Raw genomic sequence first — 46189 nt, forward strand, 5'->3', positions numbered from 1 at the left:
ACAGTGGCGGCCCTCAAGCAGCTGGATGTGAAGAACAAGAAGATCGTCTGCATCCTGAGCGGCGGCAATATGGACGTGATCACCATGTCCTCCGTTGTGCAGCACGGCCTGATCCAGAGGGACAGGATCTTCTCCCTGTCTGTCCTTCTGCCGGACAAGCCGGGCGAGCTTGTGCGGGTGGCGAGCGCTGTGGCCAATGCCCAGGGCAATGTCATCAAGCTGGAGCACAACCAGTTTGTCAGCATCAACCGCAACGCGGCCGTGGAGCTGCGCATCACGCTGGAGGCTTTTGGAACCGAGCACAAACACCAGATCATGGCGGCTCTGGAGAAAGAGGGATACAAGCCAAGGGAGATCGGCGCCAAGCTGTATTAAAAAGAGAAGCTGCAAAACATACACAGGCCATACTGCAGAAGAGGAGATCCTGCTTTTGCAGTATGGTTTTTTTTGTTCTATATTTTGGTTGACACGAGTTGTATAATTGTATACAATTATACAAGAGCTCCGGGCAGCGGGACGCGCACGGACGGGGTATTGGATTTAAAGGAGAGATGAGACATGCAGGACAGGAAGGTGTACCTTGACAAACATACCAATCTGCTTCAGCTTGAGGAGCACATGTATCCTCTGGCGGATGTAAAGGAGCCAAACGTATTCAGGAATCTGTTTCACTATGACGAGATACCGAAGATCGCGTTCAACGACAGGATCGTGCCCCACAGCATGCCGGACGAGATCTGGATCACGGACACGACATTCCGCGACGGACAGCAGTCACGGGCTCCCTACAGCACAGAGCAGATCGTGGATATCTATGATTATATGCACAGGCTGGGGGGACCGAACGGGAAGATCCGGCAGTGCGAGTTCTTCCTGTACAGCAAAAAGGACCGGGACGCCGTGTACCGGTGCATGGAGAAGGGGTATTCGTTTCCGGAGATCACGAGCTGGATCCGCGCCAGCAAGAAGGATTTTGAGCTGGTGAAGGAGATCGGGATGAAGGAGACCGGCATTCTGGTCAGTTGCTCGGACTATCATATTTTTTATAAGCTGAAGATGACAAGGCGCCAGGCGCTGGAGCACTATCTGTCTGTGATCCGGGAGTGCCTGGAGACAGGGGTCAGCCCGAGATGCCATCTGGAGGACATCACCAGGTCGGATATTTACGGGTTCGTCATCCCCTTCTGCCTGGAACTTATGAACCTGATGAAGGAGTATCAGATCCCGGTGAAGATCCGCGTCTGCGACACGATGGGGTACGGGGTCAATTATCCGGGCGCCGTGATCCCGCGCTCGATCCCCGGCATCATCTACGGCCTGCGGGTGCACGCGGGCGTGCCGAGCGAGCTCATTGAATTTCACGGGCACAACGATTTTTACAAGGCGGTCAGCAATTCCACCACGGCCTGGCTCTACGGCGCAAGCGGCGTGAACTGCTCCCTGTTCGGCATCGGCGAGAGGACCGGGAACACGCCGCTGGAGGCCATGGTGTTTGAGTACGCGCAGCTGCGGGGCACGCTGGACGGCATGGACACGACGGTGATCACGGAACTGGCGGACTACTATGAGAGGGAGATCGGGTACCACATCCCCGAGAGGACGCCGTTTGTGGGGCGTAATTTCAATGTGACCCGTGCAGGCATCCACGCGGACGGCCTGTTAAAGAACGAGGAGATCTATAATATTTTTGACACGGACAAATTCCTGAAAAGGCCGCCGCTCGTGGCGGTGTCCAACACGTCGGGGCTGGCAGGCATTGCCCACTGGATCAACACCTACTTCCATCTGCCGGAGGCAAGGCAGGTGGACAAGAACTCCGAGCTTGTGGCCATGGTCAAGGCCTGGGTGGATGAGGAATACGAGAGCGGCCGCGTCACGGTGCTCACAGACGGGGAGCTTTTGAAAGTCATAGACGACGCGTGCGGCCGGCTCGGCATTTCCCTGACAGCGCAGGAGGTCTGAGAAATGGAAGAGTATCAGGATAATTCCCTGCGGGGAAAAGTGTTCCGCCGGCTCAGGGAAGATATTTTGTCCGGCGTGTACAAGGAGCATGACGAGCTGCGCGAGACCACCATCGGCGAGGAACTCGGCGTCAGCAGGACGCCGGTCCGGGAGGCGCTGCGGCAACTGGAACTGGAAGGCCTTGTCTCCATCATCCCGAACAAGGGGGCCTATGTGACGGGGATCTCGTCCAAGGATGTGCAGGATATCTACAAGATACGCTCCATGCTGGAGGGGCTGTGCGCAAGGTGGGCCACGCGGTATATCACGAAGGAGCAGATCGGGGAGCTGGAGGAAGCGATCCTTCTGGCGGAGTTTCATCTGCAGAAAACAGGGGACCGGGATGTGGCTGAAAAGGCGCAGCAGGTGTCGGAGCTGGACGGGAAATTCCATCAGGTCCTGTATCACGCCTCAAACAGCCGTATACTGGAGCATGTGCTGTCGGATTTTCACAAGTATGTCAAGATGGCGCGGACCATGTCTGTGGAAGAGTCGTCCCGGGCGGAGAAGTCTATTGAGGAGCACCGGGCGATCCTGGACGCGATCCGGAGCAGGGACGAGGATCTGGCCGAGCGGCTGGCCAATGAGCATGTCATGAAGGTGATGAAAAATCTTCACATAGAGGAATAATTTTAGAAAGAAGGAGAATACAAAAATGGAAAAGATCAAAATGACCAACCCGATCGTTGAGATGGACGGAGATGAGATGACAAGGATCCTCTGGAAGATGATCAAGGATCATCTGCTCGAGCCGTTTATTGAGCTTAACACCGAATACTATGACCTGGGGCTCGAGCACCGCAATGAGACGGACAATCAGGTGACGGTCGACGCGGCCAACGCCACGAAGAAATATAAAGTGGCAGTCAAGTGCGCCACCATCACGCCCAATGCGGCGCGCATGACAGAGTACGATCTGAAGGAGATGTGGAAGAGCCCTAACGGCACGATCCGCGCGATCCTGGACGGGACGGTGTTCCGGGCGCCCATCGTAGTCAAGGGGATCGAACCCTGTGTGAAGAACTGGAAGAAACCGATCACCATCGCGAGACACGCTTACGGGGATGTGTACAAGGGCGTGGAGATGAAGGTTCCCTCCGCCGGGAAGGTGGAACTTGTCTACACGGCGCAGGACGGATCCGAGGCGCGGGAGCTGGTCCATACATTTGACGGGCCCGGCATCGTACAGGGCATGCACAATGTCAATGCCTCCATTGAGAGTTTCGCCCGGAGCTGCTTCAACTATGCCCTTGATACGAAGCAGGACCTCTGGTTCGCCACCAAGGACACGATCTCCAAAAAGTATGACCACACGTTCAAGGATATCTTCCAGGAGATTTACGACAGTGAGTATGCACAGAAATTCAAAGAGGCAGGGATCGAGTATTTCTACACGCTGATCGACGATGCGGTGGCCCGCGTCATGAAGTCTGAGGGCGGCTATATCTGGGCCTGCAAGAACTATGACGGCGATGTTATGAGCGATATGGTTTCCTCCGCATTCGGCTCCCTTGCCATGATGACCTCCGTTCTCGTGTCCCCGGAGGGATACTATGAGTACGAGGCTGCTCACGGCACCGTGCAGCGCCATTACTACAAACATCTGAAAGGAGAGGAAACTTCCACCAATTCAGTCGCCACCATCTTCGCGTGGACAGGCGCACTTCGCAAGCGCGGGGAATTCGACGGCAATGAGGCACTGGTGGAGTTTGCAGACAGGCTGGAGAAAGCCACCATCGACACGATCGAGGAAGGAAAGATGACAAAGGATCTGGCCCTTATCACAACACTGAGCAATCCGACAGTTCTCAATAGTGAAGAGTTTATTCTGGCAATTGCAGAAAAGCTCGCGTAAGTTAATTGAGGACGTAACACTTTTTAAAAGTGTTACGTCCTCAATTAATGTAACTGGTGTGTAATTGTGTCTGCGAGCAGAAACTTTACGTAGATTTAACGTAAAATTCACGTACAAATCCGTAAAAACCGATTATAATAGTGAAGAATATCAATCAATAGAATAAAATGAAAAGGGAATGTCTATGAAAAGTAACGTATGCAGATACATGACGGTACTGCTGGGAGCAACCGTCCTACTCGGGGGATGCCAGAACAGCGGCACGCAGGACAGCCGGGAGCGGGAGGCGCTGGAGAAGCTGGGGCAGATCCAGGTGATCACGAGGGAGAGCGGATCCGGCACGCGCAGCAGTCTCGCGCAGGCTCTTGGCCTTGATGAGGAAGGTGTGGACGACAGGGATCACATCACAGATACAGCGCAGGTGGCGGCATCCGGCGAGGAGATGATCGGGGCAGTCGCCCGGTCGGAAGGCGCGCTTGGCTATGTGAGTCTCGGGACCGGAGAAAATGAGGACAGCGAGGTCAGGGCGCTGGCGGTGGACGGCGTAACCCCTGATGCTGCCGCTATCGAAAGCGGAGAGTACCCGCTCAGCCGCACGCTCTGCCTTGCAAGCCAGGACGACGGGAATGCGCTGAAGGAGGATTTCCTGACATTTGTCACAGGCAAAGGGCAGGAGACAGTGGAGAAATTTCTGGTGCCCGCTGCGGACGGCAAGGATGTGTTCCTGTCCGGACAGCCGTCCGGGACCCTGCGCATTCACGGCTCCACCAGCCTGGCCCCGCTGATGGAGGCGCTGGCAGAGGAATACGAGGAAATCAATCCGGCGGCGGAAATCGATGTGGAAGCATCTGACTCCACCCAGGGGATCACGGATACACTCACCGGCGCATGCGACATGGCTATGGTGTCCAGGGAGCTGTATGCCTATGAGGCAGACCTTCTCACAGCCGTCCCGGTGGCGAAAGACGGCATCCGCATCCTTGTCCATGCAGACAATCCGCTGGAGGGAATATCAATGGATGCGTTAAAAGGAATTTACAGCGGCGATATAACAGAATGGGCAGAAACAAACGAAAAATAAGAGGAGAAAGATACAATGGAGAAAGACAGAATCGAAGAGCAGTTGTTCATGAACCGGGAGCTGTCCTGGCTAAAATTCAATGAGCGCGTTTTGGAGGAGGCCGAAGATGAGAGCGTGCCGCTGTGCGAGCGCCTCAGCTTTGCTGCCATCTACCAGAGCAACCTGGATGAGTTTTTTATGGTCAGGGTGGGCTCCCTGGAAGATCAGATGCTGCTTGGGAAAAAGATCCGGGACAACAAAACGCATATGACGCCTGCGGAGCAGATCGACGGGATCTTGAAGAAAGTAAGAAAATTAAGCAGCCGGCGCGACAGGGCGTACCAGGAGCTGATGAAGAGCCTCGAGCCCCATGGCGTGCGGCTCACGGATTTCGGAAAACTTGGCGAGGAGGAAAAAGACAATCTCTCAAAATTTTTCCAGCTTGAGATCGAGCCCCTGATCTCGCCCACTGTCATAGGAAAACGGCAGCCGTTCCCCTTCCTCCGCAACAAGGAGATCTACGCAGTTGCCGTTCTGGCGACAAAGAGTGGCAAAGAGCGACTTGGCATCATCCCCTGCACCAATAACATGGTGGAGCGTCTGATCCCCGTGCTTGGGCAGGACGGCTGCTACATGCTCTCGGAGGAACTGATCCTTCACTATATGCCGCGTGTGTTCAGCGGCTATCAGATCAGGGCAAAATCACTGATCCGGGTGACGCGGAACGCGGACATCGACGCAGACGCGCTCTATGACGAGGATCTGGATTACCGCGAGTTCATGGCAGACCTGATCCGGCGGAGGAAAAAACTTTCCCCCGTACGGCTGGAACTTTCCAGGGAGATGGACGGCGATGTGGTGGAGACGCTCTGCAAGTATCTGGATCTGGATGCAACACATGTGTTCCGCAGCCAGACGCCCCTGGATCTGTCTTTCGTGTTCCAGATCCAGGACATCCTGCGGAAAAAGGCGGATCTGTTCTACGAGAAGCGGGTGCCCCAGAAATCCCCGTCCTTCCGGGAGGGGAGAAGCATCATCGAGCAGATCAAGGAAGAAGACAAGATGCTTTCCTACCCGTACGAGTCCATCCGGCCTTTCCTTCGTCTTCTCAATGAGGCGGCGGAAGACGACAATGTCATCTCCATCAAGATGACCCTCTACCGTCTGGCAAAGCAGAGCAAAGTCGTGGAGGCCCTTGTGGAGGCTGCAGAGAACGGGAAGGAAGTCGTGGTCCTCGTGGAACTGCGGGCCAGGTTTGATGAGGAGAACAACATCGAATGGTCCCGCCGTCTCGAGGAAGCCGGCTGCCAGGTGATCTACGGGCTGGAGGGATACAAAGTCCATTCCAAACTCTGCCTGATCACAAGAAAGACAGAGGGCAGGATCGAGTACATCACACAGATCGGCACAGGCAACTATAACGAAAAGACATCCAGGCTTTATACAGACCTGTCTCTTATGACTGCAAATGTGGACATTGGTCTGGAAGCCGCCGCTGTGTTCCAGGCTCTGGCCAAGGGCGAAGTGGTGGAGCACTCCGAAAAGCTGCTGGTAGCGCCCAAATGCCTGCAGAACCGGGTGCTGGAGATGATCGACGACGAGATCGCGCGGGCCCGGGACGGGGAGGACGCCTACATCGGGCTGAAGCTGAACTCCCTGACCGATAAGAAGATCATTGATAAACTCATCGAGGCGTCCTGCGCAGGTGTGAAGATCGACATGGTCATCCGCGGCATCGCCTGCCTCGTGCCGGGCATAGAGGGAAAGACAGAGAACATCCGCATCATCAGCATAGTCGGGAGATTCCTGGAGCATTCCCGGATCTATATTTTCGGGCGCGGGGAGCGGGCAAAGTACTATATCGCTTCCGCAGACTTTATGACGAGAAACACAGTCCGCCGTGTGGAAGTAGCAGCGCCTGTCCTGCAGGAGGACTTAAAAGCACGCCTGCAGGCTGTCTTTGACACTATGCTTTGCGACAACCAGAAAGCGCGCGAGGCCTGCAGCGACGGGATTTACAGACACGTGAGCGCCCAGCCGGACGGGGAACTTCTGAATTCCCAGGAGTATTTCTATCAGGAGGCGTATGACAAAGCTGCGAAGGCGTAAGAAAAGGTGTTGAGAGAATGATATGGAGACTTGGCGATTGCCTGGAAAAGACAGAAGAGGAAGAGTGGCGGGCATTGCCCGCCCCGTCCGTCTTCCTGACAGACTCCCGGAATGCCAGAAAAGTCCTTGATATGGCAGGGATCCAGTATGAAAATGATATCCAGCTTGGGCAGATTGGCTTCTGCAAGCTGGAAACCCAGCAGGAATGTCTGGCGGGAACGCTGTGCATTCCCAAGCTGCTGGACGTACTGGGCAGCCGGTACAGGATCTATTTTTTCATCAACCAGGACCATGTGGTTCTCGTGGATGACGAAGATTTCTCCATGCGGCTAATCCGCAGGATCAAGCGGCGCAAGGCTCATCAGGGGGAGACAAAAGAGCGTTTTATCTATAATTACATCGCAGAGTTTATGAGCCGGGACCAGGAGCTTCTCCTGCAGTATGAAAAGACGCTGATGCACATGGAAGAGGACGCCATGCAGGGAAAGATAGAGAAGTTCCAGCAGGAGCTGATGCCCATCCGGCGCAAACTTCTGAACCTGCGCAGCTACTACGATGAGATGATGGATATGGGCAGGGAGCTTGAGGAAAATGAGAACGGTTTTTTCGCCAGAAAACAGCTCAAGTATTTTGGGACACTGACCGACCGGGCGGACCGGCTGATGAGCCGCACGTCCCATCTTCTCGAGTATGCCCAGCAGGTGCGCGACGTGTACCAGGCCCAGGTGGACGCGCGGCAGAACAGCAACATGCAGTTCCTGACCGTCCTGTCCACAATCTTTTTTCCTCTGACCCTGATAACCGGGTGGTACGGGATGAACTTCCAGGATATGCCGGAGCTGGAAAACGGATATCCGGGGGTGATCGCCCTCAGCCTGACTGTCATCATCGGATGCATCGTTATATTTAAGAAGAAAAAAATTCTGTAAGAAACGGGAGGAGACCTGCCTCAGGCAAGCTCCTCCCATTTTTCGTATAATACTTCCAGTTCCGAGGCGATGTCCGCCTTCTCCTTTGCAAGCTCCTGGCATTTCACGGAGTTGGTATAGACCTCCTCCTCTGCCATGAGCGCGTCGATCTGTGAGTCCCGCTCCTCCAGCAGGGTGATCCGCTCCTCGGTCTTCTTCAGATCGCTGGCCCGCTTTCGCTCCCTGGCCTGCGCCTCTTTCTGCTCCTGCCAGCTCAGTTTCGCCTCCGAGACAGCCCCGCGCTCTGCGCCGGATCCTGTGTTTGGGAGGCTGGAGGAGGAAGACGGCGCGCAGGCGGCGGTCAGCTCCTCTTTCTTTTCCAGGTAATAGTCGTAATTGCCGATATAATTTACAAATGTCTGGTTCACAAGCTCCAGGATCCGCGTGGCTGTCTGGTTGATAAAGTACCGGTCATGGGAGACATAGAGCACAGTGCCGGTGTAGTTGTTGAGGGCATTTTCCAGGATTTCCTTGGAGGCGATATCCAGATGGTTGGTGGGCTCGTCCAGGATCAGGAAATTGGCCTCGGAGAGCATCAGCTTTGCCAGGGACACACGGCCCCGCTCCCCGCCGCTCAGGTCGCCGATCCGCTTGAACACGTCGTCCCCTGTAAAAAGGAAGGCGGCCAGCATATTGCGGATCTGCGTGTGCGTGAGAGAGGGGTAGTCGTCCGAGATCTCGTCAAACACCGTCTTATCCATGTGGAGCACATGATGCTCCTGGTCGTAGTAGCCCACATGCACGTTGGCGCCCAGGGTAAAGGAACCGCTGTCTGCACGGATCACGTCGTTGAGGATCTTAAGAAGCGTTGTCTTGCCGGTCCCGTTGTCACCGATGACAGCCACGTGCTCGCCGCGGCGGATGGAGAAGCTCACATCTGTGAAAAGCGTCTGGTCCGGAAAGGATTTGGACAGATGCTCCACCGACAGGACGTCGTTCCCGCTGACGCAGGAGGGCTCCAGCGTGAGGCGGATATCTGTGCGCAGCTCTGCCGGCTTCTCGATCCTCTCCATTTTATCCAGCATCTTTTCCCGGCTCTCCGCCCGCTTGATGGACTTCTCACGGTTGAAGGAGCGCAGCTTCTCAATGACAGCCTCCTGGTGGCGGATCTCCTGCTGCTGGTTCAGGTATTCCTTCAGTCGTGCTTCCCGGATCTGCTGCTTTTTCTGCGCATAGTCAGCGTAGTTGCCCATGTATGTCGTGAGCGAGCCCTGCTCGATCTCGATCACCTTGGTCACGACCCGGTTCAGGAAATACCGGTCGTGGGACACGATGAGAACAGCGCCGGGATAATTCAGAAGATAGGTCTCCAGCCAGGTGATCGAGTGCAGATCCAGATGGTTGGTGGGCTCGTCCAGCAGAAGGATGTCCGGGCGCGTCAGGAGCAGTTTGCCGAGAGATACGCGGGTCTTCTGACCGCCGGAGAGGGTGCCGACCTCCCGGTCAAAGTCCTCCTCGCCAAAGCCGAGTCCCTTCAGGACGCCTGTGATCTCGCTTTCGCAGGCGTAGCCGTTTTCGCGGTCAAACCGTTCCGTCAGACGGTGATAGGTGTTCAGCCGCTCTGTGAGAGCCTCGCCGGACAGGGAGGGCAGTTCCTCCTCGATCCGGCGGATCTCCGCCTCAATGGCCAGGATCTCTGCCTTTGCCGTGCGGACCTCCCCGTAGATCGTGTTTCCGCTGCCGAGATCCTGATGCTGGGCAAGATACCCGAGCGTCCGGCCCTTTGCCAGCGTGACGGTGCCGCCGTCGGCGGGCAGCTCCCCTACGATCATCTTTAAGATCGTGGACTTTCCGGCGCCATTGATCCCTACAAGGGCGGCTTTTTCGTGGTCCTCAATATGGAAGGAGCCGTCCCTGACAATGACGTCCTCCCCGAATGACTTTTCTATATTATGACATGCTAAGATCATGGTGTACCTCCTGTGAGAAAGCCGCGTATTCAGCGGCCTTATCTATTATAAAGGGGATGGGGGGACGTGTCAATTTCCGGGGAACTTTTCAGAACAAAAAATTGACTTTGTACGGACAATTCTATATAATAGGTCTGAGAAACTGAAATGGAAGGTGAATATAAGTGGAAGGCAGAGAAATTTCACAGGCAGTCATACGTAGACTTCCAAGATATTACCGCTATTTAGGGGAACTGCTGGAGAACGGCGTGGAGAGGATCTCCTCCAATGATCTCAGCAAGAGGATGCACGTGACAGCTTCCCAGATACGGCAGGATCTGAACAACTTCGGCGGCTTCGGCCAGCAGGGGTATGGATATAATGTAAAGTATCTCTACACGGAGATCGGCAAGATACTCGGACTCGAGGAGGACCATGACATGGTCATCATCGGAGCCGGTAATCTCGGACATGCGCTTGCCAACTATGCGGCGTTTGAGAAGCGTGGATTTGTCCTGAAGGGGATTTTTGACGTGAACCCCACGCTGAAGGGCATGACGATCCGCGGCGTGCCCATCCACATGATGGACGAGCTGGAGGATTTCGTAAAGAAAAACGACATAGAGATCGGCATCCTTACGATCCCGAAGGCAAAGGCGATCGAGGTCGCCAATCAGCTTGTATCATACGGCGTGAAGGCGATCTGGAATTTCGCACACACGGATCTGAATCTCCCGGAGGATGTGATCGTTGAGAACGTACATCTGTCAGAGAGCCTGATGCGGCTTTCTTACAACATCAGCCGGTATAATGAGGAACAGAAAAAAGCAGAAAAATAGCAGCGTTTGAAGGGCGTGTAAAGGCGGCGTATGGAAGACAGGCCTTCTTTATACGTCCTTTTCATATCGCTGCTGCCTGCAGGAAAGAAGGAGGGTGACAGTATGATCTTTCTGCCAGACGGAAGACAGATGAAGACAGCGGACAGCTACACCATACGGGAGAAGAAGATCCCGTCCCTCATCCTGATGGAGCGGGCGGCCCGCGCGTTCGTGGACACGGTGACAGAGAGGGGATACGATCTGTCCCGCGTGTGCGTGGTGTGCGGCTCCGGCAACAACGGAGGGGACGGTTTCGCCATAGCGAGGCTCCTGCTGGAAAAGGGAGCTGAGGTGACAGCTGTGATGGCCGGCAATCCGGACCACTGTACGGAGGAGACGCTCCGGCAGATCGGGCTTTTCAGGGAAGCGGGCGGAACTGTCTGCAACTCTTTTGAGGAAGGTGAATATAGTATACTGATCGACGCCGTGTTCGGTGCGGGCCTGAGCAGGCGGGTGGAGGGCTCCTACCTGGCGTGCATCGAGGCCATGAACCGGTCCGGCGGTGTGAAGCTTGCAGTGGATGTGCCCTCCGGTGTGTCCACTTCCAGCGGCGAGGTGGCCACAAGCGCATTTAAGGCAGATCTGACCGTCAGCTTCCAGTGCGCCAAACTGGGCTGCATGCTCGACCCGGGCAGGGCCTATGCAGGGGAAGTAAAAGTAGCCGACATCGGCGTGGACACAGACGGCCTGGAGGGCGACAGGGATGTGGCCTACGCGCTGGAGGAGCAGGATGTGCGCGCCATGCTGCCGGGCAGGAGGGCTGACTCCCACAAAGGGGATTACGGCAGAGCGCTTATCATAGCCGGAAGCCGCGGCATGGCGGGCGCCGCGTATCTCTCGGCTTTGGCCGCCTACCGGACAGGAGCCGGCCTTGTACAGATCTATACACCCGAGGAAAACAGGACCATCCTGCAGACACTGCTGCCGGAAGCCATCGTGCGCTGCTATGATTTCTTTGACGAGAGGGAGCTTCTGCGCCTCCTCGAGTGGGCGGACGTGGTGAGCATCGGATCCGGACTGGGAACGAGCGACAAGTCCAGGCGCATCCTGCAGACCACCCTGGAGAATGTGCAGGTGCCCTGTGTTGTGGATGCGGACGGACTGAACCTGCTGGCAGAGCACAGCCGCTACCTGTCCAGGCTTCCCCATGAGAATTTCGTGTTCACCCCGCATATGGGCGAGATGAGCCGGATCACAAAGAAGCCGGTGGAGGAGCTCCGGAAAAGCCGCCTGGAGGAACTGATGCAGTTTACCGGTTCCCACCGGATCACCTGCGTGCTCAAAGACGCGCGCACCTGCATCGGAAAGCAGGGAGAGCATCCCTTTGTCAACCTGTCCGGCAACGCCGCCATGGCGAAAGCCGGGAGCGGGGATGTCCTGGCCGGCGTGATCACCGGTCTGATCGCCCAGGGCATGGACTGCTTTGACGGGGCGGTCCTCGGCGTGTACCTGCACGGGCTCGCCGGCGATGCGGCGCGCAGGGGGAAGGGCGGCTACAGCGTGCTGGCCCGGGAACTGGCAGACGCCGTGGGCGCGGTACTGAAAAGACTGGAGGAGTAAGACATGAAGCACTATACAAGGATCTGCGCCAGGATCGACCTGGACGCTGTGGCATATAATCTTGAGAAGATGCACGAGAGGATCAGCCCGAAGGGGCGCATGGTCGCCGTCGTCAAGATGGACGGCTACGGCCACGGCGCGGCCCAGATCGCAAAGTGGGTCACAGAAGAGACGGACTACATCTGGGGCTATGCGGCCGCCACGCCGGACGAGGCGATCCTCCTTCGGAAGAAGGGCGTCAGGAAGCCGATCCTCGTACTTGGCTGCGCTTTCCCGGAACAGCGGGATGAGCTGATCCGCCAGGAGATCCGCATGACATGCTACACGCTGGAGATGGCGTGGGACATAGCGAAGCGGGCGCAGAGGATCGGAAAGGACGCGTACATACATATCAAACTGGATACCGGCATGTCCAGGCTCGGCTTCCTCATCTGTGAGGAGAGCGCCGGGGAGATCGCCAGGATCGCAGGGCTGCAGGGCCTTGTGCTGGAAGGGATGTTCACACATTTCTCCAAGGCGGACGAGGAAGATAAGACGTTTACGAAGAAGCAGATCAAAGCATACCTGTGGATGAAGGAGGAGCTTAAGAAGCGGGGCGTGACATTTCCGTACTGCCACTGCTCCAACAGCGCCGGCATCATCGACATCCCGGAGGCGGCCATGGATCTGGCCCGGGCCGGCATCGCCATGTACGGCATCTATCCGTCCGCCGAGGTGAGGAAGGATCTCGTTCCCCTGCGGCCGGCCATGGCCCTGATCAGCCATGTGGCCCACGTCAAGTGGGTGGACGCGGGGACGCCGGTCAGCTACGGCGGAACCTTTGTGACGGAGCGCAGGACCAAGATCGTGACCGTGCCGGTGGGGTACGGGGACGGCTATCCAAGGAGCCTCTCAAACAGAGGATGGGTGCTGATCCACGGGAAAAAGGCGCCGATCCTCGGGCGGATCTGCATGGATCAGTTCATGGTGGATGCCACCGGGATCGAGGACGTCCGCTTCGGCGACGAGGTGACCCTTGTCGGACATGACGGGGACGAGTACCTGTCTGTGGATACACTGGCAGATCTGTCCGGCCGGTTCAGCTATGAATTTATCTGCAACATCGGAAAGCGCGTGCCAAGGGAGTATATCCGGCACGGGGAGATCGTGGAGCAGATGGACTATTTCGGATAGCGGCCGGCGTGCTTTTGGAATACATCCGAGAAAGATGGCAATACTAGAGGTATCTAATCGGATCGGAGTGTGACCGGAAGTGCAGGTAAAGCGCGGCGATATCTACTACGCGGATTTAAGCCCCGTCGTGGGCTCAGAGCAGGGCGGGATCCGTCCCGTGCTGATCATACAGAACAACATAGGAAACAGACACAGTCCCACCGTCATATGCGCGGCGATCACCTCCCGCATGAACAAGGCAAAGCTGCCGACGCACGTGGAGATCGATGCAGGCAGGTACCGGATCGTCAGAAATTCGGTGATCCTGCTGGAACAGGTGCGCACGATCGACAAGCGGCGGCTGAAGGAGATGGTCTGCCATCTGGACCGGGAACTGATGGAGAAAGTAGATGAGGCCCTGAAGATCAGCTTCGAGCTTCATACATAGGAAAAGGAGCGGTAAGAAAGAGATTATGGAAGAAGGCAGTTTGTTTCAGAGGATGAAGCAGTTATTCCAGGAAGACGAAGAACTGAAAGGAAAGGAAGAGTTCGGACAGGAGGCGACGGAGCTGATCCGCAATATCTTCCGCTACATGGACAAGGACGCGCGGGATATCATGACCCACCGGCGGGATATCGTCGCCATTGACGGGGAGGAGACGCTGGAAGATGCGCTGAAGTTCATGCTGGAGGAAAAGCACTCCCGCTTCCCGATCTACCGGGAGGACATTGACGAGATCATCGGCACTATGCACCTGCGGGAGGCCATGGTGTGCTACATGAATGAGGAACTGCGTATCCGGCGCGTCTGTGAGCTGGAGGAGTACATACGGCCGGTCACCTTCATACCGGAATCCAAGAGCATTGACAAGCTCTTTAAGGAAATGCAGGCAAAGAAAAAGCATCTGGTGATCGTCCTGGACGAGTACGGGCAGACATCCGGGCTTGTGGCCATGGAGGACATCCTGGAGGAGATCATGGGCAACATCCTGGACGAGTACGACGAGGAGGAGGAACTGCTTGTCAGACAGCCCGACGGCAGCATCAAGGCCAGCGGATTCGCAGAGCTGGAGGACCTGGAGGAGATGCTGGGCATCTCCATGGAGACAGAAGAGTACGAGACGCTGAACGGCTTCCTGACAGGGCAGCTGGACCGGATCCCGGGGGAGGACGAGCACTGCGTCATCGATTACAGCGGGTACAGATTTACCGTGCTGTCCGTTGATAATAACGCCATCCAGTCAGTCAGCATTGAAAAAACAGACGGAGAGTGATAGAATAGAAAAAGTGTGAATAAAGAAGATACAAGGAGAGAGGAACATGTCAGGACATTCAAAGTTTGCCAACATCAAACATAAGAAAGAAAAGAACGATGCCGCGAAGGGCAAGATCTTTACCAAGATCGGCAAGGAGCTGGTGGTGGCCATCAAGGAGGGCGGCAGCGCGGATCCTGCCAACAACAGCAGGCTCCGGGACGTGATCGCCAAGGCAAAAGCCAACAACATGCCCAACGACACGATCGAGCGAAATATAAAGAAGGCGGCCGGCGACGCGGATGCTTCCAACTACGAGCACATTACATACGAGGGCTACGGGCCGGGCGGCACAGCCATCATCGTGGAGACGCTGACAGATAATAAGAACCGGACGGCCTCCAACGTAAAGAGCGCATTTACAAAAGGAAACGGCAATGTGGGGACACCCGGCTGCGTTTCATTCATGTTTGACAGGAAGGGGCAGATCCTCGTCGCCAAGGAAGAGTACGAGGGCGACCCGGACGAGCTGATGATGCAGGCCCTGGATGCGGGCGCCGAGGACTTCGCCGAGGAGGAGGACAGCTACGAGATCCTCACAGATCCCGACGAGTTCAGCGCAGTCCGCCTGGCACTTGAGGAGGCGGGCATCCCCATGGCGCAGGCCGAGGTGACCATGATCCCCCAGACATGGGTGGAGCTCTCCGATGAGAAGGATATCCAGAATATCCAGAAGACGCTTGATCTTCTGGATGATGACGATGACGTGCAGGACGTCTATCACAACTGGGATATGTAGGTGGGGTCAGATGCGATGGAAACGAAGTCACTTGAGACGGTAAAGCGTGAGCTGGTGGATTTCTTTGAAGAAATGCTTGCGTACCGTCCGTATTTCAAGAGAAAGGTGTACGCAGACACATTTATGAAGTGTTATGAGGAGCACAGAGAGCTCCTTGCAGACATAACCGCGCTCTGCAGTCAGGCAGAGGACGAGGAGGACCTGATCGGGGAGCTGGCGGCCGCGATCCCGGATCACGCCCACGGCCAGATCGAAGCCCTCCGCGGGAAGAGCAGGCGGGAGGGCCGGATGATTGACTACAACATGGCCATGGTTACCTTTGTCATGCCTGTGCTGGGATACGGCGGCAGCAAGATCCTGAGCAGGATGATCGATCAGATGGTTGAGAAGTGGAACCAGCCGCCCATGACCATGCAGATCCAGAGGTCGGATTTTGAGAGCCTCAAAAACGGCTTCCGGTCCCATCTGTGCTACATCACGACCGCCGTGTGCAAAAGCCGCGGCAGAGGGGACGACTGCCGGGAGCTTTGCATGCTCAGGCAGTACAGGGACGATGTCCTTGCCTCCACCCCGGAGGGGAGGAGGCTGGTGGAGGAATACTATGACGTGGCTCCCACCATTGTGTCCCGCATCAACAGGCAGAAGGACGCAGATGAGATCTACGAGGAGATCTACCGCACATATCTGAGCCGCTGCATCGACCTGATCGGACAGGATCAGCCGGACGCGTGCCAGGAGGTCTACACGGATATGGTGGAAGAGCTTAAGAGAAAGTATCTCTTCTCATAAAGCAAATGACAGAAATACACAGGAAAGGAACATGAAGAAGATGAGCAATTACAGGTTAGAGACAAAATGTATCCAGTCCGGATACACACCGAAGAACGGGGAGCCCAGAGTTCTTCCCATTTATCAGAGCACGACATTCAAGTATGAGACAAGCGAGCAGATGGGGCGGCTTTTCGACCTGGAGGAGTCAGGCTACTTCTACACACGCCTGCAGAACCCGACGAACGATGCCGTTGCGGCGAAGATCTGCGATCTGGAAGGCGGCGTCGCAGGCATGCTCACTTCTTCCGGTCAGGCAGCCAACTTCTACGCGATTATGAATATTGCCCAGGAGGGGGATCACATTGTATGCGCGTCGGCCCTCTACGGCGGCACGTACAATCTCTTTGCCCACACGATCCGCAAGATGGGCGTGGAGGCCACATTCGTCGATCCGGACTGCAGCGTGGAGGAGTTAAACGCCGCTTTCCGGGAGAATACAAAGGCAGTGTTCGGCGAGACCATCGCCAACCCGGCGCTTGTAGTGCTGGACATTGAGAAATTTGCAGCCGCCGCACATGCCCACGGCGTTCCGCTGATCGTGGACAACACCTTTGCGACGCCCATCAACTGCCGGCCTTTCGAGTGGGGGGCGGACATTGTGACCCATTCCACCACAAAATACATGGACGGGCATGCATCCTGTGTGGGCGGCGCCATCGTTGACAGCGGCAAATTTGACTGGGAGGCCCACGCGGACAAATTCCCCGGACTGACAACGCCGGATGAGACCTACCACGGCATTGTCTACACACAGAAATTCGGGCAGGGAGCCTACATCACAAAAGCGACGGCGCAGTTGATGCGGGACCTTGGCTCCATCCAGTCCCCGCAGAACGCGTTCCTTTTGAATATCGGCCTGGAGACGCTGCACCTGCGGATGCCCCGGCACTGCGAGAACGCGCTGAAAGTTGCCACATACCTGAAGGACCATGAGAAGGTAGACTGGGTACACTGCCCGTCCCTGGAAGGGGATCCCTACTATGAGCTGGCAAAGAAATACATGCCGGGCGGCACGTGCGGCGTGATCACATTCGGCCTGAAGGGCGGAAGAGCTGCTGCGGAGAAGATGATGGATCACCTCAAACTGGCGGCCATCGTGACCCATGTGGCGGACGCCCGGACATGCGTGCTTCATCCGGCAAGCCACACCCACCGGCAGATGAACGACCAGGAGCTCAGGGAAGCAGGAGTACAGCCCGAGCTGATCCGCTTCAGCGTCGGCATTGAGAACGCGGATGACATCATTGCAGATGTAGAGCAGGCGCTGGCACAGATTTAAGGTATAAAACAGGAAAAGCACTTCCATACTATGCATATGGAGGTGCTTTTTTATGGAGATGAAGGAACAGGATACAGAGAAAACCGGGGAGATCAAAGAGACGGGAAGCGTGGACCTTGACGGGGGTGCGCCGGCGGGACACCGGATCAAGCTGATCACGATCATCGGGGAGATCGAGGGCCATGAGGCGGTCTCCGGAAACACAAAGGCGACAAAATACGAACACCTGCTGCCCATGCTGGCGCAGATCGAGGACAGCCCCCAGGTGGACGGCCTGCTGATCCTGCTCAACACGCTGGGAGGCGATGTGGAGGCAGGGCTGTCCATTGCGGAGGTGATCGCCTCCATGAGCAAGCCCACCGTCTCGCTCGTGCTGGGCGGCAGCCACTCCATCGGCGGCCCCCTGGCCGTGTCTGCGGACTACTCCTATATCGTGCCGAGCGGGACAATGATCATCCACCCCGTGCGCTCCAGCGGCATGTGCATCGGCGTCATGCAGAGCTTCCGCAACATGGAGAGGACCCAGGACCGGATCACAGGCTTTCTGTCCCGGCATTCCCGCATGAGCCGGGAGAGGATCGAGGAGCTGATGCTCAACTCCACCCAGCTTGTCAAGGATGTGGGGACGCTGCTGGAGGGGGAGGAGGCGGTCAGGGAAGGGCTCATCGACGAGGTGGGCGGACTGTCCGATGCGCTGGGAAAACTGCACGAAATGATAGAGAACTGCCGCAAAGGGCAGGAAAAACCATGAAAATAGCTGATGACAGCTTTTCCTCAAAATGGTATACTATAATTTAAGAATGCTTTAGGAAGCTACGCGGGGGAAGAAAGACCAAGGGGGAAACAACATGGCATCAAAGTCAGGGACTGGAAGAAGAAAAAAGACAGCAGGAAAAAAGAAGAACACACAGCGCAGTTTTGTGGCAGATGAGATCCTGATCTGGCTGACGCTGGCCGTCAGCATCCTTCTGCTTTTGAGCTGCTTCGGACTTGGCGGGGCCGTGGGGGGGGCGGTGTCCGGCCTGCTCCGGGACCTGTTCGGCTACAGTACCTATATCGTTCCCTTCCTTCTGTTCGGGGCCGTGGCGTTCGCGGTCTCCAACAGGGGGAACGGGATCGCCTACATAAAGACAGGGGCTGCGGTGGCGCTGTTCATTCTTGTGACGACGCTCCTGGAGCTGATCGTCGAGGAGGGAGGCCTCCTGGGCTGGTCTGTTGCGGGGCTGCTCGTACCTGCGGTGGGAACGGCCGGCACCTACGTGATCGTCCTCATTCTGATGATCATCTGCATCGTGCTCATCACAGGGCGGTCCGCCCTCAAAGGGGTAAAGGAGCAGGGCGGCAGAGCCTATGACCGCGCCAGGGAAGACGCGGCGCGCAGGCGGGAGCTGGCCCGGACGCGACGGATGATCCGCGAGGAGGAGGCAAGAAGAGAGCTTGAGGAGGCCCGCCTGGAGGCGCAGGATGCGGACGGGGAAGCAGGAGGCAGCCGCGGCCGCAGGCGCAAGGACAGGCGGGTGACGGGCGTCTCCTTTAACACAACGCTGGGAGAGAAGAGCCGCTCACCCGAGATGCACGAGATCGAACCGCCGGCGGAGGATCTTTTTGCGGAAGCGCAGACAGACCCGGCGGAGGAGATCCCTCCCTTTGCCATCAACCGGGCGCAGGAGCCGGATACGGATACAGCCGGCACGTGGGCAGAGGCGGAGCAGGAGGAGATCCCGGCCGCACAGCCGGAGCAGGACGTAAGTCCGCGCCGGAGCAGGATGGGCGGCCAGGAAATGGCCTTAGAGACAGCGCAGGTGGAGAAGATGGCGGCCGAGGCGGACACAAAGCCGAAAAAGGCATACCGGACGCCGCCTCTGTCCCTTCTCACTAAGGGGAAGAAAGCAGGCGGGGATTCAGACGCCCACCTCAGGGAGACAGCCCGGAAGCTGCAGGAGACCCTGCACAATTTCGGCGTGAATGTGACGATTACAAATGTGAGCTGCGGCCCCTCTGTCACCAGATATGAACTGCAGCCGGAGCAGGGCGTAAAGGTGAGCAAGATCGTCGGCCTTACCGATGATATCAAGCTGAATCTGGCCGCCGCGGACATCCGGATCGAGGCGCCCATCCCCGGCAAGGCCGCCGTGGGCATCGAGGTGCCCAACAAGGAGAACGCGGTCGTCCATCTGCGGGATCTTCTGGAGGCCCCGGAATTCAAGGAGAGCCGTTCCGCCATCGCCTTTGCGGCAGGGCGGGACATCGCCGGGAAGCCGGTGGTGGCGGACATTGCGAAGATGCCTCATCTTCTTGTGGCGGGGGCTACCGGATCCGGTAAATCCGTCTGCATCAACACCATGATCATCAGTATCCTCTACAAGGCCACGCCGGAGGAGGTCAAGCTGATCATGATCGATCCGAAGGTGGTGGAGCTGAGCGTGTACAACGGGATCCCGCACCTGATGATCCCTGTGGTCACGGATCCGAAGAAGGCGGCCGGCGCCCTCAACTGGGCCGTGGCGGAGATGATGAAGCGCTACGAACTTTTTGCGGCATACAACGTCCGGGATATCAAGGGATTCAACGAGAAGACAGAGAGCATGACGCCCCAGGAGCGGGAGGGGAAGCCGGGTAAGCTTCCACAGATCGTCATCATTGTGGACGAGCTGGCAGACCTCATGATGGTGGCTCCCGGGGAAGTGGAGGAGGCCATCTGCCGTCTGGCACAGCTTGCCAGGGCGGCCGGCATCCATCTTGTCGTTGCGACCCAGAGACCGTCCGTCAATGTGATCACGGGCCTGATCAAGGCTAACATGCCGTCCAGGATCGCATTCTCCGTGTCATCAGGCGTGGACTCCCGCACGATCATCGACATGAACGGGGCGGAAAAGCTGCTTGGAAAGGGCGACATGCTCTTTTATCCCTCCGGCTACCAGAAGCCGGCCCGTGTCCAGGGCGCCTTTGTCTCGGACAAGGAAGTGCAGGCTGTCGTTGAGTACCTGAAAAAGCAGGCCGGGGGAGAGGCAGTCTACAGCGAGGAGATCGTCAATGAAGTCAACTCCAGCGCATCCGGTCTGGCCGGCAGCGGCGCACCGGCAGACAGCGCGGCCGGCTCAGAGGGAAGGGACGCCTATTTTGCCGAGGCAGGCAGGCTGATCATCGAGAAGGAGAAGGCCTCCATCGGAATGCTGCAGCGCATGTTCCGGATTGGTTTCAACCGGGCGGCCCGCATCATGGACCAGCTCTGTGAGGCGGGAGTCGTGGGACCGGAAGAGGGGACAAAACCGCGCAAGGTCCTTATGTCCATGGAGGAATTTCAGCAGTACCTGGAAGAAAACGTGTAGAAAAGGCCGGCGTGCCTTTTGTATAAATACAAAAAGGAAAGGAATGGATGAACATGAAGTCAGATATTCAGATCGCTCAGGAAGCACAGATGGCCCATATCAGAGATGTGGCCGCATCGGCAGGGATTCAGGAGGAGGACCTGGAGTTCTACGGAAAGTACAAAGCAAAACTCTCCGATGAACTCTGGGAGAAGATCCGGGACAGAAAGGACGGGAAGCTGGTCCTTGTGACAGCCATCAACCCGACGCCGGCCGGCGAGGGCAAGACGACCACCACGGTCGGACTCGGACAGGCCATGGCAAAACTGGGGCAGAAAGCCATCATCGCGCTCCGCGAGCCTTCCCTCGGCCCCTGCTTCGGCATCAAGGGCGGAGCCGCAGGCGGCGGCTACGCGCAGGTTGTCCCCATGGAGGATCTGAACCTGCACTTTACAGGGGACTTCCACGCCATCACTTCCGCCAACAACCTGCTGGCGGCCCTCCTCGACAACCATATCCAGCAGGGAAATGAGCTCGGCATCGATCCCCGGCAGGTTGTGTGGAAGCGCTGCCTTGACATGAATGACAGGAGCCTGCGCAATATCGTGGTCGGCCTTGGGAGAAAGGCGGACGGAATGGTGAGGGAGGATCATTTCGTCATCACGGTGGCTTCCGAGATCATGGCGATCCTCTGCCTTGCGGATGATATCAGCGATCTGAAGGAAAGACTGGGACGCATCATCGTGGCCTACAACTTCAAAGGCGAGCCTGTGACAGCAGACGATCTGCACGCCACGGGAGCCATGACGGCCCTTCTGAAAGACGCGATCAAGCCCAATCTCATCCAGACGCTTGAGCACACGCCGGCCCTCGTGCACGGCGGCCCCTTCGCCAATATCGCCCATGGCTGCAACAGCGTGCGCGCCACGAGAATGGCGCTGAAGCTGGCCGATATCACCATCACGGAGGCTGGCTTCGGAGCGGATCTGGGAGCGGAGAAATTCATGGACATCAAGTGCCGCATGGCCGGATTTAAGCCGGATGCCGTAGTTTTAGTTGCAACTGTGCGCGCTTTGAAGTATAATGGAGGAGTTGCCAAGGACCAGCTTTCGGAAGAGAATCTGGACGCCCTGGCAAAAGGAATTGTCAATCTTGAGAAACATATAGAAAATATACAGAAATATGATGTACCCGTTGTGGTAACCCTCAACTCGTTCGTGACGGACACAGAGGCGGAGATTGCCTATGTGCGCAGCTTCTGCGAGGAGCGGGGCTGCGAGTTCGCCCTCTCCGAAGTGTGGGAGAAGGGCGGCGAGGGCGGCGTGGCCCTTGCACAGAAAGTACTGGAGACACTCCGTGAAAAGGAGAGTCATTTCCATCCGCTGTACGAGGACGGACTCAGCCTGAAGGATAAGATCGAGACGATCGCCAGGGAGATCTACGGCGCGAGAGGTGTCCTCTACGAGCCTGCTGCGGAGAAGCAGTTGGCCAAGATCGAGGGGATGGGCTTCGGCAACATGCCGATCTGTATGGCCAAGAACCAGTACTCCCTGTCTGATGACGCGACAAAACTGGGCCGGCCGGAAGATTTCGATATCCATATCCGGGAAGTGTATGTCAGCGCGGGCGCCGGGTTTGTCGTAGCGCTCACAGGCGCCATCATGACGATGCCGGGCCTTCCGAGAGTGCCGGCCGCCAATGGCATCGATGTGACGGAAGACGGGAAGATCACAGGTCTGTTTTAAGGAGAGATAGAGTATGCCCCAGCGTGACAGAGGCATGGGAACAGGGGGTATCGCGAGATGAAGTGCAGAAAATGCGGCTATGAGATACCCGATGGAGAATTATACTGCAGGCGGTGCGGATGGGAGGTCCGCATCGTGCCTGATTACAATCCGCTTGACGATGTTCTTGCGGCGCAGGTGAAGGGAAGTATAGACGGAGAGGAGCAGCCCTCCACACCGCGTACAGATGCGGGAACTTCCGGCCTCCGAAAGACAAGGGGCCAGGGGACCCGGCGGGTGACGTCCCAGACAGGGCGGCGCACGACCCGCAGAACGGCGGCAATGGATCCGGAGCGTGAGCGGCGGCGACGGCTTGCCGAGAAGAAAAGGGAAAAGAAAAAGAAGCTGAGAAGGAGGATCCTGCTTGCGCTCTTCCTTCTGGTAGCAGCGATAGCTGCCGCTGTCTTTTTCCTGTACCAGAATTCATACGCAGGCCAGGTGTCAAAGGGAAACAGGGCTGCTGCGGAGCGGGATTATAAGACGGCAGAATCCTGCTTTAACCGGGCGCTGAAGAAAGACCCGGGACGTGGGGAAGCCTACACAGGTCTTGCAGGCGTTTACCTCGCGCAGGATCAGCAGGACGCGGCGGAGGAACTCTTCCTGGACGCTATCAAGTCCTACCCGGATGAGGTGCCTGTCTATGAAGCGTGCATTCAGTTTTACCGGGATACAGACCAGCCGCAGGAGGTGTCGGTGATCCTGGAAGATGCGCCGGAGACTGTGAGGAGCGAGCTTAGCGCGTATGTTTCAGAGGCGCCGTCCTTCAGCCTGGATGACAGCGAAGTCTTTGAGGACGTACAGCAGCTTGCCCTGGAGTCGGATGGAGAGGCCATCTATTACACGACAGACGGAAGCGATCCGACTACGTCCAGCCAGAAATATACGGAGCCAATCCAGATTGGGGAGGGGACGACCACCGTCTCCGCCATCTCTGTCAATCAGGAAGGGATCCCCAGCCTGCCGGCTGTCAGGGAGTATACGGTGGAATTCCCCATCGAGGACGCGCCGGCCGTGACGCCGTCCACAGGGCAGTATGATGAGCCGACCCAGATCGAGATCCAGGTGCCGGAGGGGTACACAGCCTACTACACGACGGACAGATCTGATCCGACAGAGAGATCCACACAGTATACAGGGCCCATTGACATGCCGGAGGGCAATACGATTTTCAAGGCTGTCCTTGTCAACGGGAAAGGGCGCCTGACCGGTGTGACCACGAGAAATTATGAGCTGACGCTCGGATAACAGACAAAGAGAAGAGAGCCTCTGCAGGGACCGCCTGCGGGGGCTCTCTTTTGTCATGTGCGCCCTCCCCGGCATAAGATAAGATGAGGACAGGAAACAGAAAGGATGATCCCGGGCCATGGCTATGAATGGCATTGATATCAGCAACCACCAGGCCGGCATCCGGCTTGCCGACGTGCCCTTTGATTTCGTGATCTGCAAGGCGACGGAAGGGACCGGATTTGTGGACCGGTACTGTGACGGTTTTATACAGACGGCTGAGAGCATGGGAAGGAAGACCGGCGTATACCATTACGCCACCGGACAGACGTCCGGGAGGGAGGAAGCGGAGTATTTCTATGAGAATACGAAAGGATATATCGGGAAATGCCTCCTGGCTCTCGACTGGGAGGGCAGGACAGTGGAGAGGGGGCCGGCCTATGCACAGGCCTTTCTGGACCGCATCAGGGAACTGACAGGCGTCCGGGCGCTCATCTACATGAGTAAGAGCGTCTGCAGGGAGTGGGACTGGAGCAGCGTGGCCGCCGGGGATTACGGTCTCTGGTGCGCCCAGTATGCAGGCGACAGTCCGACAGGGTACCAGACAGACCCCTGGACGGACGACGGCGGGACCGGGGCCTTTCCCATGACGGCGATCTACCAGTACAGCTCCAGCGGGCGACTGCAGGGTTATGACGGGAACCTGGATCTGAACAGGGCCTATATGGACGGGGCAGCCTGGGATAAGTATGCATCTCCCGGAAAAGATGCCTCCGCACCGGAGCCAGAGCCGCCGGCCAGACCCGCACAGATCGCCGTGGACGGATCCTTCGGGCCGGCCACCGTGCGGCGCACCCAGGCGTACTTCGGAACGCCGGTGGATGGCATCGTCAGCTGCCAGCCCGCATCAAACAGACAGTATCTCTACTCCGCCTATGCGGGATGCTGGCAGTTCCTGGAGGCAGGATACGGGGCAGGTTCCGATATGGTCCGGGCCATGCAGAGAAAATTCGGCGCGACCGTGGACGGCTGGGCCGGGAAGGACACGGTGCTCCACATGCAGGCGTTCCTGGGAGTGACCCGGGACGCCAGTATGGGGCCGGCCACAGTATCGGCGTGGCAGGCCTGGCTGAACCGACAGTAGAAGAAAACACAGTTGACATATGGCTGCGGGCGTGCTATAATCAGGCTGCAGTGAAGGCGGGAGATCTCCCGAACGGCTGTAAGTTCATTCTGACCAGGCAGCGCGCAGCCTGTGTCTGTCACGCGGGATCCCGCTCTGGATTTCCCTGCAGAGAAAGTGGAAAGAAAATTCCAAATTATGATTGACATTTGCACATAACTATACTACTATAATGTACATGGAACGAACATTCGTTCGTGTTTATGACAGAGATGGATAAGGAGAACGATAGAATGGCTAGTGAAGATAAGAAGAAGGCGCTCGACGCCGCCATCGCAAAACTGGAGAAAGATTTCGGAAAGGGCACCGTCATGAAACTTGGCGACCCCAAGGCGCATGTCCATGTGGAGACGATCCCAACCGGCTCCCTGAGCCTGGATCTGGCCCTTGGGCTTGGCGGGGTGCCGAGAGGCCGCATCGTGGAGGTGTACGGACCTGAGTCAAGCGGTAAGACGACAGTGGCGCTCCACATGATCGCAGAGGTGCAGAAGCGGGGCGGGATCGCCGGCTTCATCGATGCGGAGCACGCGCTGGACCCCGTCTACGCGAAGAATATCGGCGTGGATATCGAGGAGCTCTACATCTCCCAGCCGGACAGCGGTGACCAGGCGCTGGAGATCGCGGAGACGATGGTGCGCTCCGGCGCCATGGACATTATCGTGATCGACTCCGTAGCTGCGCTCGTGCCCCGGCAGGAGATCGAGGGAGATATGGGCGACAGCCACGTGGGCTTGCAGGCGAGACTCATGTCCCAGGCGCTGCGCAAGCTGACGCCGGTCATCAGCAAATCCAACTGCGTGGTGATCTTTATCAACCAGCTCCGCGAGAAAGTGGGCGTCATGTTCGGCAATCCGGAGACGACGACGGGTGGACGCGCCCTTAAGTTCTACGCATCCGTGCGCATGGATGTGCGGCGGACCGAGACGCTGAAGCAGGGCGGGGAGATCGTGGGGAACCATGTCCGCGTCAAGATCGTAAAGAACAAGATCGCGCCCCCGTTTAAGGAGGCGGAATTCGATATCATGTTCGGCAAAGGCATCTCCCGGGAAGGGGATATCCTGGATCTTGCGGCCGGCATCAATCTGGTGAACAAGAGCGGCGCCTGGTACGCCTACAACGGCGACAAGATCGGCCAGGGGCGGGAGAACGCCAAGAGCTATCTGACCGAGCACCCGGAAGTGATGGCGGAACTGGAGGCCAAAGTGAGAGCTTACTACCACATTGACGGAAGCGACGGGGATGACGGCGCCCGGACGGAAGAGGAAGAGTAGGATGACGGTGACGCAGACAGAAGCAGCCGGAACCGGGAACAGATACAGAGTGTACCTTGACGGACAGTTCGCCTTTGTGCTCTACAAGGGCGAACTGTCCCGCTATCATATCCGGCCTGGCAGGGAACTTGAGCCAAAGGAACTGGAAGAGATCCGCGCGCTCGTGATCAAAAGGGCGCGTCTGCGCGCCATGAAGCTGCTGGAGATATCGGACCGCTCCGAGAGCGCGCTCCGCAAAAAGCTGACCGACTCCGGGTACACGGAGGAGATTGCGGAGGACGCCGTCTCCTATGTGAAGTCCTTCGGATACATCGATGACAGGCGGCTTGCCGCCAATCTCGTGGACAGCCGGAAAGGACAGAAGAGCCGGGCAGAGCTCAAGGCATGGCTTATGGGAAAGGGTCTGTCAAAAGAGCAGACAGAGGAGGCTCTTGCTGCGTCCTACACAGGCAGCGACGCCAGGGAAGCCATACAGCGTCTGGCGCGGAAAAGGCATTTTGATCCGGGCAGCGCGACAGCACCCGAAAAGCAGCGGTTTTGCGCCTATCTGGCGCGGAAAGGCTTCCGCTATGAGGACATCCGTCAAGTAATACAAGTTTCTGATTGGAATGCTTGACATCTTTGTGAAAACAGTATAAAATTTAACTGTTGTAGTTGTACAATGAAAATTTAATAAGGAGGTGCTCCTGTGCCGAATGTTATGATCATTGCTGTGGCAGTTGTTCTCGTGATAGCGGCGGCAGTCATCAGTCATTTCGCGACCGTGTCCAATCTGAAGAGGAACGCTGAGTCCAAGATCGGAAGCGCGGAGACAAAGGCGAGAGAGATCATTGATGACGCAGTCAAGACAGCAGAGGCCAAGAAAAAGGAATCCCTCTTGGAAATCAAGGAAGAATCGATCAGAACAAAGAATGAGCTCGAGAAGGAAACAAAAGAAAGACGGGCGGAATTACAGCGTTATGAGAAGAGAGTCCTCTCCAAGGAGGAAGCTTTGGACAAACGGTCCGATGCGATGGAGAAACGGGAAGCAGGGTTTGCGGCAAAGGAAGAACAGCTCAGGTCCCGCGAGGCAAAAGTGGAAGAGCTGAGCAGACAAAGAGTACAGGAACTAGAAAGAATCTCAGGACTTACCTCCGAACAGGCAAAAGAATATCTGTTGAAAACTGTTGAAGATGATGTGAAGCATGACACTGCGAAGATGATCAAGGAACTTGAGGCGCAGGCGAAGGAAGAGGCGGACAAGAAAGCGAAAGAGTATGTTGTCACAGCCATCCAGAGATGTGCCGCTGATCATGTGGCAGAGACTACGATTTCAGTCGTACAGCTTCCAAGCGATGAGATGAAGGGAAGGATCATCGGACGTGAAGGCCGCAATATCCGCACCCTTGAGACGCTCACCGGCGTGGAGCTGATCATTGACGATACGCCCGAGGCGGTCGTTTTATCCGGATTTGATCCCATCCGGCGCGAAGTCGCCAGGATCGCTCTGGAGAAGCTGATCGTGGACGGCCGTATCCATCCGGCAAGGATTGAGGAGATGGTGGAAAAGGCCCAGAAGGAAGTGGAAGCAGTGATCCGGGAAGAAGGAGAAGCCGCAGCGCTTGAAGTCGGCGTACACGGCATCCATCCCGAACTGATCCGGCTTCTGGGAAGAATGAAATTCCGGACCAGCTATGGTCAGAATGCATTGAAGCACTCCATAGAGGTGGCGCAGCTTGCAGGACTTCTCGCCGGCGAGATCGGACTGGATGTCCGCCTTGCGAAGCGGGCCGGACTCCTGCATGACATCGGCAAATCCATCGACCACGATGTAGAGGGATCCCACATCCAGATCGGTGTGGAACTTTGCAGAAAGTACAAAGAATCCCCGCTTGTGATCAACGCGGTGGAAGCACACCACGGCGATGTGGAGCCGGAGTCGCTGATCGCGTGCATCGTACAGGCGGCTGATACGATTTCAGCGGCCAGACCGGGTGCGAGAAGAGAGACGATTGAAACATACACAAACAGATTAAAACAACTAGAGGATATCAGCAACCAGTTCAAGGGTGTTGATAAATCTTTTGCTATTCAGGCAGGTAGAGAGATTCGTATCATGGTAGTTCCAGAGCAAGTATCTGATGCAGATATGGTATTACTGGCACGAGATATTTCCAAGCAGATCGAGTACGAGCTGGAGTATCCAGGACAGATAAAGGTTAATGTCATCAGGGAATCCCGGGTGACGGACTACGCCAAATAAATGTAAACCAAAAAGCATATGGCCAGCCTATTTAGAGGCTGGCCTTTTTCATGACCAGAACAGGCAGGAGGGAGAGAACATATGGCAGATGAGATAAAGAGGATTGACAGAAAGCTCGCGTACAAGGGGGCAGTGATCAATGTGTATCAGGACACGATGCAGTTTGCGGACGGGCACACGGCCCAGTGGGATTTCATACACCACGACGGGGCCGCCGCCGTGCTTCCGGTCCTTCCGGACGGCAGGATCCTGATGGTCAGGCAGTACAGGCCGGCGCTTGACCGGTATACGCTGGAGATTCCGGCCGGCAAACTGGACGATCCGAAGGAGGCAGGGATCGTGTGCGCGTCAAGAGAGCTGGAGGAGGAGTCCGGATACCGCTGCGACCATCTGGAACCCCTGCTTGTGCTCCGGACGACCGTTGCCTTCTGCAACGAGCGGATCGAGGTGTTCGCGGCAAGGGAGCTGACCTCGTCCCGGCAGCATCTGGATGCAGACGAATCCATCGATCTGGTGCCCTGCACGCTTGCGGAACTCAAGGAGAAGATATTCGCCGGGGAGATCGAAGACTCCAAGACGGTGGCGGCCATCCTGGCCTACGCGGTCAAGTACGGCGCAAAATAGGGAAGTCATACCCACGCCTTTTGTCAGCATATAATGCAGTATCCTGACAGAGGAGGCGATGGGATGACGGCGAGAAACCGCGGGAAACTGTTTCTCGGACTGTGCCTGGCAGGTTTCCTGCCCGGCATCATTTATGCGAATACAGGCTCAAGGGAGTATATCCTGTCCATGGAGATCCTAAGCGATGCGTTTCTGGAGCAGTATGCGGACGCGGAGCGCACAGGCGGGTTTCTCCTGTACATCCTGGCTGTGCGGGTTTCTCTGCTCGGCGGCCTTGTCCTGCTCGGGCAGGCGAGAAGGCTGCGCCGTTTTGCGGCGGGGGCTGTGCTGCTGTGGACAGGCTTCCTCGGAGGACTGTTCATGACGGCAGCTCTGATCAGACTGGGGCCGGCAGGCATTCTGTTCTGTATGGCGGCCCTCCTGCCGCAGGCGTTTTTTTACGCTGTCGGATACGGGATCATCCTGTGGTACTTCTTTTCCTGCCCGGAGGGAAGATGGAATTCTGCCAAGACGGCGGGCGTTGCCGTGGCACTCGGGACGGGCATTTTATGTGAAAGTTACTTAAATCCGATTTTTCTGAATATTTTTCTAAAAACAATTTGATTTTTTCGATGTTTCTTCGTATAATTTAAACTATACGATGGGAGATAAAGATATGGAGAAAATAGTTTTAGAGTATGTAGAGTATTTAAAAGAAGTGAAGGGGATTTCTCTGAATACAGAGATGGCATACCGGCGCGATCTGCTGAAGCTTGTCCGCTATCTCGACGAGCAGGGTGTCCGGGAGGTCAGCCAGATCACAGCGACCAATCTTAATTCCTATATGCTTCACATGGAGAAGCAGAAGCTTACAAACACGACGATCTCAAGAAATGTCGCTTCGATCCGGGGATTTTTCAACTATCTCTTCAAGAAGGATTATATCAGAGAGGATATCTCCGAAGGGCTCACAAGCCCGAAGATCGAGCGCAGGGAGCCCAAGAGCGCATCCAAGGAGGACGTGGCAAAGGTGCTTGCAGTTCCGAACGGCAAGACGCCGAAGCTGCTCCGGGATAAGGCGATGATCGAGCTTCTCTACTCGACAGGCATCATGGTGGAGGAACTGGTGAGTCTGAAGATCCAGGATGTGAATATGGAGATGGGGTATCTGCAGTGCCATTTCCCGACAAACCAGAACGCATATCCGATCGACAAGCAGGCTATGAAGGCCATGCGGGCTTATCTGAAGAACGGACGCGAACCGCTTCTCAAGGGACACGGCTCAGACGTGCTGTTCCCGAATATCAGCGGCCGGAAGATGAGCCGTCAGGGATTCTGGAAGATCCTGAAAGGATATGCCGCCAAGGCAGGCATCGAGGGGACGATCACTCCGAGCATGCTCCGGCATTCCTAAGTGGAAAATTGTATATTGTATGTAACAGCAGCCGGCAGAAAATCTGCCGGCCTTTTTCTGGAAAATGTGCGTCCGGCATCTTTTTTACAAAAAAATGTGGACGCAAAATGTTGCTATTTCGACTTATTTGCATTATCATTAAAACAGTATGAATATTAGGAGGATGCAAGATGTACAAGATATTGAAGGCTGAAAAACTGGCTGACAAGATCTATCTTATGGATGTGGAAGCGCCGCGCGTTGCACGCCACTGTGAACCGGGGCAGTTCGTGATCGTTAAGATGGACGAGACAGGCGAGAGGATTCCTCTGACGATCTGTGACTACGACAGGGAGGCAGGCACCATCACGATCGTGTTCCAGACGGTGGGCGCCTCTACGGAGAAGTTCGCAGCCCTGAAGGCTGGCGATGCCTTTGAGGACTTTACAGGACCGCTGGGATGTCCCTCCGAGTTCGTCCATGAGGATATCGAGAGCCTGAAGCAGAAGAAGATCCTGTTTGTCGGCGGAGGCGTGGGAAGCGCGCCTGTATATCCGCAGGTAAAATGGCTGAAAGAGCACGGCGTTGACGTGGACGTCATCATCGGCGCCAAGACGAAGGATATGCTGATCCTGGAGGATGAGATGAAGGCGGTTGCCGGCAACTATTATCCGTGTACGGACGACGGTACATACGGCCATGCAGGCATGGTCACGACCATGGTGGAAGAGCTGGTCAACGGGGGCAAGAAATACGACCTGTGCGTGGCCATCGGCCCGGTGATCATGATGAAATTCACCTGCCTGCTCACAAAGAAGCTGGGCATCCCGACGATCGTCAGCATGAACCCCATCATGGTGGACGGAACCGGTATGTGCGGGGCCTGCCGTCTGCATGTGGGCGATGAGATCAAGTTCGCCTGCGTGGACGGGCCGGAGTTTGACGGACACCTTGTGAACTTTGACGAGGCGATGAAGAGACAGCAGATGTACAAGACCCAGGAGGGCCGGGCGCTGCTGAAATTACAGGAGGGTGATACCCATCACGGCGGATGCGGAAACTGCGGAGGTGACGAATAATGGCTGATGTGTTAAAGAGAGTACCTGTAAGAGAGCAGGATCCAAAAGTCAGAGCGACAAATTTTGACGAAGTATGTTACGGATACAACCAGGAGGAAGCGATGGAGGAAGCCTCCCGCTGCTTGAACTGCAAGAACGCGAAATGTATGCAGGGCTGCCCGGTTGCCATCAATATACCCGGATTTATCTCCAGGATCAAGGAGGGAGATATCGAGGGCGCCTACCAGGTGATCAGCGAGTCTTCCGCCCTTCCGGCGATCTGCGGACGCGTATGTCCCCAGGAGTCCCAGTGCGAGTGCAAGTGCATCCGCAGCATCAAAGGCGAGCCGGTCTCCATCGGCAAGCTGGAGAGATTCGTGGCGGATTACGCGCTGGAGCATGATATCATGCCCCAGAAAGCAGAGAAGATGAACGGCCACAAAGTGGCAGTCATCGGTTCCGGACCGTCCGGCCTTACCTGTGCCGGAGATCTGGCGAAGCTTGGCTACGAGGTGACAGTATTTGAAGCCCTTCACAAGCTGGGCGGCGTGCTCGTGTACGGCATTCCGGAGTTCCGTCTTCCCAAGGAGAAGGTGGTACAGAAAGAGATCGAGAAGGTAAAAGGCCTGGGCGTAAAGTTTGAGACAAACGTGGTGATCGGCAAGTCCACCACCATCGACCAGTTGATGGAAGAGGAAGGCTTTGAGGCCGTATTTATCGGATCCGGCGCCGGACTTCCCATGTTCATGGGCATCCCGGGAGAGACGGCCAACGGCGTGTTCTCTGCCAATGAGTATCTGACAAGAAGCAACCTGATGCGCGCTTTTGACGACTCTTATGATACGCCCATCGCGGCAGGAAAGAAAGTGGCCGTCGTAGGCGGCGGCAACGTGGCTATGGACGCGGCAAGAACGGCTCTCCGTCTGGGAGCGGAAGTGCACGTGGTATACCGCAGGAGCGAGGCGGAACTTCCGGCCCGTGTGGAGGAAGTACACCACGCGAAAGAGGAAGGCGTGATCTTCAACCTGCTGACCAATCCAAAGGAGATCCTTGTGGACGAGAACGGCTGGGTAAAGGGCATGCGCGTGATCCGCATGGAGCTGGGCGAGCCCGACGCATCCGGAAGAAGACGTCCGGTGGAGATTCCTGGATCTGAGTTTGAGATCGAGGTCGACACGGTCATCATGTCCCTTGGCACCTCCCCGAACCCGCTGATCGCTTCCACGACGAAAGGACTGGAGACGAACCGGAGAAAGTGCATCGTAGCCGAGGAGGAGAACGGTCAGACATCCAAGGCATATGTGTTTGCCGGCGGAGACGCCGTGACAGGCGCAGCGACCGTTATCCTTGCCATGGGAGCCGGAAAAGCAGGAGCAAAGGGAATCCATGAGCTTCTGTCACAGAAATAGGAAATAAAAGACTGTTAAAAGTGACATGACCAGGGAGAAGGAGAGGGCTTTTGCCCGGCCTTCTCCCTTTTCAGACAGGAGGAAACAGGTGAAGATCACCCTCATCACAGTAGGAAAGATCAAGGAGAAATACTTAAAGGACGCCATCGCAGAATACAGCAAGCGGCTTTCACGCTACTGTAAACTGGAACTTGTGGAGGTGGCAGACGAGAAGACGCCGGATCAGGCGGGCGAGACACTGGAAGAGCAGATCCGCGACAGGGAAGGGGAGCGGATCCTGAAGCAGATCCGGGAAGACATGTACGTGATCACCCTGGAGATTGGCGGAAAGATGCTCTCATCCGAGGAACTGGCGGACAAGATAGAGAAACTGGGGATTCAGGGACACAGCAGCATCGCATTCGTGATCGGCGGTTCCATCGGGCTTGGGAAAGAAGTGCTGGCGCGGTCAGACTTTGCCCTCAGTTTTTCAAAAATGACCTTTCCCCACCAGCTCATGCGGGTCATCCTGCTTGAGCAGGTGTACAGAAGTTACAGGATCATCAATGGAGAACCATATCATAAGTGAGCGAGGTCCTTTGGCAATCTCCATAAATGAATGATCCTATGATCTGCAGATTTTATCTAAACTTCTCAGTCGCTGAGAAGTTCATCGGTTGTTGTATTTAAAAGTTTGGTAATACTCCCGGATTTTCGAGCCGCAAATGTTGTTGGTTCCCTTTGACGATCTGTTTTTATACAAGAATATACCTCCTTAGTCGTATCGCAGTAATTGGTTAAGAATTACAGTGCGATTGAAAATAGTATTATTCCATGCTAATATTGATTAAATGATGACATTCACTAAATGTCATAAACAAATCGTTATTATATCCTTAAGGAGGGAAAAATCTGTGAAAAAGAGAGGAATTTTCAGCGTTCTTCTCGCGATCATGCTGATGCTGACCGTGATCCCCGCAAAGGTGTCAAATGCGGACGGCGGCTATGAGGCATCATCCTGGGAAGAGTGGCTGCAGATGAGGGAGCAGGGGATCTGGCCGTCTATAGACGCTACTGACGGTTTCCAATGGCCGGAAGAGGGATGTACCCTGGTAGTCGACAGGGAACTTAGGTTCTCGGGAGACTGGGTGATCCCGTCGAATGTAACCGTTATTGTAAAGGTTCCGGTGCGTCCGGGAGGAGTGATCCTGCCATCGACAGAGATACGCCCGTCCAGCCTGACGATCTACGGCACATGGCAGCACTCCGGAAATCAGGCAAAGATCCAGGAAACCTATTCCGAACAGTACACAGACCATGTGATTTTGACGGTAGGGGACGGCGGAAAATTTATTATCGACAGTGATACGGATCACCAGCAGTTTGAAAATATGACGGTAAAAAGCGGGGGCACACTGGAGATTAACAGGTATGAATCTTACGCTTTTGGGCAGGATAATGTACTGACGCTGGAGCCGGGAGCAAATGTGACCGGGACCGGAAGCCTCAGACTGGACGGCGAGATCTGCGGAGCCGGGGCGGAAGTAAGCATCCCGGTCGTCGTCCAGGGCGGCTATATGAGCGGGGAAACAAATGCCGTGCTCTCCGGGGATTTGACAGTGAGCCAGATTTGGCAGCATGACAGCACGCTTACCATTCCGGCAGGAAGCAGCGTGACATGCGATGATCTGAGAATGGCTCCCTATCAGGCGGCTGATACAGCGGTTTTGAGTGTAGAGGGAGATCTTGCGGTAAATGACGGCATTGATTTCGCTGGTCCCGGGCAGAAAAATATAAATATATCCGGCTGCCTGTCAGTTGACGGATATACTTCTCTGAGAGAAGGAACTGCTTCGATCAATCTCACGGATACCGGCGTGCTGGATGTACACAAAACACTTGATTTCCTGTCAGCAAACGGGAAGATCACAGGAACCGGAACGATCAAGGTCTACGGGACGATGGAAGGGGATGTCCTCCATCTGGATTCCATGATTACAGTCGACGATGAATACCCGTGGATTGACGACATGAAGACAGAGGCGGTCGCAAAGGGATATATGGATGATACCATTACGATCTGGAAGAGCTGGGACTGCGATCACCAGTGGGTAAAAGGTGAGACAACGACGCCGACCTGCAGCAGTGAGGGGTACACAACTTATACCTGTTCGATCTGCGGCTCTACAAAACAGGACGATTTCACAGACAAACTTCCGCATACGCCTGATGCGAATACAGACTGTACGAAAGATACCCTCTGTATTGTCTGCGGCGAGGTAGTAAGACCTGCCGGAGAACATACATATGATGAGGGAACGGTAAAGACAGACGCGACATGCACAGAACCGGGAGTCATGAAGTATACCTGTAAGGCGTGCGGCACTGTGAAAGAGGAAGAAATCCCGGCGAAAGGACATCAGTGGATCTCAGAGACAGAGGAGAATCAACTGACTTATACCTGTAGCGTATGTAAGGAAGAACATTCCTTCCAGCTTGAAGCAGATTCGTCCGTTAGTCTGAGTCTTGGCGCAAAGGCAGTGGAATCCCTGGCGGCGCAGGCAGAAGCAGAAGGATATGAAGATCTTCGGATCCAGGCAGAAGTGATCGGGGAAAGCAGCCTTACAGAGCAGCAGAGCGAGGCATTGAAGGCTCTGACAGATGACGCCCTTTTGATCCGCGTGACACTGGAAGCTGTGTCCGTCGACGCAGCGGGAAATGAGGAAGTGACGGTTCTCCATGAACTTGGCGGGGAGGCGCAGATCAGCGCGGAGTATGACGCGGGAGATTTACAGGAAGGACAGGCCGTAAAAGTCGCTTACATTGCCAAGGACGGAACAACAGAGGATATGAAAGCAGTTTATGGAAATGGGGAAGTAACGTTTGTTACAACGCATTTCTCTGATTATGCCGCATATGTGGAAGAAACGGAAATCGAAGATCCGTCTGATCCGGAGGATCAGCAGAAACCATCAGGAGGAGATTCCGGAGACAAAACGGGTACAGATAAAAAAGACGGGAAGTACAATGAAACAGAGTCCGGTGTTCCAAAGACAGGAGATGAGGCAGCAGCGCTGTTGTGGCCCTTCTGCATGGCTGCAGCATTCGCATGCGGGGCGGGAGTTATCCTTAAGAGAAAAATGAAATAATCGTACCTCAAGAAGCGGAGGAATAGATTTACTTACTTCTTTTAAAAGAGCGTGGACGGATGATGTCCCGCTCTTTTTGTATAAGTGAGAATTAAAATGACAGGGAAATAAATGAATGGTATAATGAAGGAAATGGTTTTATAAATTGGAGGGGAAAAGATATGGAATGGCTACCGCTTATGATAATAGCGATTTTCATCGGAGCATTAGGATTATATTATATTGTAAAATGGGCAGTAAAAGATGCATTAAAAGAATATTTTAAGGATAAAAGAATTTAGAATTGCGGCAGGCAATAGATATTTATTATCAGAGCAGACTGGCAAAACAGATTGAACAGGGAACTTATGGGATAGAAAATATGGATTACAAGTACCTTGCAGAAGATTTAATCGAGAATGTACCAGAGCTGTTTTGAATAAGAGGTGAAGCGGATGTATGAGTTGATACAGGTGTCGGATCACGACTATTACATCGACTGCCCGGCCAGGATTGGGCTGGTCAGGGTGGGCGGCAGTGAAGTAGTCCTCATCGACAGCGGGAATGACAAGGATGCCGGGAAAAAGGTGTATCGCATACTGGAGTCGAACGGATGGAACCTCCACGCCATCCTGAACACCCATTCCCATGCAGACCACATCGGTGGCAATCACTTCCTGCAGGAGAAGACCGGCTGTAAGATCTACGCAAAAGGAATGGAATGCGTCTATTCCAACACGCCCCTCCTGGAGCCCACAGGTCTGTACGGAGGCCGTCCTTTTAAGGAACTGAAAAACAAATTCCTGCTGGCAAAGGAGAGCCGGGTGCTTCCGCTGACCAGTGATGTTCTCCCTGCGGGGATGGAGATTCTGGACCTGCCTGGCCACTGTTTTGACATGGTCGGATTCAGGACAAAGGAAGGGACTGCATATATCGCAGACAGTCTGTCCTCGGAAGAGACCCTTGCCAAATGCGGGATCGGTTACCTCTGGGATCCGAAAATGACGCTGGAGACCCTGGCCTATCTTAAGATGCTGGATGCCGCATGTTTCGTGCCGTCCCACGCGCCTGTTATGACGGAGAAAGAGCAGCTAGTCAGGCTCGCAGACGAGAACATAGATGAAATCATGGCGATCAAAGAGAAGATCCTGGAACTGTGCGGCGTCCCGGTCACTTTTGAAGCGCTGCTGAAGCAGGTTTTTGATGCGTATCATCTCCGGATGTCAGCCCAGCAGTATGCGCTGATCGGAAGTACGCTCCGGTCCTATCTTTCCTGCCTGTATGAGGAAAATAAGATCACGTATTACTTTGAAGATAATCAGATGTTCTGGCAGACGCAAACAGGTATGCCGAAGGAGGAAGCATGAGAGTCATCGACCTGACCCACACGATCAGAGAGGATATGCCGGTATTTCCCGGAACGGAAAATGTCAGGCTGATCCCGGTAAACACATATGGAAAAGACGGATTTAAAGAAACACTGCTTGAGATCTCCACACATACAGGCACCCATATGGACCCGCCGGCGCATGTATTGGCCGGCAGGACTACGCTGGATCAGTTTCCGGCAGAGCAGTTTATCGGGAAGGCGCTTGTCATAGACTGCCGGGATCTGAAGGAGGGGCAGGCCATTTCAATGGCCTGTATCCAAAGAGCGGGAGAGAAGGTAAGAGAAGCAGAGTTTCTTCTGTTCAACCTGGGCTGGGACAGGCGCTGGGGAACAGAAGACTATTTCGGGGATTTCCCGTGTTTGGATGAGGAAGCGCTGGCGTTCGTGCTGCAGGGACACTATAAAGGGATCGGATTTGATGTGATCAGCATCGATCCCATTTCGGATGAGAACCTGACCCGCCACAAGAAATTGTTCCAGACGTGCGACATCGTGAATATTGAGAATCTGAAGAACCTTGATCTGTGCGGGGACGACCTGTTCTGGTTCAGTTGCTTTCCTCTGAAGATCGAGGGAAGCGACGGCGCCCAGGTCCGGGCGGTTGCCTGGTTTGAATAAAATGGAATCAGGAATCTTCCAGCCGTATGCTCCTGGTTGCAATATTCTTCCTGAATGCGAGATCATGTTCTACAAAAATCATGGTCGGAGAAAATTCTTCTATCAGCTTCTCGATCTGCATACGGGAGTAAATGTCGATATAGTTCAGCGGTTCATCCCAGACATACAGGTGCGCTTGCTCGCAAAGGCTTTTGGCGATCAGCACTTTTTTCTTCTGACCCGCTGAAAAATCCTCCATTTTCTTTTCAAACTGTATGCGTGAGAAATCCATTTTCCGCAAGATCGCCTTAAATAAACTTTCGTCTATCTGGCTGGCTTTTGCAAATTCTGTCAGAGACCCGTTCAGCATGGAAGTATCCTGCGGGACATAGGACAGGATAACTCCAGAACCGATTGTGATCGTGCCGCGATGATCGGTCTGCTGTCCGGTCAGAAGTTTTAGAAGGCTTGTTTTTCCGGAACCGTTTTTCCCGTCCAGAGCAATGCGTTCTCCTTGTTTTACGGAAAATGAAATGGGCAGGCAGACATCTTTGCCGTCAAAAACCGGCACAACATCCGAGAAAGTCACTAAGGTATCTGCATGATAGAGCAGCGGGACGATCTTTAGATCTTCTGCAGTCTCCAGATTTTTGAGAAGGTGGGATTTTTCCTCAATTGCACGTTGCTGCCGTATCTGGACAGACTTTGAGCGCTTCATCATTTTGGCGGACTTGTGGCCGATATACCCGCGGTCAACCGGGCCGTTTCCATATTTGGAAGCCTCCATCCGGTCTGACCAGGCGGACGTTCTTTGAGCGGACTTTTGCATAGTATCAATGCTTTTCTTTAGTTTTTTATTTTGCGCGAGTTCAAATTCCTGCTGGCGCTGGAAATTGGTGAACCAGGTGGAAAAGTTCCCCCTTTGCACTTCTATGTCTGACCGGGTGATGGACAGGATATGGTCAACACAGCCATCTAAAAAACAGCGGTCATGGGAGACCAGGATGAATCCTTTTTTTCGTTTCAGGTATGCGGAAACGGTTTCCCTGGCTTTCATATCCAGATGGTTTGTCGGCTCATCGATCAGTAAAAAGTGGCCGCTATTCAGAAACAGAGCGGCAAGCAGCACCTTGGTCTGCTCTCCGTTTGACAGTGTAAAAAAGGGCCTCCAAAGTGCATCTTCACGGACTTCCAGATAGGACAGTTCTCTCAAAAGTTCCCATTCTTCTGCCAGCGGGCACACTTCCGAGAGAATGTCTGTGGTGAGTCTGTTCTTGTTGCTGACAGGATATGGGAAGTAATCAAATTGTACAGAAGCCTGTATTTTTCCCTGGTATTCGTACTTTCCAAGCAGAAGATTCAGGAAAGTAGTTTTTCCTCTGCCATTTCTTCCAATAAATCCAAGTTTCCAATCAGTATCTATCTGAAAGCTGACGTTTTCAAAAATATTGTCATAGCTGGATGGATAGGCAAAGGTAAGGTTTTCCACCCGGATCATCGACATATTGCATTCCTCCTTCGCTGTATGGATAAAGAAATTAAAAAAGAGCTGCAAGAAAGTTATTTCCTGCAACCCGTCATAGCATAACAGTATCACCCGTATCGAGAGTGATAGAATTACAATATATCGAGAAAATAGATGGTTCACTTTCTTGCAAATGGACGCAATAGCACTGTAAAACACAGCATCCATGTATCATTCAATTATCTGCAAGAAAAGTTGATCATCTTTTCACCCCTATCTTATTGTTTATGTGTGTCAGTGTAGCACAAAGATGGTGGCAAGTCAAGAATGACGGGTTGTACCGCGGATTGCTTACAAGGATAATATTTTGGGGTTATTTCTTAAGAGGTATGAAAATTATACTGTGATAGGTATTTTGACGATGAAAAATAGTACGTTGTCATGTGGGAAAAGAAAATGACAGGGTGGCATCAGAATGGTATAATTCTTCAGGAAAGTATCAGATTCAGAGCGAGAAAAAGAGCAGTTCTGAGTAAAACTGAACTGCTCTGAATGTGATCCTTTCCAATTGTACCAATTCGCGGATGATCAGCCGGAAAGCCTATGGGGATTGTATCTTTCCGGAGTGCCGAAAAACTTCATAATCCATATGAAAATCCGGTACATGGAATGATTTTTTGACGTTAAATGGATTTTAGGGTATGCTTCGCAGACCTTCCGAAGGGAGGCCTTAAAAAATCGGTATGAAAAGAATCCAGATTTATGGGAAAGGAGCATAGCTCCTCCCCAGCTGCTGCATGGCTGCGCAGCCGCATTCCGGACAGACGGCCAGATCGATGTTCCATACTGCTTTGAGCAGTTCTGCCATGGATAAACCTGCGTAGCGCTGGCGGAACCGCTGACCTCCCTGGATCCGGAAGATCAGTTTCAGATTTTTGGACTTCATCCGGTTATTGAGGAATCCATAATAGCGGATCTTCTGGAAACCGGTGGGGAGCACATGCATCAGGAACCGCCGGATAAACTCTTCATGGCTGAGCGTGATCTGCCGTTTCGGATCCCCGGGGGTCTTTCCCCGTGCAGAGAAGGTAACTTCTGTTTCCGTGACGGAAAGGATCCTGCTGTTGGAGATTGCAATCCGATGTGTATACCGCCCCAGATATTCGATGGCGTTACCAAAACCGTTAAAGGTCTCTTTGATGTAAGGACACCAGTCTTTCTCATAAAGATGGTTTTTGAAAGTTTTCCATTCAAAGGGATCTCTCAATGCTTTGCAGGAAGCGGAAAACACAAGCTTCTTCTGCTGATGCAGCGCATCCAGAAGGGCGAGATATTTCCCCTTAAACTTATCCCGCAGGACTCTGACCGGAATGAAAAATTTTGCGGAGGATTTCCGAATCCTGCGGTCAGAAGTAAGCCCGCCTCCGGAGATGATACAGTGCATATGGACATGATAGTCCAGTTCCTGATTCCATGTGTGGAGCACCTGAATGATCCCGGGCTTTGCACCAAGGTATTTTTTGTCGGAAGTCAGTTCCAGAAGCGTCTCGGCACAGCATCTATGGAGCAGCCCGTAGAGAAGCTTCTGATTACAGTGGATCAGAGAGTTGAGTTCGTGCGGAAGTGTGAATACCACATGAAAGTAAGGGGAATCAATGACTTCCGCCCTGCGTTTATCCACCCAGATTTCTTTCAGGACGGCCTGACAGTTGGGGCAATTCCGGTTGCGGCAGGAATTATTGTGGAACTCTGTATGTCCGCATTCCATGCACTCACTGATATTGACTCCGAGCCTGCCGGACTTACATGCCAGAATGGCACGGGAGGTTTTTTTCTGTTCTTCTGACTGGAAATTCCCGGACTGGCAGTAGTCCTCATAGGAATCCTGCCAGATTTTCTGAATCCTGAAGTTACTCAATGGATCCACCTCCGATCCGGTCAAAAGGGGACAGCACATTTCGGGCCTGATACGAGGCAAGATGAATATAGATCAGGGTAGAATTCAGAGATTTGTGTCCCATCAGGTTTTTAATTGTCAGGAGATCCGTCCCGTTTTCGTAAAGGTGGGTTCCGAAAGCATGGCGGAAAGAGTGGCAGGTAATCCGGTGTTCCCAGCCGAGGGACTCTTCATGGGCCCGCATATGCCGCATGATATAAAACGTGTCAATAGGCCGGGAAGGATCCGTCTGCTTCGGAAAAAGCCAGTGGTAAGGGCGGTCATATTCAAACCAGTATTGGGTGAGGATATCCAGTGCTTTCTGTGAAAGGAGGGCATAGCGGTCAGAACGGTTTTTTGAATGTGCGATATGGATCCGCATATTTTTTCGTTCGATATCACAGTAACGCAGATGGCAGACTTCGCCAACCCTGAGACCTGCAGAATACATGAGGGAGACCATAGCTTTCGGTTTTAGGTCTGAGAAAGAGGAAATAAAAATATCCGCTTCTTTTTGAGTAGGGACATAGGGAAGGTAGGAATCGAATTTCCGCATAGGAAGCTGGGTTGGATCCCATGGTTTGTGCAGGACAAACATGGTGAAGAAACGGAGCTGTGAGATACAGTGGAGATACAGTGGTTGATCGTGCGGTCAGAAAGGGAACGTTCTTTCTGCAGCCAGCGGATAAAATCCCTGAGTTCATCCCAGGAAACGTCTTCCGGCTGTTTGTGAAGAAGCGTGTGCAGGTAATCCAGATAAGAACGGATGTAAGTAGAATAAGATGTTACGGTATGATCGGTAAGACCACGCAGGGAGATCATCTCCCGGTAAACATTTAAATAGTCCATGACAGAACCTCCTTGAAAAGATGTAGTAATCATTGTCAGGTTACGGATCTATCAAGGCGGTGGTCTTGGAAAAAGATAAGATATGTAGTTGTTGAGTCTAAAAATCCATGATAAACTAAACATAGCAGTTGGCGGTTTATGAAGATTGGTGTGTGTGGTAACTCAACAATACAACATAAATACAAAAACTGCTATTTTTTTCGAAAAAGCAGCGGAATTATGTACCTTGCACTAGCCGTCGCGCCAGCGACTTGGTACAATAGACGAAATGATTCACAAAAAGAAATAAGCGGGCGAGGAGATATGACAATGACGCGAGAAGAATATGTGGCAAGAATGAATTCCGAGGACGACTGGGCGCCTGGTTGGGATGCGGTTGAGGAGGAATTTGCTCGGTTATATCCAGGAAAAGAGCCTGCTCATTATGGCACGGAAATCCACGCAAGGGCCATGTTTGGCGTGGATAATTATCTTGACGGTTATTCGCTTTACGATTCCGGAAAAGGCTACCAGCATATTGTTACATACGGAATGAGTGAGCTTTATATGAATGAAGAGGCCTTTGGCGGGGAATACAGCAGGTGGGGCTATGAGATGACTATAAAGCTGAAAGAAAGCAGGCCCGAAGATTGTCTCTGGGCTCTGGATATGCTGTCCAATCTTGCCCGGTATACCTATACGACCGAGCGGTTCTTTGAAGCCGGGGAGTGCGTGCCCGGAAACGGGACGTCCCTTCATATGGGGACGGATTCCCTGATCACTGCGCTTGTTACGGTAAATGACACTTCCGCCCAGACACTGAACACGGTCCACGGAAGAGTGGAATTTATCCAGTTTGTGGGAATAACAGAGGCGGAACTTGATAAGATACGGGAAGATCACGGAAATCTTCCGCTTTTGATTGAGAAAATGAGAGAAGATAATCCAGAATTGATTACCGACATGCAAAGAACAAGATCCTATTTGTAAAGCAGGAATTGAATGAAGATTACAGGGACAAAATCTTACATACAGATTGAAGAAGAAAATGGAAATATCGCCAGATTTGATGGGGAAGCCTGCCTGGGGGAATTTTATGCATATGCCAGCTCCATCCGGTGGGTCCGCCACAGGGGCGAGGCAACAGACGGGGACCGGATCGATCTGATCTACCGGGCGACCAGATATGGAAAAGAGACGGATACCAGAGTTCTTTTTTTCGATGTCGATGGCAGCGTAATGTTTGAGACGGAGCTGAGGTTGAAAACTGAAGTGAATTTTTTCAAAGGCCAGCTCCTTTTCCCAGTGGTGGTCGTTTTATCTTTGTTTTTCTCTGCGCTGCTGATCGCGGCGCTGGATGTGGTAAGTCCAGGGTTTTATCTTGCATTTTGCGTGGGCTCCCTGATGTTTGCCAGTCCGTTTCTTATCTGGATGCTGCGGATCTGCAGGTTCCGGCTTATGGCAGAGGGCTGCGACGTTACGTTTACTCCTGTTTTTGGAAGAAGAGATCGCTTTCCTGTGAGTGCGATCACCCGGGTCGTCCGCAGGACCAGGAGAGACTGCGGATGTGAGGAAGTGAAAAAGATTCGGATTTATACCGATAGCAGGCGGATCACCATAACCCGGGAAATGGAAGGGATCGACGACATGGATGCCTATCTTCTGCGGCATGTGGATGCAGAAAAAATCATCACCAGACGGCGCTAAACTGCAGGTAAACTATCGGTCGGGGAAAGGAAACCGGCAGTCGGTTGAGTTCCGTAAGCAGAGAATGTTAACATGCAGTCATCAAAGCAAAGGAGTGAACACATATGAGGCAACAGACATTTGGAACGATGATCGCAGCGCTTCGCAAAGAACAGGGAATGACCCAGCTTGAGCTGGCGGAGAAAATGGGAGTTACGGACAAGGCAGTGTCAAAATGGGAGCGGGATCTGTCCTTCCCTGATATAAACAGCCTTCCCAAGCTGGCGGAGATTTTTCATGTCTCTGTAGATGAACTGATGCAGGTGAAAACGGATGCAAAAGGAAATGGAGAAGAGAAGCATAAAACCGCTGAGATCGTGAATCTTGCATTAAAAGGCGTTGCCCTGGCAATGGGAGTTGCGGTTATGGTTCTTTCCATTCTTAATGAGATTGAAAGTGACAGTGCCATCCGCATGCTTGGGATCGGCCTGGCCTGTCTGGCGTTTGCGCAGATGGCGCAGAAGAAAGATGGCAGAGGGTAGATTTGTCTATTCTGCCATCTTGTTTTTTAAGAGCTTATCCACTATAATGAACAGACAATCAATGGGAAGGTTCTTCTTCCCACAAAGGGCCGGATCTTCCGGCTGTCCATTTTTATCCGGCGGTTTCCGCCATTTATTTCCAGACCTTTTTTAGAGCTCACTTAAAGGTTGCAACGCTTTGTTTTGTTTTCTATAATGAAAGGAGAAAATTAATGATGCAACAATTTCATACTCAGGAATATCCTGCTGTGAACCGCAACTACAAGGATCGCCTGTTTCGTTTTGTGTTTAAGAACAAGAAGGATCTTCTGGATCTATATAATGCGATCAACGGAACGGACTATGACAATCCGGAAGAGCTGGAGGTCAATACCCTGGAAAATGTTCTGTACCTTTCCATGAAGAATGATTTGTCCTTCCTGATCGACGCGGAGCTAAACCTGTATGAGCACCAGAGTACTTACAATCCCAACATGCCTATGAGGGGGCTTCTGTATTTCGCAGGTGTTTACAACAGACATATTTCCAGCCGTGAGATCAATATTTACAGCAGTTCACCTAAAGTGTTTCCTTTTCCCCAGCACATCGTGTTCTACAACGGGACCCAGGAGGAACCGGACCGGAAGATTTTAAAACTGTCAGATCTTTTCCGGCGGCCAAACGGGGAGAAAGAACCCTGCCTGGAATGTCAGACGTTGATGTTGAACATCAATTACGGGCATAACAGGGAATTGATGAAGAAATGCAGGCGTCTGGAGGAATACGCCATCTTCGTGGACACCATCCGGAAGAATCAGGCGAAGGGGCAAGACCTGCAGGAAGCAGTGGAAGCGTCGGTGGAAAGCTGTATTGCCGGCGGGGTTCTGGCGGATATCCTGAGAGCGCAGAAAGCAGAGGTGGTACAGATGGTACTGGAAGGATTTGACCAGGAAGCATACGAGAAAGCCATGAAAAAAGAGGGCTATGAAGATGGCTATCAGGAGGGAAAAGAAGACGGATATCAGGAAGGGAAAAAGAGCGGATATCAGGATGGAATCGAGCAAGGAATTGAGCGGGGAATCTGTGGGTTGATCCGTTCCTTAAAGGAATTCGATATTCCGAAGGAGCAGATTTTGCAAAAACTTCAGGACACCTATGAACTTACAGAAGAAGAAGCCAGGGGTTATATAGATAAAATTTGTAGATGAGAGATCGTTGGAAACAAAAGAGGATTATGAGAAAATGCAGCTTCGGGAATATATTTCTTCTGATGTGGAACAGTTGGCAGAATTGTTTTACCAGACGGTTCACAGTGTCAATGGGAAAGACTATTCCACAGAGCAATTAAATGCATGGGCAAACGGGAAAGTGGATCTGCAGGAGTGGAACCGCTCGTTTCTGGAACATTACACCATTGTGGCGGTTGAAAACGACAGAATCGTGGGGAGTATCCCAAAGTTTGTGTAAACCTTCAAACTGATGTAAGATAGACTTACCAGTTTGGAGGTTTATTTTATGGCAAGGAAAAAAGATACCCCACAAAAAGCAGC

43 protein-coding genes and 1 pseudogene (1 of these 44 only partly in view) are annotated in these 46189 nt (G+C 54.0%); 39 read left to right on the forward strand and 5 right to left on the reverse strand.

The window, feature by feature from the left end; translation table 11 throughout:
- From ilvA to H6A20_RS03320, 7 genes are all read left to right on the forward strand, one after another.
- Positions 1-375: the end of a threonine ammonia-lyase gene (gene ilvA, locus H6A20_RS03290; protein ID WP_204905738.1), read on the forward strand. Its footprint begins 849 nt before the window's first position; the window shows 375 of its 1224 coding nt (coding positions 850-1224); its start codon lies beyond the left edge, outside the window; it ends in the stop codon at positions 373-375.
- Positions 376-618: 243 nt separating this feature from the next.
- A complete protein-coding gene (locus H6A20_RS03295; RefSeq protein ID WP_420846586.1) occupies positions 619-1962 on the forward strand; it encodes a beta/alpha barrel domain-containing protein in 1344 nt (447 codons plus the stop codon).
- A 3-nt stretch (positions 1963-1965) separates the two neighbouring features.
- The gene (locus H6A20_RS03300) at positions 1966-2631 is read left to right on the forward strand and encodes a GntR family transcriptional regulator (RefSeq protein WP_204905740.1); all 666 of its coding nucleotides are present in this window, start codon (positions 1966-1968) and stop codon (positions 2629-2631) included.
- Between the two features lie 25 nt (positions 2632-2656).
- Complete coding sequence (locus H6A20_RS03305; RefSeq protein ID WP_204905741.1) at positions 2657-3856, forward strand: NADP-dependent isocitrate dehydrogenase; 1200 nt, start codon at positions 2657-2659, stop codon at positions 3854-3856.
- Positions 3857-4040: 184 nt separating this feature from the next.
- The gene (locus H6A20_RS03310; RefSeq protein WP_204905742.1) at positions 4041-4937 is read left to right on the forward strand and encodes a substrate-binding domain-containing protein; all 897 of its coding nucleotides are present in this window, start codon (positions 4041-4043) and stop codon (positions 4935-4937) included.
- A gap of 15 nt (positions 4938-4952) precedes the next feature.
- Positions 4953-7025, forward strand: coding sequence for a polyphosphate kinase 1 (gene ppk1, locus H6A20_RS03315; protein ID WP_204905743.1), 2073 nt, complete (start codon positions 4953-4955; stop codon positions 7023-7025).
- Between the two features lie 17 nt (positions 7026-7042).
- Positions 7043-7954 (forward strand): magnesium transporter CorA family protein, encoded by a 912-nt coding sequence (locus tag H6A20_RS03320; RefSeq protein ID WP_204905744.1) that lies wholly within the window; start codon positions 7043-7045, stop codon positions 7952-7954.
- A gap of 20 nt (positions 7955-7974) precedes the next feature.
- Here H6A20_RS03320 and abc-f (H6A20_RS03325) read toward each other — a convergent pair whose 3' ends face one another.
- A complete protein-coding gene (gene abc-f / locus H6A20_RS03325) occupies positions 7975-9903 on the reverse strand; it encodes a ribosomal protection-like ABC-F family protein (protein WP_204905745.1) in 1929 nt (642 codons plus the stop codon).
- Positions 9904-10067: 164 nt separating this feature from the next.
- On the opposite strand from abc-f (H6A20_RS03325), the gene H6A20_RS03330 reads away from it, so the two are divergent.
- The 27 genes and pseudogenes from H6A20_RS03330 (at position 10068) to H6A20_RS03450 (ending at position 38224) form a co-directional block, all read left to right on the forward strand.
- Entirely contained in the window at positions 10068-10721 is a 654-nt protein-coding gene (locus H6A20_RS03330) for a redox-sensing transcriptional repressor Rex (RefSeq protein ID WP_204905746.1), read from the forward strand.
- A gap of 102 nt (positions 10722-10823) precedes the next feature.
- Positions 10824-12320: an NAD(P)H-hydrate dehydratase gene (locus H6A20_RS03335; RefSeq protein ID WP_204905747.1), complete on the forward strand. Its 1497-nt coding sequence runs from the start codon at positions 10824-10826 to the stop codon at positions 12318-12320.
- Positions 12321-12323: 3 nt separating this feature from the next.
- On the forward strand, positions 12324-13493 hold the full coding sequence (gene alr / locus H6A20_RS03340; RefSeq protein ID WP_204905748.1) for an alanine racemase: 1170 nt from the start codon (positions 12324-12326) through the stop codon (positions 13491-13493).
- Positions 13494-13572: 79 nt separating this feature from the next.
- The gene (locus H6A20_RS03345; RefSeq protein WP_204905749.1) at positions 13573-13920 is read left to right on the forward strand and encodes a type II toxin-antitoxin system PemK/MazF family toxin; all 348 of its coding nucleotides are present in this window, start codon (positions 13573-13575) and stop codon (positions 13918-13920) included.
- Between the two features lie 169 nt (positions 13921-14089).
- Positions 14090-14440, forward strand: a pseudogene (locus H6A20_RS13980) (CBS domain-containing protein); the annotation flags it as partial.
- A gap of 117 nt (positions 14441-14557) precedes the next feature.
- Positions 14558-14746 carry a transporter associated domain-containing protein gene (locus H6A20_RS13985; protein ID WP_420846587.1) on the forward strand — a complete coding sequence of 63 codons (189 nt, stop codon included), beginning with the start codon at positions 14558-14560 and terminating at the stop codon, positions 14744-14746.
- A 46-nt stretch (positions 14747-14792) separates the two neighbouring features.
- The gene (locus H6A20_RS03355; protein WP_204905751.1) at positions 14793-15524 is read left to right on the forward strand and encodes a YebC/PmpR family DNA-binding transcriptional regulator; all 732 of its coding nucleotides are present in this window, start codon (positions 14793-14795) and stop codon (positions 15522-15524) included.
- A gap of 15 nt (positions 15525-15539) precedes the next feature.
- Positions 15540-16313 (forward strand): CFI-box-CTERM domain-containing protein, encoded by a 774-nt coding sequence (locus H6A20_RS03360; protein WP_204905752.1) that lies wholly within the window; start codon positions 15540-15542, stop codon positions 16311-16313.
- A 40-nt stretch (positions 16314-16353) separates the two neighbouring features.
- Positions 16354-17634 (forward strand): O-acetylhomoserine aminocarboxypropyltransferase/cysteine synthase family protein, encoded by a 1281-nt coding sequence (locus tag H6A20_RS03365; RefSeq protein ID WP_204905781.1) that lies wholly within the window; start codon positions 16354-16356, stop codon positions 17632-17634.
- A 52-nt stretch (positions 17635-17686) separates the two neighbouring features.
- A complete protein-coding gene (locus H6A20_RS03370; RefSeq protein WP_204905753.1) occupies positions 17687-18385 on the forward strand; it encodes a ClpP family protease in 699 nt (232 codons plus the stop codon).
- 97 nt (positions 18386-18482) lie between these two features.
- Entirely contained in the window at positions 18483-20963 is a 2481-nt protein-coding gene (locus tag H6A20_RS03375; protein WP_204905754.1) for an FtsK/SpoIIIE family DNA translocase, read from the forward strand.
- Between the two features lie 53 nt (positions 20964-21016).
- Complete coding sequence (locus H6A20_RS03380) at positions 21017-22687, forward strand: formate--tetrahydrofolate ligase (protein ID WP_204905782.1); 1671 nt, start codon at positions 21017-21019, stop codon at positions 22685-22687.
- Positions 22688-22744: 57 nt separating this feature from the next.
- Positions 22745-23971 carry a chitobiase/beta-hexosaminidase C-terminal domain-containing protein gene (locus H6A20_RS03385; protein ID WP_204905755.1) on the forward strand — a complete coding sequence of 409 codons (1227 nt, stop codon included), beginning with the start codon at positions 22745-22747 and terminating at the stop codon, positions 23969-23971.
- Between the two features lie 124 nt (positions 23972-24095).
- Positions 24096-25094: a GH25 family lysozyme gene (locus H6A20_RS03390; RefSeq protein WP_204905756.1), complete on the forward strand. Its 999-nt coding sequence runs from the start codon at positions 24096-24098 to the stop codon at positions 25092-25094.
- Positions 25095-25366: 272 nt separating this feature from the next.
- Positions 25367-26404: a recombinase RecA gene (recA, locus tag H6A20_RS03395; protein WP_204905757.1), complete on the forward strand. Its 1038-nt coding sequence runs from the start codon at positions 25367-25369 to the stop codon at positions 26402-26404.
- A 1-nt stretch (position 26405) separates the two neighbouring features.
- Positions 26406-27020: a regulatory protein RecX gene (locus H6A20_RS03400; RefSeq protein WP_204905758.1), complete on the forward strand. Its 615-nt coding sequence runs from the start codon at positions 26406-26408 to the stop codon at positions 27018-27020.
- An 84-nt stretch (positions 27021-27104) separates the two neighbouring features.
- The gene (gene rny / locus H6A20_RS03405) at positions 27105-28646 is read left to right on the forward strand and encodes a ribonuclease Y (protein ID WP_207750367.1); all 1542 of its coding nucleotides are present in this window, start codon (positions 27105-27107) and stop codon (positions 28644-28646) included.
- Positions 28647-28727: 81 nt separating this feature from the next.
- Positions 28728-29270 carry an NUDIX domain-containing protein gene (locus tag H6A20_RS03410; protein ID WP_204905760.1) on the forward strand — a complete coding sequence of 181 codons (543 nt, stop codon included), beginning with the start codon at positions 28728-28730 and terminating at the stop codon, positions 29268-29270.
- A 63-nt stretch (positions 29271-29333) separates the two neighbouring features.
- Positions 29334-29873 (forward strand): stage II sporulation protein M, encoded by a 540-nt coding sequence (locus H6A20_RS03415; RefSeq protein ID WP_204905761.1) that lies wholly within the window; start codon positions 29334-29336, stop codon positions 29871-29873.
- A 52-nt stretch (positions 29874-29925) separates the two neighbouring features.
- Positions 29926-30663, forward strand: a complete 738-nt coding sequence (locus H6A20_RS03420) for a tyrosine-type recombinase/integrase (protein WP_204905762.1) — start codon at positions 29926-29928, stop codon at positions 30661-30663.
- A 170-nt stretch (positions 30664-30833) separates the two neighbouring features.
- Positions 30834-31721, forward strand: a complete 888-nt coding sequence (locus H6A20_RS03425) for a sulfide/dihydroorotate dehydrogenase-like FAD/NAD-binding protein (RefSeq protein ID WP_204905763.1) — start codon at positions 30834-30836, stop codon at positions 31719-31721.
- Complete coding sequence (gene gltA, locus H6A20_RS03430) at positions 31721-33109, forward strand: NADPH-dependent glutamate synthase (RefSeq protein WP_204905764.1); 1389 nt, start codon at positions 31721-31723, stop codon at positions 33107-33109. The genes H6A20_RS03425 and gltA overlap by 1 nt, the downstream gene beginning before the upstream one ends.
- An 88-nt stretch (positions 33110-33197) precedes the next feature.
- Positions 33198-33677 (forward strand): 23S rRNA (pseudouridine(1915)-N(3))-methyltransferase RlmH, encoded by a 480-nt coding sequence (gene rlmH / locus H6A20_RS03435; RefSeq protein WP_204905783.1) that lies wholly within the window; start codon positions 33198-33200, stop codon positions 33675-33677.
- Between the two features lie 325 nt (positions 33678-34002).
- Complete coding sequence (locus H6A20_RS03440; RefSeq protein WP_204905765.1) at positions 34003-36237, forward strand: hypothetical protein; 2235 nt, start codon at positions 34003-34005, stop codon at positions 36235-36237.
- Positions 36238-36398: 161 nt separating this feature from the next.
- Complete coding sequence (locus tag H6A20_RS13495; protein WP_243426105.1) at positions 36399-36518, forward strand: DUF6019 family protein; 120 nt, start codon at positions 36399-36401, stop codon at positions 36516-36518.
- A gap of 153 nt (positions 36519-36671) precedes the next feature.
- Positions 36672-37583, forward strand: a complete 912-nt coding sequence (locus H6A20_RS03445) for an MBL fold metallo-hydrolase (RefSeq protein ID WP_204905766.1) — start codon at positions 36672-36674, stop codon at positions 37581-37583.
- A complete protein-coding gene (locus H6A20_RS03450; protein ID WP_204905767.1) occupies positions 37580-38224 on the forward strand; it encodes a cyclase family protein in 645 nt (214 codons plus the stop codon). The genes H6A20_RS03445 and H6A20_RS03450 overlap by 4 nt, the downstream gene beginning before the upstream one ends.
- A gap of 7 nt (positions 38225-38231) precedes the next feature.
- Here the strand turns inward: H6A20_RS03450 and abc-f (H6A20_RS03455) are convergent, their stop codons facing one another.
- From abc-f (H6A20_RS03455) to H6A20_RS13990, 4 genes are all read right to left on the reverse strand, one after another.
- Positions 38232-39707: a ribosomal protection-like ABC-F family protein gene (abc-f, locus tag H6A20_RS03455; protein WP_204905768.1), complete on the reverse strand. Its 1476-nt coding sequence runs from the start codon at positions 39705-39707 to the stop codon at positions 38232-38234.
- Positions 39708-40428: 721 nt separating this feature from the next.
- A complete protein-coding gene (locus H6A20_RS03460) occupies positions 40429-41586 on the reverse strand; it encodes an IS91 family transposase (RefSeq protein WP_204905769.1) in 1158 nt (385 codons plus the stop codon).
- On the reverse strand, positions 41579-42160 hold the full coding sequence (locus H6A20_RS03465) for a tyrosine-type recombinase/integrase (RefSeq protein ID WP_243426106.1): 582 nt from the start codon (positions 42158-42160) through the stop codon (positions 41579-41581). The genes H6A20_RS03460 and H6A20_RS03465 overlap by 8 nt, the downstream gene beginning before the upstream one ends.
- Positions 42079-42486 carry a phage integrase N-terminal SAM-like domain-containing protein gene (locus tag H6A20_RS13990; protein WP_420846585.1) on the reverse strand — a complete coding sequence of 136 codons (408 nt, stop codon included), beginning with the start codon at positions 42484-42486 and terminating at the stop codon, positions 42079-42081. Before H6A20_RS13990 ends, H6A20_RS03465 begins: the two co-directional genes overlap by 82 nt.
- Before the next feature lie 276 nt (positions 42487-42762).
- On the opposite strand from H6A20_RS13990, the gene H6A20_RS03470 reads away from it, so the two are divergent.
- The 5 genes from H6A20_RS03470 to H6A20_RS03490 all read left to right on the forward strand — a co-directional run bounded on the left by H6A20_RS03470 (position 42763) and on the right by H6A20_RS03490 (position 46106).
- Positions 42763-43422, forward strand: a complete 660-nt coding sequence (locus H6A20_RS03470) for a suppressor of fused domain protein (RefSeq protein WP_204905770.1) — start codon at positions 42763-42765, stop codon at positions 43420-43422.
- 12 nt (positions 43423-43434) lie between these two features.
- Complete coding sequence (locus tag H6A20_RS03475; RefSeq protein ID WP_204905771.1) at positions 43435-44139, forward strand: hypothetical protein; 705 nt, start codon at positions 43435-43437, stop codon at positions 44137-44139.
- Positions 44140-44243: 104 nt separating this feature from the next.
- Entirely contained in the window at positions 44244-44660 is a 417-nt protein-coding gene (locus tag H6A20_RS03480; protein ID WP_204905772.1) for a helix-turn-helix domain-containing protein, read from the forward strand.
- Between the two features lie 248 nt (positions 44661-44908).
- Positions 44909-45847, forward strand: a complete 939-nt coding sequence (locus H6A20_RS03485; RefSeq protein ID WP_204905773.1) for an RpnC/YadD family protein — start codon at positions 44909-44911, stop codon at positions 45845-45847.
- A gap of 64 nt (positions 45848-45911) precedes the next feature.
- Entirely contained in the window at positions 45912-46106 is a 195-nt protein-coding gene (locus H6A20_RS03490) for a GNAT family protein (protein ID WP_204905774.1), read from the forward strand.
- Positions 46107-46189 lie beyond the last annotated feature (83 nt).

The sequence above is a fragment of the Mordavella massiliensis genome (assembly GCF_016901695.1).
In the GTDB taxonomy this organism is placed as follows: domain Bacteria; phylum Bacillota; class Clostridia; order Lachnospirales; family Lachnospiraceae; genus Claveliimonas; species Claveliimonas massiliensis_A.

What these genes read in the sequence shown, in the direction of transcription:
- H6A20_RS03295 (WP_420846586.1), top strand. Translation starts at nt 619, where the DNA reads ATGTATCCTCTGGCGGATGTAAAGGAGCCAAACGTATTCAGGAATCTG.
- H6A20_RS03300 (WP_204905740.1), top strand. Translation starts at nt 1,966, where the DNA reads ATGGAAGAGTATCAGGATAATTCCCTGCGGGGAAAAGTGTTCCGCCGG.
- H6A20_RS03305 (WP_204905741.1), top strand. Translation starts at nt 2,657, where the DNA reads ATGGAAAAGATCAAAATGACCAACCCGATCGTTGAGATGGACGGAGAT.
- H6A20_RS03310 (WP_204905742.1), top strand. Translation starts at nt 4,041, where the DNA reads ATGAAAAGTAACGTATGCAGATACATGACGGTACTGCTGGGAGCAACC.
- ppk1 (WP_204905743.1), top strand. Translation starts at nt 4,953, where the DNA reads ATGGAGAAAGACAGAATCGAAGAGCAGTTGTTCATGAACCGGGAGCTG.
- H6A20_RS03320 (WP_204905744.1), top strand. Translation starts at nt 7,043, where the DNA reads ATGATATGGAGACTTGGCGATTGCCTGGAAAAGACAGAAGAGGAAGAG.
- abc-f (WP_204905745.1), bottom strand. Translation starts at nt 9,903, where the DNA reads ATGATCTTAGCATGTCATAATATAGAAAAGTCATTCGGGGAGGACGTC.
- H6A20_RS03335 (WP_204905747.1), top strand. Translation starts at nt 10,824, where the DNA reads ATGATCTTTCTGCCAGACGGAAGACAGATGAAGACAGCGGACAGCTAC.
- alr (WP_204905748.1), top strand. Translation starts at nt 12,324, where the DNA reads ATGAAGCACTATACAAGGATCTGCGCCAGGATCGACCTGGACGCTGTG.
- H6A20_RS13985 (WP_420846587.1), top strand. Translation starts at nt 14,558, where the DNA reads ATGCTGGGCATCTCCATGGAGACAGAAGAGTACGAGACGCTGAACGGC.
- H6A20_RS03355 (WP_204905751.1), top strand. Translation starts at nt 14,793, where the DNA reads ATGTCAGGACATTCAAAGTTTGCCAACATCAAACATAAGAAAGAAAAG.
- H6A20_RS03360 (WP_204905752.1), top strand. Translation starts at nt 15,540, where the DNA reads ATGGAAACGAAGTCACTTGAGACGGTAAAGCGTGAGCTGGTGGATTTC.
- H6A20_RS03365 (WP_204905781.1), top strand. Translation starts at nt 16,354, where the DNA reads ATGAGCAATTACAGGTTAGAGACAAAATGTATCCAGTCCGGATACACA.
- H6A20_RS03370 (WP_204905753.1), top strand. Translation starts at nt 17,687, where the DNA reads ATGGAGATGAAGGAACAGGATACAGAGAAAACCGGGGAGATCAAAGAG.
- H6A20_RS03375 (WP_204905754.1), top strand. Translation starts at nt 18,483, where the DNA reads ATGGCATCAAAGTCAGGGACTGGAAGAAGAAAAAAGACAGCAGGAAAA.
- H6A20_RS03380 (WP_204905782.1), top strand. Translation starts at nt 21,017, where the DNA reads ATGAAGTCAGATATTCAGATCGCTCAGGAAGCACAGATGGCCCATATC.
- H6A20_RS03385 (WP_204905755.1), top strand. Translation starts at nt 22,745, where the DNA reads ATGAAGTGCAGAAAATGCGGCTATGAGATACCCGATGGAGAATTATAC.
- H6A20_RS03390 (WP_204905756.1), top strand. Translation starts at nt 24,096, where the DNA reads ATGAATGGCATTGATATCAGCAACCACCAGGCCGGCATCCGGCTTGCC.
- recA (WP_204905757.1), top strand. Translation starts at nt 25,367, where the DNA reads ATGGCTAGTGAAGATAAGAAGAAGGCGCTCGACGCCGCCATCGCAAAA.
- H6A20_RS03400 (WP_204905758.1), top strand. Translation starts at nt 26,406, where the DNA reads ATGACGGTGACGCAGACAGAAGCAGCCGGAACCGGGAACAGATACAGA.
- rny (WP_207750367.1), top strand. Translation starts at nt 27,105, where the DNA reads ATGATCATTGCTGTGGCAGTTGTTCTCGTGATAGCGGCGGCAGTCATC.
- H6A20_RS03410 (WP_204905760.1), top strand. Translation starts at nt 28,728, where the DNA reads ATGGCAGATGAGATAAAGAGGATTGACAGAAAGCTCGCGTACAAGGGG.
- H6A20_RS03415 (WP_204905761.1), top strand. Translation starts at nt 29,334, where the DNA reads ATGACGGCGAGAAACCGCGGGAAACTGTTTCTCGGACTGTGCCTGGCA.
- H6A20_RS03420 (WP_204905762.1), top strand. Translation starts at nt 29,926, where the DNA reads ATGGAGAAAATAGTTTTAGAGTATGTAGAGTATTTAAAAGAAGTGAAG.
- H6A20_RS03425 (WP_204905763.1), top strand. Translation starts at nt 30,834, where the DNA reads ATGTACAAGATATTGAAGGCTGAAAAACTGGCTGACAAGATCTATCTT.
- gltA (WP_204905764.1), top strand. Translation starts at nt 31,721, where the DNA reads ATGGCTGATGTGTTAAAGAGAGTACCTGTAAGAGAGCAGGATCCAAAA.
- H6A20_RS13495 (WP_243426105.1), top strand. Translation starts at nt 36,399, where the DNA reads ATGGAATGGCTACCGCTTATGATAATAGCGATTTTCATCGGAGCATTA.
- H6A20_RS03445 (WP_204905766.1), top strand. Translation starts at nt 36,672, where the DNA reads ATGTATGAGTTGATACAGGTGTCGGATCACGACTATTACATCGACTGC.
- H6A20_RS03450 (WP_204905767.1), top strand. Translation starts at nt 37,580, where the DNA reads ATGAGAGTCATCGACCTGACCCACACGATCAGAGAGGATATGCCGGTA.
- abc-f (WP_204905768.1), bottom strand. Translation starts at nt 39,707, where the DNA reads ATGTCGATGATCCGGGTGGAAAACCTTACCTTTGCCTATCCATCCAGC.
- H6A20_RS03465 (WP_243426106.1), bottom strand. Translation starts at nt 42,160, where the DNA reads ATGCGGAAATTCGATTCCTACCTTCCCTATGTCCCTACTCAAAAAGAA.
- H6A20_RS13990 (WP_420846585.1), bottom strand. Translation starts at nt 42,486, where the DNA reads ATGATTACTACATCTTTTCAAGGAGGTTCTGTCATGGACTATTTAAAT.
- H6A20_RS03470 (WP_204905770.1), top strand. Translation starts at nt 42,763, where the DNA reads ATGACGCGAGAAGAATATGTGGCAAGAATGAATTCCGAGGACGACTGG.
- H6A20_RS03475 (WP_204905771.1), top strand. Translation starts at nt 43,435, where the DNA reads ATGAAGATTACAGGGACAAAATCTTACATACAGATTGAAGAAGAAAAT.
- H6A20_RS03480 (WP_204905772.1), top strand. Translation starts at nt 44,244, where the DNA reads ATGAGGCAACAGACATTTGGAACGATGATCGCAGCGCTTCGCAAAGAA.